This window comes from Streptomyces sp. NPDC003635, from assembly GCF_053587635.1.
Genome location: NZ_JBSFOK010000006.1, coordinates 88,657 through 144,390, shown reverse-complemented (window position 1 = coordinate 144,390; position 55,734 = coordinate 88,657). Strand labels below are relative to the sequence as shown.

The 55,734-nt window shown below is 71.2% G+C and carries 52 protein-coding genes and 3 tRNA genes (1 of these 55 only partly in view); 40 read left to right on the top strand and 15 right to left on the bottom strand.

Annotation, left to right across the window (positions count from 1 at the left end):
* The 9 genes from ACWDRW_RS08410 to ACWDRW_RS08370 all read left to right on the top strand — a co-directional run.
* Positions 1-1,218, top strand: partial view of an acetyl/propionyl/methylcrotonyl-CoA carboxylase subunit alpha gene (locus ACWDRW_RS08410; RefSeq protein WP_451721512.1) — the 3' portion only. It extends 777 nt beyond the left edge of the window; only the last 1,218 of its 1,995 coding nucleotides appear in the window; its start codon lies beyond the left edge, outside the window; its stop codon occupies positions 1,216-1,218.
* Entirely contained in the window at positions 1,215-2,144 is a 930-nt protein-coding gene (locus ACWDRW_RS08405) for a hydroxymethylglutaryl-CoA lyase (RefSeq protein WP_451721511.1), read from the top strand. The genes ACWDRW_RS08410 and ACWDRW_RS08405 overlap by 4 nt, the downstream gene beginning before the upstream one ends.
* Positions 2,145-2,149: 5 nt before the next feature.
* Complete coding sequence (locus ACWDRW_RS08400) at positions 2,150-3,319, top strand: acyl-CoA dehydrogenase family protein (RefSeq protein ID WP_451721510.1); 1,170 nt, start codon at positions 2,150-2,152, stop codon at positions 3,317-3,319.
* Between the two features lie 199 nt (positions 3,320-3,518).
* Positions 3,519-4,565, top strand: a complete 1,047-nt coding sequence (locus tag ACWDRW_RS08395) for an ABC transporter substrate-binding protein (RefSeq protein ID WP_451721509.1) — start codon at positions 3,519-3,521, stop codon at positions 4,563-4,565.
* A gap of 44 nt (positions 4,566-4,609) precedes the next feature.
* Positions 4,610-5,446 (top strand): siderophore-interacting protein, encoded by an 837-nt coding sequence (locus ACWDRW_RS08390; protein WP_451721508.1) that lies wholly within the window; start codon positions 4,610-4,612, stop codon positions 5,444-5,446.
* A 174-nt stretch (positions 5,447-5,620) separates the two neighbouring features.
* Entirely contained in the window at positions 5,621-7,063 is a 1,443-nt protein-coding gene (desA, locus tag ACWDRW_RS08385; protein ID WP_451721507.1) for a lysine decarboxylase DesA, read from the top strand.
* Complete coding sequence (locus ACWDRW_RS08380; RefSeq protein ID WP_451721506.1) at positions 7,047-8,330, top strand: lysine N(6)-hydroxylase/L-ornithine N(5)-oxygenase family protein; 1,284 nt, start codon at positions 7,047-7,049, stop codon at positions 8,328-8,330. Before desA ends, ACWDRW_RS08380 begins: the two co-directional genes overlap by 17 nt.
* Positions 8,327-8,869 carry a GNAT family N-acetyltransferase gene (locus ACWDRW_RS08375; protein ID WP_451721505.1) on the top strand — a complete coding sequence of 181 codons (543 nt, stop codon included), beginning with the start codon at positions 8,327-8,329 and terminating at the stop codon, positions 8,867-8,869. Before ACWDRW_RS08380 ends, ACWDRW_RS08375 begins: the two co-directional genes overlap by 4 nt.
* The gene (locus ACWDRW_RS08370) at positions 8,866-10,638 is read left to right on the top strand and encodes an IucA/IucC family protein (RefSeq protein WP_451721504.1); all 1,773 of its coding nucleotides are present in this window, start codon (positions 8,866-8,868) and stop codon (positions 10,636-10,638) included. Before ACWDRW_RS08375 ends, ACWDRW_RS08370 begins: the two co-directional genes overlap by 4 nt.
* An 82-nt stretch (positions 10,639-10,720) precedes the next feature.
* Here the strand turns inward: ACWDRW_RS08370 and ACWDRW_RS08365 are convergent, their stop codons facing one another.
* Positions 10,721-12,304: a beta-N-acetylhexosaminidase gene (locus ACWDRW_RS08365; RefSeq protein ID WP_451721503.1), complete on the bottom strand. Its 1,584-nt coding sequence runs from the start codon at positions 12,302-12,304 to the stop codon at positions 10,721-10,723.
* A gap of 96 nt (positions 12,305-12,400) precedes the next feature.
* Between ACWDRW_RS08365 and ACWDRW_RS08360 the strand changes: the two genes are divergently transcribed.
* From ACWDRW_RS08360 to glmS, 3 genes are all read left to right on the top strand, one after another.
* On the top strand, positions 12,401-13,288 hold the full coding sequence (locus ACWDRW_RS08360; protein WP_451721502.1) for a DUF4429 domain-containing protein: 888 nt from the start codon (positions 12,401-12,403) through the stop codon (positions 13,286-13,288).
* Between the two features lie 89 nt (positions 13,289-13,377).
* Positions 13,378-13,635, top strand: coding sequence for a hypothetical protein (locus ACWDRW_RS08355; protein WP_451721501.1), 258 nt, complete (start codon positions 13,378-13,380; stop codon positions 13,633-13,635).
* Positions 13,636-13,649: 14 nt separating this feature from the next.
* Positions 13,650-15,467 (top strand): glutamine--fructose-6-phosphate transaminase (isomerizing), encoded by a 1,818-nt coding sequence (gene glmS / locus ACWDRW_RS08350; protein ID WP_451721500.1) that lies wholly within the window; start codon positions 13,650-13,652, stop codon positions 15,465-15,467.
* Between the two features lie 150 nt (positions 15,468-15,617).
* On the opposite strand, the gene ACWDRW_RS08345 is transcribed toward glmS, so the two are convergent.
* Together ACWDRW_RS08345 and ACWDRW_RS08340 are read right to left on the bottom strand one after the other, a co-directional pair.
* Positions 15,618-16,184: a GPR1/FUN34/YaaH family transporter gene (locus ACWDRW_RS08345; RefSeq protein ID WP_451721499.1), complete on the bottom strand. Its 567-nt coding sequence runs from the start codon at positions 16,182-16,184 to the stop codon at positions 15,618-15,620.
* Between the two features lie 150 nt (positions 16,185-16,334).
* Positions 16,335-16,862: a universal stress protein gene (locus ACWDRW_RS08340; protein ID WP_451721498.1), complete on the bottom strand. Its 528-nt coding sequence runs from the start codon at positions 16,860-16,862 to the stop codon at positions 16,335-16,337.
* Positions 16,863-17,180: 318 nt separating this feature from the next.
* Between ACWDRW_RS08340 and ACWDRW_RS08335 the strand changes: the two genes are divergently transcribed.
* The 6 genes from ACWDRW_RS08335 (at position 17,181) to ACWDRW_RS08310 (ending at position 20,903) form a co-directional block, all read left to right on the top strand.
* Entirely contained in the window at positions 17,181-17,495 is a 315-nt protein-coding gene (locus ACWDRW_RS08335; protein WP_451721497.1) for a hypothetical protein, read from the top strand.
* Between the two features lie 377 nt (positions 17,496-17,872).
* Positions 17,873-19,096: a helix-turn-helix domain-containing protein gene (locus ACWDRW_RS08330; protein WP_451721496.1), complete on the top strand. Its 1,224-nt coding sequence runs from the start codon at positions 17,873-17,875 to the stop codon at positions 19,094-19,096.
* A 115-nt stretch (positions 19,097-19,211) separates the two neighbouring features.
* Positions 19,212-19,814: an oligoribonuclease gene (gene orn, locus ACWDRW_RS08325; protein WP_451721495.1), complete on the top strand. Its 603-nt coding sequence runs from the start codon at positions 19,212-19,214 to the stop codon at positions 19,812-19,814.
* 115 nt (positions 19,815-19,929) lie between these two features.
* Positions 19,930-20,002, top strand: a tRNA-His gene (locus tag ACWDRW_RS08320).
* 76 nt (positions 20,003-20,078) lie between these two features.
* Entirely contained in the window at positions 20,079-20,558 is a 480-nt protein-coding gene (locus ACWDRW_RS08315; RefSeq protein WP_451721494.1) for a GNAT family N-acetyltransferase, read from the top strand.
* Positions 20,559-20,615: 57 nt separating this feature from the next.
* A complete protein-coding gene (locus ACWDRW_RS08310) occupies positions 20,616-20,903 on the top strand; it encodes a hypothetical protein (protein ID WP_451721493.1) in 288 nt (95 codons plus the stop codon).
* Positions 20,904-20,922: 19 nt separating this feature from the next.
* On the opposite strand, the gene ACWDRW_RS08305 is transcribed toward ACWDRW_RS08310, so the two are convergent.
* Positions 20,923-21,978: a LacI family DNA-binding transcriptional regulator gene (locus ACWDRW_RS08305; RefSeq protein WP_451721492.1), complete on the bottom strand. Its 1,056-nt coding sequence runs from the start codon at positions 21,976-21,978 to the stop codon at positions 20,923-20,925.
* Positions 21,979-22,342: 364 nt separating this feature from the next.
* Between ACWDRW_RS08305 and ACWDRW_RS08300 the strand changes: the two genes are divergently transcribed.
* From ACWDRW_RS08300 to ACWDRW_RS08285, 4 genes are all read left to right on the top strand, one after another.
* On the top strand, positions 22,343-23,662 hold the full coding sequence (locus ACWDRW_RS08300; protein ID WP_451721491.1) for an ABC transporter substrate-binding protein: 1,320 nt from the start codon (positions 22,343-22,345) through the stop codon (positions 23,660-23,662).
* Positions 23,663-23,667: 5 nt separating this feature from the next.
* Complete coding sequence (locus ACWDRW_RS08295; RefSeq protein WP_451721490.1) at positions 23,668-24,687, top strand: carbohydrate ABC transporter permease; 1,020 nt, start codon at positions 23,668-23,670, stop codon at positions 24,685-24,687.
* 10 nt (positions 24,688-24,697) lie between these two features.
* Positions 24,698-25,591, top strand: a complete 894-nt coding sequence (locus ACWDRW_RS08290; RefSeq protein WP_451721489.1) for a carbohydrate ABC transporter permease — start codon at positions 24,698-24,700, stop codon at positions 25,589-25,591.
* A gap of 109 nt (positions 25,592-25,700) precedes the next feature.
* On the top strand, positions 25,701-27,137 hold the full coding sequence (locus tag ACWDRW_RS08285) for a GH1 family beta-glucosidase (protein ID WP_451721488.1): 1,437 nt from the start codon (positions 25,701-25,703) through the stop codon (positions 27,135-27,137).
* Positions 27,138-27,272: 135 nt separating this feature from the next.
* Here ACWDRW_RS08285 and ACWDRW_RS08280 read toward each other — a convergent pair whose 3' ends face one another.
* The 3 genes from ACWDRW_RS08280 to ACWDRW_RS08270 all read right to left on the bottom strand — a co-directional run bounded on the left by ACWDRW_RS08280 (position 27,273) and on the right by ACWDRW_RS08270 (position 30,945).
* The gene (locus ACWDRW_RS08280; protein WP_451721487.1) at positions 27,273-28,733 is read right to left on the bottom strand and encodes a glycoside hydrolase family 18 protein; all 1,461 of its coding nucleotides are present in this window, start codon (positions 28,731-28,733) and stop codon (positions 27,273-27,275) included.
* 110 nt (positions 28,734-28,843) lie between these two features.
* On the bottom strand, positions 28,844-30,241 hold the full coding sequence (locus ACWDRW_RS08275) for a sensor histidine kinase (RefSeq protein ID WP_451721486.1): 1,398 nt from the start codon (positions 30,239-30,241) through the stop codon (positions 28,844-28,846).
* Positions 30,238-30,945, bottom strand: a complete 708-nt coding sequence (locus tag ACWDRW_RS08270; protein WP_451721485.1) for a response regulator transcription factor — start codon at positions 30,943-30,945, stop codon at positions 30,238-30,240. The genes ACWDRW_RS08275 and ACWDRW_RS08270 overlap by 4 nt, the downstream gene beginning before the upstream one ends.
* Before the next feature lie 110 nt (positions 30,946-31,055).
* Here ACWDRW_RS08270 and ACWDRW_RS08265 point away from each other — a divergent pair, with 110 nt between their 5' ends.
* Entirely contained in the window at positions 31,056-31,577 is a 522-nt protein-coding gene (locus ACWDRW_RS08265) for a hypothetical protein (protein WP_451721484.1), read from the top strand.
* A 13-nt stretch (positions 31,578-31,590) separates the two neighbouring features.
* Here ACWDRW_RS08265 and ACWDRW_RS08260 read toward each other — a convergent pair whose 3' ends face one another.
* Positions 31,591-32,460 carry a spermidine synthase gene (locus tag ACWDRW_RS08260; RefSeq protein WP_451721483.1) on the bottom strand — a complete coding sequence of 290 codons (870 nt, stop codon included), beginning with the start codon at positions 32,458-32,460 and terminating at the stop codon, positions 31,591-31,593.
* 100 nt (positions 32,461-32,560) lie between these two features.
* A complete protein-coding gene (locus tag ACWDRW_RS08255; RefSeq protein WP_451721608.1) occupies positions 32,561-32,917 on the bottom strand; it encodes a hypothetical protein in 357 nt (118 codons plus the stop codon).
* Positions 32,918-33,213: 296 nt separating this feature from the next.
* On the opposite strand from ACWDRW_RS08255, the gene ACWDRW_RS08250 reads away from it, so the two are divergent.
* Entirely contained in the window at positions 33,214-34,671 is a 1,458-nt protein-coding gene (locus tag ACWDRW_RS08250) for a hypothetical protein (protein ID WP_451721482.1), read from the top strand.
* Positions 34,672-34,696: 25 nt separating this feature from the next.
* On the opposite strand, the gene ACWDRW_RS08245 is transcribed toward ACWDRW_RS08250, so the two are convergent.
* Positions 34,697-35,293 (bottom strand): histidine phosphatase family protein, encoded by a 597-nt coding sequence (locus ACWDRW_RS08245; RefSeq protein WP_451721481.1) that lies wholly within the window; start codon positions 35,291-35,293, stop codon positions 34,697-34,699.
* 190 nt (positions 35,294-35,483) lie between these two features.
* On the opposite strand from ACWDRW_RS08245, the gene ACWDRW_RS08240 reads away from it, so the two are divergent.
* The 7 genes from ACWDRW_RS08240 to ACWDRW_RS08210 all read left to right on the top strand — a co-directional run bounded on the left by ACWDRW_RS08240 (position 35,484) and on the right by ACWDRW_RS08210 (position 41,847).
* Positions 35,484-36,524, top strand: coding sequence for a phosphatase PAP2 family protein (locus ACWDRW_RS08240; protein ID WP_451721480.1), 1,041 nt, complete (start codon positions 35,484-35,486; stop codon positions 36,522-36,524).
* Positions 36,475-37,686: a hypothetical protein gene (locus tag ACWDRW_RS08235; RefSeq protein WP_451721479.1), complete on the top strand. Its 1,212-nt coding sequence runs from the start codon at positions 36,475-36,477 to the stop codon at positions 37,684-37,686. The genes ACWDRW_RS08240 and ACWDRW_RS08235 overlap by 50 nt, the downstream gene beginning before the upstream one ends.
* A complete protein-coding gene (locus tag ACWDRW_RS08230; protein ID WP_451721478.1) occupies positions 37,677-39,263 on the top strand; it encodes a hypothetical protein in 1,587 nt (528 codons plus the stop codon). Before ACWDRW_RS08235 ends, ACWDRW_RS08230 begins: the two co-directional genes overlap by 10 nt.
* On the top strand, positions 39,260-40,597 hold the full coding sequence (locus ACWDRW_RS08225; protein WP_451721477.1) for an AAA domain-containing protein: 1,338 nt from the start codon (positions 39,260-39,262) through the stop codon (positions 40,595-40,597). Before ACWDRW_RS08230 ends, ACWDRW_RS08225 begins: the two co-directional genes overlap by 4 nt.
* A 122-nt stretch (positions 40,598-40,719) precedes the next feature.
* Positions 40,720-41,088: a hypothetical protein gene (locus tag ACWDRW_RS08220; protein ID WP_451721476.1), complete on the top strand. Its 369-nt coding sequence runs from the start codon at positions 40,720-40,722 to the stop codon at positions 41,086-41,088.
* A gap of 125 nt (positions 41,089-41,213) precedes the next feature.
* Entirely contained in the window at positions 41,214-41,783 is a 570-nt protein-coding gene (locus ACWDRW_RS08215; RefSeq protein ID WP_451721475.1) for a bifunctional DNA primase/polymerase, read from the top strand.
* Positions 41,774-41,847, top strand: a tRNA-Lys gene (locus ACWDRW_RS08210). The genes ACWDRW_RS08215 and ACWDRW_RS08210 overlap by 10 nt, the downstream gene beginning before the upstream one ends.
* Before the next feature lie 232 nt (positions 41,848-42,079).
* On the opposite strand, the gene ACWDRW_RS08205 is transcribed toward ACWDRW_RS08210, so the two are convergent.
* Positions 42,080-43,426 carry a M6 family metalloprotease domain-containing protein gene (locus ACWDRW_RS08205; protein ID WP_451721474.1) on the bottom strand — a complete coding sequence of 449 codons (1,347 nt, stop codon included), beginning with the start codon at positions 43,424-43,426 and terminating at the stop codon, positions 42,080-42,082.
* Positions 43,427-43,781: 355 nt separating this feature from the next.
* Between ACWDRW_RS08205 and ACWDRW_RS08200 the strand changes: the two genes are divergently transcribed.
* Entirely contained in the window at positions 43,782-45,620 is a 1,839-nt protein-coding gene (locus ACWDRW_RS08200; RefSeq protein ID WP_451721473.1) for a putative bifunctional diguanylate cyclase/phosphodiesterase, read from the top strand.
* On the opposite strand, the gene ACWDRW_RS08195 is transcribed toward ACWDRW_RS08200, so the two are convergent.
* From ACWDRW_RS08195 to ACWDRW_RS08185, 3 genes are all read right to left on the bottom strand, one after another.
* Positions 45,596-46,687, bottom strand: coding sequence for an LLM class flavin-dependent oxidoreductase (locus tag ACWDRW_RS08195; protein ID WP_451721472.1), 1,092 nt, complete (start codon positions 46,685-46,687; stop codon positions 45,596-45,598). The genes ACWDRW_RS08200 and ACWDRW_RS08195 overlap by 25 nt on opposite strands.
* A gap of 85 nt (positions 46,688-46,772) precedes the next feature.
* On the bottom strand, positions 46,773-47,504 hold the full coding sequence (locus ACWDRW_RS08190) for a maleate cis-trans isomerase family protein (RefSeq protein ID WP_451721471.1): 732 nt from the start codon (positions 47,502-47,504) through the stop codon (positions 46,773-46,775).
* Entirely contained in the window at positions 47,501-48,298 is a 798-nt protein-coding gene (locus ACWDRW_RS08185) for a maleate cis-trans isomerase family protein (RefSeq protein WP_451721470.1), read from the bottom strand. The genes ACWDRW_RS08190 and ACWDRW_RS08185 overlap by 4 nt, the downstream gene beginning before the upstream one ends.
* A gap of 140 nt (positions 48,299-48,438) precedes the next feature.
* Between ACWDRW_RS08185 and ACWDRW_RS08180 the strand changes: the two genes are divergently transcribed.
* Together ACWDRW_RS08180 and ACWDRW_RS08175 are read left to right on the top strand one after the other, a co-directional pair.
* Entirely contained in the window at positions 48,439-49,386 is a 948-nt protein-coding gene (locus ACWDRW_RS08180) for a D-2-hydroxyacid dehydrogenase (RefSeq protein ID WP_451721469.1), read from the top strand.
* A 22-nt stretch (positions 49,387-49,408) separates the two neighbouring features.
* Complete coding sequence (locus ACWDRW_RS08175; protein ID WP_451721468.1) at positions 49,409-50,791, top strand: amidase; 1,383 nt, start codon at positions 49,409-49,411, stop codon at positions 50,789-50,791.
* On the opposite strand, the gene ACWDRW_RS08170 is transcribed toward ACWDRW_RS08175, so the two are convergent.
* Positions 50,772-51,266, bottom strand: coding sequence for a DUF3830 family protein (locus ACWDRW_RS08170; RefSeq protein WP_451721467.1), 495 nt, complete (start codon positions 51,264-51,266; stop codon positions 50,772-50,774). The genes ACWDRW_RS08175 and ACWDRW_RS08170 overlap by 20 nt on opposite strands.
* Before the next feature lie 75 nt (positions 51,267-51,341).
* Between ACWDRW_RS08170 and ehuB the strand changes: the two genes are divergently transcribed.
* The 6 genes from ehuB (at position 51,342) to ACWDRW_RS08140 (ending at position 55,543) form a co-directional block, all read left to right on the top strand.
* Positions 51,342-52,247: an ectoine/hydroxyectoine ABC transporter substrate-binding protein EhuB gene (gene ehuB / locus ACWDRW_RS08165; protein WP_451721607.1), complete on the top strand. Its 906-nt coding sequence runs from the start codon at positions 51,342-51,344 to the stop codon at positions 52,245-52,247.
* Positions 52,244-52,954 carry an ectoine/hydroxyectoine ABC transporter permease subunit EhuC gene (gene ehuC, locus ACWDRW_RS08160; protein ID WP_451721466.1) on the top strand — a complete coding sequence of 237 codons (711 nt, stop codon included), beginning with the start codon at positions 52,244-52,246 and terminating at the stop codon, positions 52,952-52,954. Before ehuB ends, ehuC begins: the two co-directional genes overlap by 4 nt.
* Complete coding sequence (ehuD, locus tag ACWDRW_RS08155; protein WP_451721465.1) at positions 52,951-53,601, top strand: ectoine/hydroxyectoine ABC transporter permease subunit EhuD; 651 nt, start codon at positions 52,951-52,953, stop codon at positions 53,599-53,601. The genes ehuC and ehuD overlap by 4 nt, the downstream gene beginning before the upstream one ends.
* 19 nt (positions 53,602-53,620) lie before the next feature.
* Positions 53,621-54,382 (top strand): ectoine/hydroxyectoine ABC transporter ATP-binding protein EhuA, encoded by a 762-nt coding sequence (ehuA, locus tag ACWDRW_RS08150; protein ID WP_451721606.1) that lies wholly within the window; start codon positions 53,621-53,623, stop codon positions 54,380-54,382.
* A 165-nt stretch (positions 54,383-54,547) separates the two neighbouring features.
* Complete coding sequence (locus ACWDRW_RS08145; RefSeq protein ID WP_451721464.1) at positions 54,548-55,306, top strand: IclR family transcriptional regulator; 759 nt, start codon at positions 54,548-54,550, stop codon at positions 55,304-55,306.
* 163 nt (positions 55,307-55,469) lie between these two features.
* Positions 55,470-55,543, top strand: a tRNA-Lys gene (locus tag ACWDRW_RS08140).
* Positions 55,544-55,734: the final 191 nt, after the last annotated feature.

Genomic DNA, 55,734 nt, shown 5'->3' with positions numbered 1-55,734 from the left:
ACGTGCGGGTACGTCGGCGCGGGCACGGTGGAGTTCATCGTCCCGGGCGGCGACCCCTCCGCGTACTACTTCATGGAGATGAACACCCGCCTCCAGGTGGAACACCCGGTCACCGAGCTGGTCACCGGCCTGGACCTGGTGGAGTGGCAGCTGCGGGTGGCGGCCGGGGAGAAGCTCGCGTTCGGCCAGGACGAGATCCGGCTGACCGGGCACGCGATAGAGGCCCGTATCTGCGCCGAGGACCCCGCTCGCGGCTTCCTCCCCTCCGGCGGCACGGTCCTGCGCCTGCGTGAGCCCTCCGGGGACGGCGTGCGCACGGACTCCGGGCTCACCGAGGGCACGGAGGTCGGCAGCCTGTACGACCCGATGCTCTCCAAGGTCATCGCCTACGGCCCCGACCGCCCGACGGCCCTGCGCAAACTCCGCGCGGCCCTCGCGGATACGGTCACGCTCGGCGTCCAGACCAACGCGGGCTTCCTGCGCCGCCTGCTGGCCCATCCCGCGGTGGTGGCCGGTGAACTGGACACCGGGCTCGTGGAGCGGGAGGTCGACGGGCTGGTGGCGGCCCAGGTGCCGACGGAGGTGTACGCGGCCGCGGCCCTGCTGCGCCGGGCGGCACTCACGCCGGCCCCCGGGGACGGCTGGGCCGACCCGTTCGCGGCGGCCGACGGCTGGCGCCTGGGCGGCGAGCCGGCCTGGACTCCGACCCCGCTGCACGTGCCGGGCCACGACCCGGTGACCGTGCGCCTGCGCCGCACGCGCGACGGGCGGACCGAGTTGCTGCTGCCCGGCCGTGAGGCGCCTCTTCGCTGCTCCGGAGGCGTGTGGGAGGCGCAGCGGTTCACCTTCGCCCTCGACGGCCTCACCCACACCTTCGCCACCTCGCCGGACGGCGCCTGGCTGGGCCGGGACGGCGACGCCTGGCACGTGCGCGACCACGACCCGGTGGCCGCGTCGCTGAGTCGGGCCGCGCACTCCGGGGCCGACTCGCTCACCGCCCCGATGCCCGGGACCGTGACCGTCGTCAAGGTCGCCGTGGGGGACGAGGTGAGCGCCGGTCAGAGCCTGCTGGTGGTGGAGGCGATGAAGATGGAGCACGTCATCTCCGCCCCGCACGCCGGCACGGTCGCCGAACTGGACGTCACCCCGGGCACCACGGTCGCCATGGACCAGGTGCTCGCCGTCATCACCCCTGCCGACGCGGAGGAGGACCGGTGACGCTCCCCATGACCGTCCCGGAGAGCGGCCTGCCGGCCCGCGTCCGGATCCACGAGGTCGGCGCCCGCGACGGCCTGCAGAACGAGAAGTCGACCGTGCCGACGCCGGTGAAGGCGGAGTTCGTCCGCCGTCTCGCCGACGCGGGCCTGACGACGATCGAGGCCACCAGCTTCGTCCACCCGAGGTGGGTGCCCCAACTCGCCGACGCGGAGGAGCTGTTCCCCCAGGTCAGCGACCTCCCGGTGGACCTGCCGGTGCTGGTTCCGAACGAACGCGGTCTGGAGCGCGCCCTCGCGCTGAACGCCACCCGTGTCGCCGTCTTCGCCAGCGCCACCGAGTCCTTCGCCAAGGCCAACCTCAACCGCACGGTCGACGAGGCGCTGGCCATGTTCGAGCCGGTCGTCGCCCGCGCGAAGGCCGAGGGCGTGCATGTGCGCGGCTATCTCTCCATGTGCTTCGGCGACCCCTGGGAGGGCGCGGTCCCCGTGCCGCAGGTCGTCGGGGTCTGCCGCGCCCTGCTCGACATGGGCTGCGACGAACTGAGCCTCGGCGACACGATCGGCGTCGCCACCCCGGGCCACGTCCGCGCGCTGCTGACCGAACTCACCGGCGGGGGCACGCCCGTGGCAAAGCTCGGCGTGCACTTCCACGACACCTACGGCCAGGCCCTCGCCAACACCTACGCGGCACTCCAGCACGGTGTCACCACCGTCGACGCCTCCGCGGGCGGCCTGGGCGGCTGCCCGTACGCGAAGTCCGCCACCGGCAACCTCGCCACCGAAGACCTCGTGTGGATGCTGCACGGACTCGGCATCGACACCGGCGTCGACCTCGGCCGTCTCGTCGCCACAAGCGAGTGGATGGCCGACCGACTGGGCCGCCCCAGCCCGTCCCGCACCGTACGAGCCCTCTCCCACAAGGAGTGACCCCCATGGACCACAAGCTCTCCCCCGAGCTCGAAGAACTGCGCCGTACGGTGGAGGAGTTCGCGCACGACGTCGTGGCGCCCAAGATCGGCGACCTCTACGAGCGCCACGAGTTCCCCTACGAGATCGTGCGCGAGATGGGCCGCATGGGTCTGTTCGGGCTGCCCTTCCCCGAGGAGTACGGCGGCATGGGCGGCGACTACCTCGCGCTCGGCATCGCCCTGGAGGAACTGGCCCGCGTCGACTCCTCGGTGGCCATCACCCTGGAGGCGGGCGTCTCGCTCGGCGCGATGCCGATCCATCTGTTCGGCACCGAGGAGCAGAAGCGTCAGTGGCTGCCCCGGCTCTGCTCGGGCGAGATGCTCGGCGCCTTCGGTCTGACCGAACCGGACGGCGGCTCCGACGCGGGCGCCACCCGGACGACGGCCCAGCTGGACCCGGAGACCGACGAGTGGGTGATCAACGGCACCAAGTGCTTCATCACCAACTCCGGTACGGACATCACAGGGTTGGTCACGGTCACGGCGGTCACCGACCGCGGACCCACGGACGGCGCCCCCCTGATCTCCTCGATCATCGTCCCGGCGGGGACCCCGGGCTTCACGGTGGCGCCGCCGTACTCGAAGGTCGGCTGGAACGCCTCCGACACCCGTGAGCTGTCCTTCGTCGACGTCCGGGTCCCCCGGGCCAACCTCCTCGGCACCCTGGGCCGCGGCTACGCCCAGTTCCTGCGCATCCTCGACGAGGGCCGGATCGCGATCGCGGCGCTGGCGACGGGACTTGCGCAGGGCTGTGTGGACGAGTCGGTGCGCTACGCCAAGGAGCGGCACGCCTTCGGCCGGCCGATCGGCGCCAACCAGGCGATCCAGTTCAAGCTCGCCGACATGGAGATGCGGGCCCACACCGCCCGGGTCACCTGGCGCGACGCGGCGAGCCGGCTGGTGGCGGGCGAGCCCTTCAAGCGGGAGGCGGCCCTGGCCAAGCTGTACTCCTCCACGATCGCGGTGGACAACGCCCGTGACGCCACCCAGATCCACGGCGGCTACGGCTTCATGAACGAGTTCCCGGTGGCGCGGATGTGGCGGGACTCCAAGATCCTGGAGATCGGCGAGGGAACCAGCGAGGTCCAGCGGATGCTGATCGCCCGGGAACTGGGGCTGCCGCAGCGTTCGTGAGCCGGCGGCGGACCCGCTGATCCGGACCGGCCCAACTCCCTTGCGCGCAGGGGAGTTGGGCCTCGCTGCGCACCGATGTGGGCCTCATGCCAGGCGTACGGGCGGCATCGGAGAGGGACCCACCCCTGGACAAACGGTGAGGTTAGGCTAACCTACCTTCGAATTGTCCCGCGCAAGATCGTTCGAAAGCAGCGTACCCATGTCCAACGCCAGAGCCACCCACCTCACCCGCCGTGGCATCCTCGCCGCGGGCGGCGCCCTCGGTCTCGGTGCCGTGCTCGCAGCCTGCGGCGACGACGACGCGAAAAGCGAGGGCTCTGACAAGGAGACGGCTGCCGCGAAGTCCGGCCCCTGGACGTTCAAGGACGACCGCGGCACGACCGTGAAGCTCGACAAGGTGCCGACGAACATCGTCGCGTTCACCGGTGTCGCCGCCGCGCTCTTCGACTACGGCATCGAGGTCAAGGGCGTCTTCGGCCCGACCACGACCGCGGACGGAAAGCCCGACGTGCAGGCCGGCGACCTCGACGTCAGCAAGGTCACCGTGCTCGGCAACGAGTGGGGCAAGCTGAACATCGAGAAGTACGCGGCCCTCGCCCCCGAGGTTCTCATCACCACGACCTTCGACGACGCCGGCACCCTGTGGTCCGTGCCCGTCGAGTCGGCCCCCAAGATCGCCAAGCTCGCCCCGGACGTCGCGATCTCCGTCTACGACCGCCAGATGACCGAGCCGCTCCAGCGCATGTGGGAGCTGGCCGAGTCGCTCGGCGCGGACATGAAGTCGGCCAAGATCGCCGAGTCCAAGAAGAAGTTCGAGGCCGCCGCGGCCCGACTGCGCGCCGCCGCCAAGGCGAAGCCGGAGATCAAGGTGCTCGCCGGTTCCGCCGCGGAGACGATCTTCTACGTCTCCGGCACCAACTTCTCCATCGACCTCGAGTACTTCAAGGCCCTCGGTGTGAACTTCATCGAGCCCTCGGAGAAGGCGAAGGCCGAGAGCGGCGGCTGGTTCGAGGCGCTCAGCTGGGAGAACGTCGACAAGTACGACGCCGACATCATCGTGATGGACGACCGGTCCTCCACGATCCAGCCGGCCGACATCACCGAGGCCACGTGGAAGAAGCTGCCCGCCGTGAAGGCGGGTCAGGTCATCGCGCGTTCGCCCGAGCCGATCCTGTCGTACGACAAGTGCACCCCGCTTCTCGACAACCTCGCCGAGGCCATCGAGAACGCCAAGAAGGTCGCCTGACAGTCAGGTAGGTTCCCCCACTCCCTCCCCAGGAGCGACCCGTCATGACCACGGCCGTAGCCGTCCAGTTCCGTTTCTTCTCTCTTCAGGTCGTGCGGACTCGACGGCTCGGTCCGTCCTTGGTTCGGGTGACGTTCGGCGGGCAGGAGCTGCGCGACTTCCACTCCGACGGACAGGACCAGTCGCTGTCGCTCTTCCTGCCCCATCCCGGGCAGGACGCGCCCGCCGTCCCCGTCGAGCTCGGTGAGGGCTGGTGGCAGGGGTGGCGGGAACTGCCGGACGACGTACGGGCCGTGATGCGGTCGTACACCCTGCGCGCGCTGCGGCGGGACCCCGACGAGATCGACATCGACTTCGTGCTGCACGAGCCCGCCGGGCCCGCCTCCCGGTGGGCCGCCACGGCCGACGCCGGGGACCGGGTCGTACTGATCGGGCCCGCCGTCGCCGACAACCGGGCCATCCGGTTCCGGCCGCCCGCGGACACCGATCTCGTGGTGATCTGGGGCGACGACACCGCCGTACCGGCCGTCTGCGCCATCGTCGAGTCACTGCCGGCCGGCCCCCGGGCCCGGGTCTGGCTGGAGGTCCACGACGCCGGTGACATCCAGGACCTGACCACCGCGGCGGACGCCGAGATCAACTGGCTGGTCCAGGAGGACCGGGGCGGCGAGGGGTCCCCCATGGCCCTCGACGCCCTGCGCGACGCCCAACTCCCCGCCGCCGAGCACCCGTACGTCTGGATCGCGGGCGAGTCGGGGTGCGTGAAGGCGCTGCGCCGGCACTTCGTGGGCGAGCGCGGGATCGACCGGCGCCGGGTCACCTTCGTCGGCTACTGGCGGCGCGGGATGACCGAGGAGCAGCTGCGCGAGGCCGGCGAGTGACGCGACGGAAGTGACCACCGTCACGGGCGGGGTGGGATCACGCTCGCGCCCTGGACGATAAAGTTAGGTTAGGCTTACCTAAGTTGATCGATCGTTTTCCTCGATCGATCGCGCCCCGCTCCCCACTCCGCATCGCCTTCGTCCCGCACGGACTTCCCCTCGGAGGACTCCCCCATGCGCTCGCACCTGCTCAATGACACGACCGCGGAGCAGTACCGCCGCTCCGTGACCGAAGGTATCGAGCGGGTGGCCGCCAAACTCGCCACCACCGACCGGCCGTTCACCGGCGTCACCGTCGACTCCCTCGCCCCCGTCATCGACGCGATCGACCTCGACAAGCCGCTCCACGACACCGCCGCCGTACTCGACGAGCTGGAGGACGTCTACCTCCGGGACGCGATCTACTTCCACCACCCCCGCTACCTCGCCCACCTCAACTGCCCGGTCGTCATCCCGGCGGTGCTCGGCGAGGCGGTGCTCTCCGCCGTCAACTCCTCCCTGGACACCTGGGACCAGTCGGCCGGCGGCACCCTCATCGAGCGCAAGCTCATCGACTGGACGACCGCCCGCATCGGCCTCGGCCCCGCCGCCGACGGCGTGTTCACCTCCGGCGGCACCCAGTCCAACCTCCAGGCGCTGCTGCTGGCCCGCGAGGAGGCCAAGGCCGACGACTTCGGCGCACTGCGGATCTTCGCCTCCGAGGTCAGCCACTTCAGCGTCAAGAAGTCCGCCAAACTCCTCGGCTTGAGCGGCGACGCGGTCGTCTCCATCCCCGTCGACCACGACAAGCGCATGCAGACCGTCGCCCTCGCCCGCGAGCTGGAGCGGTGCCGCGCCGACGGTCTCGTCCCCATGGCGGTCGTCGCCACCGCCGGCACCACCGACTTCGGCTCCATCGACCCGCTGCCCGAGATCGCCGAGCTGTGCGAGCAGTACGGCACCTGGATGCACGTGGACGCCGCCTACGGCTGCGGTCTGCTCGCCTCGGTGAAGTACCGGGACCGGATCGACGGCATCGAGCGCGCCGACTCGGTCACCGTCGACTATCACAAGTCCTTCTTCCAGCCGGTGAGTTCCTCCGCCGTGCTGGTCCGCGACGTGGCCACGCTGCGCCACGCCACCTACCACGCCGAGTACCTCAACCCGCGTCGGATGGTGCAGGAACGTATCCCCAACCAGGTCGACAAGTCCCTCCAGACCACCCGCCGCTTCGACGCGCTGAAGCTGTGGATGACCTTGCGCGTCATGGGCGCCGACGGCATCGGACAGCTCTTCGACGAGGTCGTCGAGCTGGCCGCCGAGGGCTGGCAGCTGCTCGCCGCCGACCCGCGCTTCGACGTCGTGGTCGAGCCGAGCCTGTCCACCCTCGTCTTCCGCTACATCCCGGCCGCGGTGACCGACCCGGCCGAGATCGACCGCGCCAACCTCTACGCCCGCAAGGCCCTGTTCGCCTCCGGTGACGCCGTCGTCGCGGGCACCAAGGTCGGCGGCCGCCACTACCTGAAGTTCACCCTGCTCAACCCCGAGACCACGACGGCCGACATCGCCGCCGTCCTCGACCTGATCGCCGGCCACGCCGAGCAGTACCTGGGAGAGTCCCTTGACCGCGCTTCCTGAGACCACGAACAAGACCTACGACTTCGTGGGCATCGGGCTCGGCCCCTTCAACCTCGGCCTGGCCTGTCTGACCGAGCCCATCGACGAACTCGACGGTGTCTTCCTGGAGTCGAAGCCCGACTTCGAGTGGCACGCGGGCATGTTCCTGGACGGCGCCCACCTCCAGACCCCGTTCATGTCGGACCTGGTCACCCTCGCCGACCCGACCTCGCCGTACTCCTTCCTCAACTACTTGAAGGAGAAGGGCCGGCTGTACTCGTTCTACATCCGCGAGAACTTCTACCCGCTGCGGGTCGAGTACGACGACTACTGCCGCTGGGCCGCGAACAAGCTGAGCTGCGTCCGCTTCGGTACGACCGTCACCGAGGTGACCTTCGACGAGGCCGCCGGGCTGTACGGGGTGCGCACCGAGAGCGGCGAGGTCTTCCGCGCCCGGCACCTCGTCCTCGGCACCGGCACCTCGCCGCACTACCCGACGGCCGTCGAGGGCCTGGGCGGCGACTTCTTCCACAACTCCCGCTACCTGCAGAACAAGGCTGAGCTGCAGAAGAAGGAATCGATCACGATCATCGGCTCGGGCCAGTCCGCCGCCGAGATCTACTACGACCTCCTCGCCGAGATCGACGTCCACGGCTACCGGCTGAACTGGGTCACCCGCTCGCCGCGCTTCTTCCCGCTGGAGTACACCAAGCTCACGCTGGAGATGACGAGCCCGGAGTACATCGACTACTACCGCGCGCTGCCGGAGGCGACCCGCTACCGGCTCGTCGCCCAGCAGAAGGGCCTGTTCAAGGGCATCGACGGCGATCTCGTCAACGAGATCTTCGATCTGCTCTACCAGAAGAACCTCGGCGGGCCGGTCCCCACCCGGCTGCTCACCAACTCCTCGCTGAACAGCGCCCGGTACGAGAACGGGACGTACACGCTCTCCTTCCGCCAGGAGGAGCAGGAGAAGGACTTCGAGCTCGAGACGCAGGGCCTGGTCCTCGCGACCGGGTACGCCTACGCCGAGCCGGAGTTCCTGAAGCCCGTCGCCGACCGGCTCGTCCGCGACTCGCGGGGCAACTTCGACGTCGCCCGCAACTACGCCATCGACGTGACCGGCCGGGGTGTGTTCCTCCAGAACGCCGGCGTGCACACCCACAGCATCACCAGCCCGGACCTCGGCATGGGCCCCTACCGCAACAGCTGCATCATCCGTGAGCTGCTCGGCAGCGAGTACTACCCGGTCGAGAAGACCATCGCGTTCCAGGAGTTCGCCGTATGACCCCCCACACCTTCGCCTTCCGCCCGCTCGACCCCCTGAAGGACGCCGTGCTGCTGCACAGCTGGGTGACCCACCCCAAGGCGGCCTTCTGGATGATGCAGGACGCCAGACTGGAGGACGTCGAGCGCGCCTACATGGAGATCGCGGCCGACGAGCACCACCACGCCCTGCTGGGCCTGGACGAGCGCGGCGCGCCCGCCTTCCTCATGGAGCACTACGACCCCGCTCACCGCGAACTGGTCGGTCTCTACCAGCCCGAGCCCGGCGACATCGGCATGCACTTCCTGACCCCGCCCACCGACCGGCCCGTCCACGGCTTCACCCGGGCCGTCATCACCGCCGTGGTGGCGCACCTCTTCGAGGACCCGGCGGTCCGCCGGGTCGTCGTCGAGCCGGACGTCTCCAACACGGCCGTGCACGCCCTGAACGAAGCCGTCGGGTTCGTGCCCGAGCGGGAGATCCAGAAGCCGGAGAAGAAGGCGCTGCTGAGTTTCTGCACGCGCGAGCAGTTCCTCGCGGCGACGGGGGTGGCCGCGTGACCCTCGCCGACAGCGTGGCCCACCTCTCCCCCGAGCGCTGGGAGAAGGCCAACCGCCAGCTCGTCCGCAAGGCGCTCGCCGAGTTCGCGCACGAGCGGCTGATCACGCCCGAGGCCACCGCCGACGGCGGCTTCGAGGTGCGCAGCGACGACGGTCTGACCCGGTACCGGTTCACCGCCGTCCGCCGCGCCCTCGACCACTGGCAGGTCGACGCCGACTCGATCTCCCGTCGTCGCGACGGCGTCGACCTCCCCCTCGCCGCGCTGGACTTCTTCATCGAGCTGAAGGACTCCCTCGGTCTGAGCGACGCGATCCTGCCGGTCTACCTGGAGGAGGTCTCCTCCACCCTCTCCGGCACCTGCTTCAAGCTCACCAAGCCCCAGATCCCGGTCGCCGAGCTCACCAGGAGCGGCTTCCAGGAGATCGAGACGGGGATGACCGAGGGCCACCCCTGCTTCGTCGCCAACAACGGCCGGCTGGGCTTCGGGATCCATGAGTACCTGTCGTACGCCCCCGAGGCCGCGAACCCGGTCCGGCTGGTCTGGCTGGCGGCGCACCGCTCGCGGGCCGCGTTCACGGCGGGTGTGGGCCTGGAGTACGAGTCCTTCGTCCGGGACGAACTGGGCGAGGACACCGTCGAGCGCTTCCACCGGCAGCTCGTCGAGCAGGGTCACGACCCCGCCGAGTACTTCCTCATCCCGGTCCACCCCTGGCAGTGGTGGAACAAGCTGACGGTCACCTTCGCCGCCGAGGTCGCCCGGGGGCACCTGGTGTGCCTGGGCGAGGGGGACGACGAGTACCTGGCCCAGCAGTCCATCCGGACCTTCTTCAACACCTCGAACCCCGAGAAGCACTACGTGAAGACGGCCCTGTCCGTCCTCAACATGGGCTTCATGCGCGGCCTGTCGGCCGCGTACATGGAGGCGACCCCGGCCATCAACGACTGGCTCGCCCAGCTCATCGAGAACGACCCCGTGCTCAAGGAGACGGGCCTGTCGATCATCCGCGAGCGCGCGGCGGTCGGTTACCGGCACCTGGAGTACGAGGCGGCGACGGACCGCTACTCGCCGTACCGCAAGATGCTGGCCGCGCTGTGGCGGGAGAGCCCGGTGGCCTCCCTCCGGGAGGGCGAGCAGCTCGCCACGATGGCCTCCCTCGTCCACGTCGACCACGAGGGCGCGTCCTTCGCGGGCGCGCTCGTCGAACAGTCCGGGCTGGAGCCGGCGGAGTGGCTGCGGCGGTACCTGACGGCGTACTTCACGCCGCTGCTGCACTGCTTCTACGCCTACGACCTGGTCTTCATGCCGCACGGCGAGAACGTGATCCTGGTCCTGAAGGACGGTGTCGTCCAGCGCGCGGTCTACAAGGACATCGCCGAGGAGATCGCGGTCATGGACCCGGACGCGGTGCTGCCGCCGACGGTGGAGCGGCTGCGCGTGGACGTCCCCGAGGACACGAAGCTGCTGTCCATCTTCACGGACGTCTTCGACTGCTTCTTCCGCTTCCTCGCGGCGAACCTCGCCACGGAGGGCGTCCTCAGCGAGGACGACTTCTGGCGGACGGTCGCCGAGGTGACGCGCGCGTACCAGGAGAAGGTGCCGGAACTGGCGGACAAGTTCCAGCAGTACGACATGTTCGCCCCGGAGTTCGCCCTGTCCTGCCTCAACCGCCTCCAGCTGCGCAACAACCAGCAGATGGTGGACCTGGCCGACCCGGCGGGCGCGCTGCAGCTGATCGGCACGCTGAAGAACCCGATCGCGGGGCTGTAGGACCCACACGGACGGACGGGCACCCAGGAGTACGGTCCTCCCGGGTGCCCGTCCTTTCGCCGTCTCTGCCTTTTCGCCGTCTCTACTCAGCGGGCCAAGGCACCTGCGGAGCCCGGTGGTAGCCGACCCCCATGGCCTCCCAGCGCGGCCCCTGGGCCGCCAGCCGTACCTTGTACCCCTCCCAGTCGTGCGTCGAGGCCGGCGACCACCCCAGCTCGGCCACCCCCGCGGCCCTCGGGAACGCCATGTACTCGATGTGCTCGGAGGTCTCCAGGGTCTCGCTCCACAGCGGCGCCTCGACACCCCGCACCGCCGAAGCGGGCGCCCCGGGGAGGTAGCTCCCGGGATCCCAGTCGTAGGACCGCTTCACATCGACGTACCCCGCCCAGGACAGCCCCAGCGGCGTCTTCTCGTCGTACTTCATATCGAGGTAGACCCGGTCCGCAGGCGACAGCACCAGCCCGGTGCCGTTGCGCGCCGCCTCGGCGACCCGCGCCTTCTCCGCCGCGCTCGTACCGTCGAGCCCCCAGTACTGCGCGACGGCCCCCGGCGCGGGATGCGCCCCGGTCAGCTGGTGCCAGCCGACCACGGTCTTGCCGTACTTCGCCACGATCGGCTGCACCCGGTCCATGAACTTCACGTAGTCCTCGTGGCTGGTGGAGTGCGCCTCGTCGCCGCCGATGTGCAGATACCGGCCCGGCGTGAGCGCGGCCAGTTCCCGGATCACGTCGTCCACGAAGTCGTACGTGATGTCCTTCGGCACGCACAGCGAGCTGAAGCCGACCTCCGTGCCGGTGTAGAGCGGCGGGGCCACTCCGTCGCAGTTCAGCTCGGCGTACGAGGCCAGCGCCGCGTTGGTGTGGCCCGGCAGGTCGATCTCGGGGACGACCTCCAGGTGGCGGGAGGCCGCGTAGCGGACGATCTCCCGGTAGTCGTCCTTGGTGTAGTAGCCGCCGGGGCCGCCGCCGACCTGGGTCGAGCCGCCGTAGGTGGCGAGGCGCGGCCAGGAGTCGATGGCGATGCGCCAGCCCTGGTCGTCGCTGAGGTGCAGATGCAGCTTGTTGAACTTGTACAGCGCCAACTGGTCGATGTACCGCTTGACCTGGTCGACGCCGAAGAAGTGCCGGGAGACGTCGAGCATCGCGCCGCGCCAGCCGTAGCGCGGGCTGTCCTTGATCGTGCCGCCCGCGACCAGCCAGGGCCCGGGCTGCACGGAGTCCTTCTCCACGGCGGCGGGCAGCAGCTGCCGCAGTGTCTGGACGCCGTGGAAGAGCCCGGCGGGCCCCGCGGCCGTGATGGTGACGCCCTTGCGGCCGCTGTCGAGTCGGTAGCCCTCGGCGCCGAACGGGCCCTTGGCCAGGCGCAGTCGGATGCCGGAACCGTGGGTGGCGACCGGCAGCCGGTAGCCGGTCGCGGGGCGGAGAAGGTCCGCGAGGTACTGGCCGACGCGCCGGACCTCGCCGTTCGCGTCGACGCGGATGCGCGTGTCGCGGGTGATCCGGTAGGGGGATCCGCCCGGGTCGACCGAGGCGGGCGCGGGGACGACCCGGTCGAGCGGGGTGGGCGTCTCCGCCCGGGCGGGGGCGGCCCCCGTGACGGAGGAGGCGGCCATCGCGACCAGCAGCAGGGAACCGAGCAGGCGGAGCGTTCCGCGGTGCTGTCTCACACGGCTGTGTCTCACAAGCGTGTCCCTTCCATGAGCCATGGAGCCCCAAAAAGGTCTGGACCACTCTCTCGTGAGTGAGGTGGAACAATCCACCCCATGGCGGAAATCATCCAGAAGGACGGCACGTGGGTCTTCGACGGCGACGCACTGCGACTGACTCCCGGACGGGACAAGAACGTCAGCCTGTTCCGCAAGACGCTGGGTGAACTGGTCGTTCCGCTGGGCGCGTTGGCGGGGATCTCCTTCGAGCAGGGCAAGAAGACCGGGCGGCTGCGGCTGCGGATGCGCGACGGCGCCGACCCGCTGCTGCACGCCACCGGCGGCCGGCTCACCGAGCCCCACGACCCCTACCAGCTGATCGTCGAACCCGGCCGTTACGGCGTCGCCGAGTACTTCACCGACGAGGTCCGCAACGCCCTCCTGCTGGACGAGGTCCCGGCCGACCCCGTCTTCGAGTACCTCGTGCCGGGCCCGGCCGTGCCGCTGTCGGTCTCCGCCGGGGACGGCACCGCGAGCTTCGACGGGGAGCGGATCCGGCTGGAGTGGAACTGGAAGACGGAGGACGCCAAGGCCGCCGCCGGGGCCCGCTCGCTGGCCCTCACGGACATCACCGGCGTCGAGTGGCATCCGGCCGCGGGCCTGGAGAACGGCCACCTCCGCTTCACCGTCCGCAACGCCCCGACCAAGGCCCCGCCCAAGTACGACCCCAACGCCGTGGAGCTGTGGGGCTTCAAGAAGGACCCGCTGATGGCCCTGGTCGCGGCGGCCGTCCAGGCCCGGCTCCCGCACCCGGCGGCCGCCGCCGACGACGTACGACAGCCGGAGCCGGACGAACCCCGGCAGCTCGCCGCCGCCTCCGCCGCCGAGGACGACCACGACGCGCTGCTGCGCCGGCTGCGGGAGCTGGGCGAGCTGCACCGCACGGGCGTCCTGACGGAGGAGGAGTTCACCCTCGCCAAACAGGCGATCCTGAAGCGGATGTGAGCGGGCGGCTCACAGGCTTTTGACACGCCCTTGCCCGAAATCGGGCAGGATTCTTGCGAAAGAGTCTTCGGTACCCCAGGATCTACCGGGTGCACGACGAACTTGTAGATCACCTGACGCGGTCCACGCCCCTCAGCCGGGGCGAGGCACTGCGCGTGATCCAGGACGTGCTCGCCTACTTCGACGAGACGACCGAGGAGTTCGTCCGTCGCCGCCACCGCGAGCTCCAGGCCCAGGGCCTGGTGAACACGGCGATCTTCGATCGGATCGAGGCGGACCTGCAATACCGGGCGGTGGCCCCGCCGGAGCTCTCGCTCCGGCAGCTGCGCCGGATCGTCTACGGCTAGGGATATCTGTATACATGTGCGGAATCGTCGGATACATCGGCAAGCGTGACGTGGCGCCCCTGCTGCTGGAGGGCCTCCAGCGGCTGGAGTACCGCGGCTACGACTCGGCCGGTGTGGTCGTCTCCTCCCCCAAGGCGCCGGCCCTGAAGATGGTCAAGGCCAAGGGCCGGGTCCGTGACCTGGAGGCCAAGGTCCCGGCGCGCTTCAAGGGCACCACCGGCATCGCCCACACCCGCTGGGCCACCCACGGCGCTCCCTCCGACGTCAACGCCCACCCGCACCTGGACGCCGAGGGCAAGGTCGCCGTCGTCCACAACGGCATCATCGACAACGCCTCCGACCTGCGCCGCAAGCTGGAGGCGGACGGCGTCGAGTTCCTCTCCGAGACCGACACCGAGGTCCTCGTCCACCTCATCGCCCGGTCCCAGGCGGAGAAGCTGGAGGACAAGGTCCGCGAGACGCTGCGCGTCATCGAGGGCACGTACGGCATCGCCGTCCTGCACGCCGACTTCCCGGACCGCATCGTGGTCGCCCGCAACGGCTCCCCGGTCGTCCTCGGCATCGGTGAGAAGGAGATGTTCGTCGCCTCGGACATCGCCGCCCTGGTCGCCCACACGCGGCAGATAGTGACTCTCGACGACGGCGAGATGGCCACCCTCAAGGCCGACGACTTCCGCACCTACACGACGGAGGGCACCCGCACCACGTCGGAGCCCACCACCGTCGAGTGGGAGGCCGCCTCCTACGACATGGGCGGCCACGACACGTACATGCACAAGGAGATCCACGAGCAGGCCGAGGCCGTGGACCGCGTGCTGCGCGGCCGGATCGACGACCGCTTCTCCACCGTGCACCTCGGCGGCCTCAACCTGGACGCCCGCGAGGCACGCCGGATCCGCCGCGTGAAGATCCTCGGCTGCGGCACCTCGTACCACGCGGGCATGATCGGCGCCCAGATGATCGAGGAGCTGGCCCGCATTCCCGCGGACGCCGAGCCGGCCTCCGAGTTCCGCTACCGCAACGCGGTCGTGGACCCCGACACCCTGTACATCGCGGTCTCCCAGTCCGGTGAGACGTACGACGTCCTCGCGGCCGTCCAGGAGCTGAAGCGCAAGGGCGCGCGGGTCCTCGGCATCGTGAACGTGGTCGGCTCCGCGATCGCCCGCGAGGCGGACGGCGGCATCTACGTCCACGCGGGTCCGGAGGTCTGCGTCGTCTCGACGAAGTGCTTCACGAACACCACGGTCGCCTTCGCGCTGCTCGCCCTCCACCTCGGCCGCACCCGCGACCTCTCGGTCCGCGACGGCAAGCGGATCATCGAGGGCCTGCGCAAGCTCCCCGCCCAGATCGCCGAGATGCTGGAGCAGGAGGAGGAGATCAAGAAGCTGGCCCAGGAGTACGCCGAGGCCCGCTCGATGCTCTTCATCGGCCGCGTCCGGGGCTACCCGGTCGCCCGCGAGGCCTCCCTGAAGCTCAAGGAAGTCTCCTACATCCACGCGGAGGCCTACCCCGCCTCCGAGCTGAAGCACGGCCCCCTGGCCCTGATCGAGCCGGCCCTCCCCACCGTGGCGATCGTCCCCGACGACGACCTCCTGGAGAAGAACCGCGCCGCCATGGAGGAGATCAAGGCCCGCAGCGGCAAGATCCTCGCGGTGGCCCACCAGGACCAGGAGAAGGCCGACCAGACGATCGTCGTCCCGAAGAACGAGGACGAGCTGGACCCCATCCTGATGGGCATCCCGCTCCAACTCCTCGCCTATCACACGGCCCTGACCCTGGGCCGTGACATCGACAAGCCGCGGAACCTCGCGAAGTCGGTGACGGTGGAGTAGGAGCGCCCCGTCAGGGGCGCGGGGAACCGCGCGAGCAACCCCCACGACCCGCAGAGGCCACACAACAAGAAGGCCCCCCACGTGATGCCACCCTTCACGCGGGGGGCCTTCACCACACCGGGGACGCCCAACTCCCCGGCGCCTGCGCAGCTACCCGGTGGCCGTCACGCCCCTACCGGCAGTGCGCCGCGGAACCGAGGTCGGCCAGTGGGCCAGAGCCGCGGTGGCGGCATACCAGGCCACCGCCCCCGCGGCCACGGCGAACCACCCACCGACCTTCGCCGGCCCGTCGTTCTCGGCGAACATCGCGATGGACAGCAGAAGAAGAGCGACGAAGAACAACCCGTACGCGCCCTGCCCGAGTTGGTCCCCTCCGGCGAGCGTGAGCGACAGCGCCACCAGGGCGAAGAGCAGCAGGAACAGTCCGGCGGCGTTCGCGGAGACCTGCGCGTCCGCGGACACGGCCCACGTGAACCACAGCGCGCCGAGCGCCGCGAAGGCCGTACCGGAAGCGTTGTCGCGGTCCCTGAAGGCCATCAGACCGGCGACGAAGAGGGCAACTCCACCCACGTACTGGGCGATTGACACGGCGTCAGCGGCCGATACGCCGTCGATCACTTCGGTGTGCCCCAGCCCGAAGGCCAACAGGGTGACTCCCAGGGCGAGTCGGCCGACCACGGTAGTGATTCCGCTTCCCGCGGAGACGTCGTTGTCCACGGCGGGCTCCCTTCGTGCATGTGCAGTTGTGCGGTGAGCGATATATGCCCTTCACAAAGGCACAAACACCTCTACGCGTCGGTAGATTTATGCGGCGGAGAGAGCGGGGCGAGCACGCCGACGGCGCATCTCACCTGGGGCGAAGGCGAGTTACGGAATGACGACGACGGGCCGCTGCGCCCGCTTGGCGAGCCGCCCCGCGACGGAGCCGAAGATCCGGCCGACGATGCCGTGCGTGGAGCCCACCACGATCGCGTCCGCTTCGTACTCGCGGCCGACCTCCTCGAGCTCGTGGCAGATGTCACCGCCGCGCTCGACGAGGATCCACGGCACCTCGGCCAGATAGTCCGCGCAGGCGAGCTCCAGGCCCAGCACCTCGGTGCGGTGATCGGGAACGTCCACGAAGACCGGCGGCTCGCAGCCGGCCCAGACGGTGGTGGGCAGCCGGTTGGCGACATGCACGATGATCAGGCCGGACCCGGAACGGTGGGCCATGCCGATGGCGTAGGCGAGGGCGCGCTCACTGGAGGTGGAGCCGTCGAAGCCGACCACGACGCCGTGCTTGAAGGCGGGGTCGCAGGAATGACGTGGCTCTTCCGCCGCCAGGGGCTCGGCCGCCGCGGGGTCGGCGACGGGCCGCTTGCGGTCCGCGGGTTCGAAGAATTCGTGACCGGCCATGGCTGTCTCGGCGTTGTGATCCTTGTGTGGGTGGGACGACAGAGAGTGCGGTCGGAGCTGTGTCCGGGAATCATCTTCCCAACCCCATACCCCCAAGGGTACGGCGGCACGCCTCCTTAGCCCAGATCCCGCGATGTGCTCCGCGGGGGTTCCAGGGAGCATGCACGAGGGTGCGCCCGTAACGCAATGGTTGCTGCGCTGTACAGGCGGTTCGTACAGGATTCACATACGGCGGCCCGGCGGCCCTCGTACGGCCGCACAGTGACCGACCGCACGAAGACGCGTTGAACAGGTGAGCCACCGACACCGGGAGCACGCATGTCCGGACAGCACCCCCAGGAGACGGACACCACCACCGACGTGGTCCGCTGGGCGGCCTTCTGCTGCGTCCTCGTCCCCGTCGTTCTCCTCGGGTACGGCACCTCACTCGCCGGCGCCGCCGGCACCGCCCTGGGCCTCGCCGCCGTCACCGCGGTGTGCCGGGTCCTGCTGCGCCGGTCCGAGCGCGGCGCGGCCCGACTGCTCGCCGAGGAACCCGCCTCCCCCGCGCCCCCTCGCGGGCGCCGGCACCGCACCGGCACGGGCTCCCGACGAGGCGGACGTCACTCCGGGGGAAATACACCGGGCGGCTGACCGGTTTTCATGCCCTCAGACGCTTCTTTTCAGCCAACTTCTGGGAACCACGCATCTCTTGCCCGAACCACCCCCCAACCCCCGTTCGACCTGCACGAAAAGGGTCTCGGGGGTGTCGCGCACCCTACGCGGATTGGCCACTGCGACAAGGCGCACTTCCCTGCACCGCCCGGGAGTGCAACGCTTCGTGATCGAATGCTTCACGCCAAGTTGCCAAGTCGACAATGCGCCGAGTGGTGAACCGGCCACTGCGGCGCGACGCGACACAGTAGATTCGATCTTGACTGTCTACGGCGGGGGACTCGTGCAGGACCGAGGGGAAACGTGCAGGAGCGACACAACCGAGGAGCCGCGACCACCGAGGGGGGCTTAGCAGTATGAGCCACGACTCCACTGCCGCGCCGGAAACCGCGGCCCGGAAACTCTCCGGGCGACGCCGCAAGGAGATCGTCGCGGTGCTGCTGTTCAGCGGCGGCCCCATCTTCGAGAGTTCCATACCGCTGTCGGTGTTCGGAATCGACCGCCAGGACGCCGGCGTACCGCGCTACCGCCTGTTGGTGTGCGCGGGTGAGGAAGGCCCGCTGCGCACCACGGGCGGCCTGGAACTCAGCGCGCCACATGGCCTGGAGGCGATCTCACGCGCGGGGACGGTCGTCGTACCGGCCTGGCGCTCGATCACCTCACCACCGCCCGAGGAAGCGCTCGACGCGCTGCGCCGGGCACACGAGGAGGGCGCCCGCATCGTAGGACTGTGCACCGGCGCCTTCGTCCTCGCCGCGGCCGGCCTGCTGGACGGGCGCCCCGCGACGACCCACTGGATGTACGCGCCGACGCTGGCCAAGCGCTACCCGTCGGTGCACGTGGATCCACGAGAGCTGTTCGTGGACGACGGAGACGTCCTGACCTCGGCCGGTACGGCCGCGGGGATCGACCTCTGTCTCCACATCGTGCGGACGGACCACGGCAACGAGGCGGCCGGCGCGCTGGCCCGCCGACTGGTCGTCCCCCCGCGCCGGACGGGAGGCCAGGAGCGCTACCTGGACCGCTCTTTACCAGAGGAGATCGGCGCCGACCCGCTCGCCGAGGTCGTCGCCTGGGCGCTGGAGCACCTCCACGAACAGTTCGACGTGGAGACGCTGGCGGCACGGGCGTACATGTCGCGCCGCACCTTCGACCGCCGCTTCCGCTCGCTGACCGGTTCGGCCCCGCTGCAGTGGCTGATCACCCAGCGGGTCCTCCAGGCGCAGCGCCTGCTGGAGACGTCGGACTACTCGGTGGACGAGGTGGCGGGCCGCTGCGGCTTCCGCTCCCCCGTCGCGCTGCGCGGTCACTTCCGCCGCCAGCTCGGGTCGTCCCCGGCGGCGTACCGGGCCGCGTACCGGGCCCGCCGCCCCCAGGGCGAGCGGCCGCCGGTGGACGCCGACACCGCACCCGGCCCGGCGCCCACGCTCCACCCGGACCCCGGCCCGGTCCCGCTCCAGGCCCGCCGTACCCCGGCGACCAGCTCGGTGGGCCAGGCCCTGGCCGCGGCCGCGGCGGACAACGGCCGCGAGGCGTACATCGCGCGCGCCACCCTGCCGGGACAGCGCAGCGGGTCGTGAGCTGACGGACCTCGAGAACGCCGGACGGGCAGGACCAGCCCGTCCGGCGTTTCGCCGTGGGCCCCGAGCTGACACGGGGCGACACAAAAGTTCATGTCAGCTTTAGGGTGGTCGCATGAACGATCGCATGGTGTGGATCGACTGCGAGATGACCGGCCTCTCGCTGTCCGACGACGCGCTCATCGAGGTTGCCGCCCTCGTCACCGACTCCGAGCTGAACATCCTCGGCGACGGTGTGGACATCGTCATCCGGCCGCCGGACGCGGCCCTGGAGACGATGCCGGACGTGGTGCGTCAGATGCACACCGCGTCCGGTCTGCTCGACGAGCTCGCCGGCGGTACGACGCTGGCGGACGCCGAGGCCCAGGTCCTGGCGTACGTACGGGAACACGTGAAGGAACCCGGCAAGGCCCCGCTGTGCGGCAACTCCGTCGGCACCGACCGCGGCTTCCTGCTGCGGGACATGCCGACGCTGGAGGACTACCTCCACTACCGCATCGTCGACGTCTCCTCGATCAAGGAGCTGGCGCGCCGCTGGTACCCGCGGGCGTACTTCAACAGCCCCGAGAAGAACGGCAACCACCGCGCCCTCGCCGACATCCGCGAGTCCATCGCCGAACTGCGCTACTACCGCGAGGCCGTGTTCGTCCCCCAGCCGGGGCCGGACTCCGAGACCGCCAAGGCCATCGCCGCAAAGCACGTCCTGCCTGCTCAGTAGCGGTACGCGGGGCCCCGGGACAGGGCCCCGCGAAAGGCGGGCGCGAGCACCCCTTCGGACCCTGTACACTTTTTCTCGGCCGGTCGGTGAACCACCAGGGAAACCGCCGGTCATGGTGGGTGTAGCTCAGCTGGTAGAGCACCTGGTTGTGGTCCAGGATGCCGCGGGTTCGAGTCCCGTCACTCACCCTGAGTTCAGCCGGTGACCTTCTCACGAAGGTCACCGGCTGAATGCGTTTCCGGGACCCGCGCGTACGCTCCCGGAATGACCGAGCCACTGCGCACCGACCGCCTCGACCTGCTGCCGCTGCGCGTCGAGCACGCCGACGAGATGGCCGCCGTGCTGGGCGATGCGGCACTGCACGACTTCATCGGCGGCTTCCCCGAGACCCCTCCGGCGCTGCGCGCCCGCTACGAGCGGCTCGTCGCCGGTTCCCCGGACCCGGAGGTCACCTGGTGCAACTGGGTGCTGCGGCTGCGCGCCAAGGGGTGCCTGGTGGGCACCGTCCAGGCCACCGTCACCGCCGAGGCCGCCGAGGTCGCCTGGATCGTCGGCACCCGGTGGCAGGGCCGCGGCCTGGCCTCGGAGGCGGCACGCGCGCTGGTCGGACACCTCACCGTCCCCACGGTCGTCGCCCACGTCCACCCGGACCACGCGGCCTCCGCCGCCGTCGCGCGGGCCGCGGGACTCGCCCCGACCGAGGAGTGGCAGGACGGCGAGATCCGCTGGCGCCTCAGGCCGTAACCGCAGGTGGGGCGTATCGTCGGCTTATGAGCCGGTCATCGGACTGGGAGGCTCGCCATGGGGTCGCACGGTGTTCATCGATGGCGGCTGCTGACGTGGCTGATCCTGGCCTTCAACCTGGCCATGCTGCTGTGGCTGGTGGTCGCCCTGGACGCCGCCGAGGGGGACGACCCCACCTGCGTCGGCGAGGTCTGCCCGAACGCCGAGGAGGCCGGCAGCGCGATCGACACCTGGCTGGTGATCGTGGTCTGGCTGACGGGCCTGGTCCTGCTCGGCGCCGCCTGGCTGATCACCCACCACACGGAACGTCCCGCGCGGCGACCGCGCAGGGGCTGGCACCGCTGACCGCCCGGCCCCCGGGGCCTCAGGACGACGCCCGCTCCTCCAGTTCCGTGGCCAGCACCACCTGCCGGCGCTCCAGCCCCCGGGACACCGCCGGACGGCGGTCGGCGATCTCCTCCAGCAGGAGGTCGATCATCCGGCGGCCCATCTCCTCGATGGGCTGCCGCACGCTGGTCAGCGGCGGCTCCATGTGGCGGGCGATCGCTGAGTCGTCGTAGCCGACGAGCGCCACGTCCTCGGGGATACGGCGGCCCCGCTCGCGCAGCACCTGACGGGCGCCCGCCGCCATCACGTCCGAGCCCGCGAAGACAGCGTCCAGCCCGGGATGGCGCTCCAGCAGGGCCGTCATCGCTCGGCGGCCGCCCTCCTCGGTGAAGTCGCCCGGCTCGATCAGCCCCTCGTGCACCACGCGCCCCGCGTCCTTCAGGGCCTCGCGATAGCCGTCGACGCGGCGCTGGGCGCCGTACACGTCGAGGCGGCCGGTGATGTGGGCTATCTCGCGGCGGCCCCGGGACAGCAGGTGCTCCACGGCCTGGCGGGCACCGCCGTAGTTGTCGGAGTCCACCGAGGTGAGCGTCTCCGCGGCGGACCTCGGGCCGCTGATGACGGCCGGGATCTCCAGTTGGGCGAGGAGATCGGGCAGCGGGTCGTCGGCGTGCACCGAGACCAGCAGGACCCCGTCGACCCGGTGCGCGGCGAGGTACTGCGCGAGCCGGCGCCGCTCCCGGTCGCTGCCCGCGAAGATCAGCAGCAACTGCATCTCGGTGTCGGACAGTTCGGCGCCGACGCCCTTCAGCATGTCCGAGAAGTACGGCTCGGAGAAGAAACGGGTCTCCGGCTCGGGGACGACCAGGGCGATGGCGTCGGTGCGGTTGGCGGCGAGGGCGCGGGCGGCCGTGTTCGGGACGTAACCCAGCTCCGCGACGGCCGCCTCCACCGCCGCGCGGGTGGCGTCACTGACCCGGGGCGAGCCGTTGATCACCCGGGACACGGTGCCGCGGCCGACACCGGCACGAGCGGCGACCTCTTCGAGCGTGGGACGCCCGCCACTCCGCCCCCGCGCTCCGTGGCTTGCCATGGGCCCCGCCTTTCCCCGTGTCCTGTCTCTGGCCTGCCCCGTCGCCGGCCGGACTGTCACTGGCCTGGAATTTAACAGTCCCGTCCGACAAAGTGACCGTCCAGCGGTCGGCACCATGGGCGCCACCGGGCGCCGAAACCGATCCAGTTAACGTCCCGATAACTGAACGCATCTCTCCGCTCCCATGCCCTTGACACCCCCGCCCGGACCGACGACTCTTCAACACATCACTTGTGGGAGCGCTCCCACAGTACCTGACACATACACATCCCGCACGTTCCCCGCCCGAGCCGCAGCGAGAACTAACGGGCCCAACAGTGCAGTTGGCCGGGGGGTCGGCACGTCAGGGCAACAGGAGGACGCAATGCGAGCACGTACCCGAATCCGCCGTAAGGCGGTTGTCCTCGCGGCGGTGGCGTCGCTGGGCGCCGGGCTGCTGGCCGGCTGTGCCGACGACGGCGACGACGGCGACGACAGCTCGTCGTCGGACGGCGGTGGCGGCAAGATCAAGATCACCCTCGGGCTGTTCGGCACCGCCGGATTCGAGGAGTCCGGTCTGTACAAGGAGTACGAGAAGCTCCACCCGAACATCGACATCCAGCAGACGGTCGTCGAGCGCAACGAGAACTACTACCCCGCGCTCCTCAACCACCTCACCACCAACAGCGGCCTCCAGGACATCCAGATGGTCGAGGTCGGCAACATCGCCGAGATCGTCCAGACCCAGTCGGACAAGCTGCTCGACCTGTCGAAGTACGGCAAGAAGAGCGACTACCTGGAGTGGAAGTGGCAGCAGGCCACCACCGAGGGCGGTGAGACGATCGGTGTCGGCACCGACGTCGGCCCGATGGCCATCTGCTACCGCAAGGACCTCTTCGAGAAGGCCGGACTGCCCACCGACCGCGAGGAGGTCGGCCAGCTGTGGGCCGGTGACTGGAACAAGTTCGTCGAGGTCGGCAAGGACTACAAGGCCAAGGGCCCCAAGGGCACCACCTTCCTGGACTCCCCCGGCGGCATGCTCCAGGCGATCCTCAGCAGTGAGGAGGAGCGCTTCTACGACTCCTCCGGCGAGGTCATCTACAAGACCAACCCGGCCGTGAAGTCCGCCTTCGACCTCACCGCGGAGGCCGCCGAGGCCGGACTGATCGGCAACCAGACGCAGTTCCAGCCCGCCTGGGACACCACGATCGCCAACTCCAAGTTCGCCGCGATGTCCTGCCCGCCGTGGATGCTCGGCTACATCAAGGGCAAGTCCAAGCCCGACGCGGCCGGCAAGTGGGACATCGCCCAGGCGCCCAAGTCCGGCAACTGGGGCGGCTCGTTCCTGACCGTGCCCAAGTCCGGCAAGAACACGGAGGAGGCGGCGAAGCTGGCCGCCTGGCTGACCGCTCCGGAGCAGCAGGCCAAGCTCTTCGGCGTGCAGGGCAGCTTCCCGAGCACCCCGGCGGCGTACGAGTCGTCCGAGGTGACCGGCGCGAAGAACGACATGACCGGTGACGCGCCGATCGGCACGATCTTCGCCGAGGCCGCGGAGAACATCCCGGTCCAGACGATCGGCCCGAAGGACCAGATCATCCAGCAGGGTCTGACCGACAACGGCGTGGTCCTCGTGACCCAGGGCAAGTCGCCCAAGGAGGCATGGGACAACGCCGTCAAGACCATCGACAACGCCCTGGACCAGTGACCCGTATGACCACTGGGCACGACACCGCCGCCGCGTCCCCCTCCAAGGAGGGGGGCGCGGCCCCGGCCCGCCCGTCCGGCGGCGGTCCGGTCACCGAGCAGGAGCGGCGGCGCCGGTCCCGGCTGTCCCGCCGCTGGCAGCGGGACGTGCGCTGGAGTCCGTACGCCTTCGTCTCCCCGTTCTTCCTGCTGTTCCTGGCCTTCGGCCTGTTCCCGCTGATCTACACGGGCTGGGCCTCGCTGCACCAGGTGGAGCTGACCGCGCCGACCGACATGGAGTGGGTCGGCCTGCGCAACTACACCCGGATCTTCGACGACGACTTCTTCTGGAACGCGGCCGAGAACACGCTGACCATCGGCATCATCTCGACCGTTCCGCAGCTGCTGATGGCGATGGGCATCGCGCACATCCTCAACTACAAGCTGCGGGCGTCGACGTTCTACCGGGTCGCCATGCTCGCGCCGTACGCCACCTCGATCGCCGCCGCCTCGCTGGTCTTCGTGCTGCTCTTCGGCCGCGACTACGGCATGATCAACTGGGCGCTGGGCGCGGTCGGTGTCGACCACATCGACTGGCAGAACGACAAGTGGGCCTCCCAGGTCGCCGTCTCCACGATCGTGATCTGGCGCTGGACCGGGTACAACGCGCTGATCTACCTGGCCGCGATGCAGGCGATCCCGCAGGATCTGTACGAGTCGGCGGCGCTGGACGGGGCGAGCCGCTGGCAGCAGTTCTTCCATGTCACGCTGCCCTCGCTGCGCCCGACGATCCTGTTCACCGTCGTCGTGTCGACCATCGGCGCCTCCCAGCTGTTCGGCGAGCCGCTGCTGTTCGACGCGAACAAGGGTGCCTCGGGCGGATCCCAGCACCAGTTCCAGACGCTCGGCCTGTATCTGTACGAGCAGGGCTGGGTCAACCAGCATCTGGGCCGTGCCTCCGCCATCGCCTGGACGATGTTCCTGATCCTCATCGTGGTCGGGATCGTCAACTACGTCATCTCGCGCCGGCTGCGCGCCAGTAGTTAGGAGACCGGCCGTGACGACGACACTGACCCCGGCGCCGGAGAAGCCCAAGCGGGTACGGCGCCCCAAGTCGGCCCGGGCCGGCGGGCAGATGCACGCGGGACCGATCGCGTACGTCATTCTCGCGCTGTTCACGATCGGCTCGCTGTTCCCGCTGGTGTGGACGGCGATCGCCGCGTCCCGCGACAACCAGCGGCTGGCGGAGACGCCTCCGCCGTTCTGGTTCGGCTCGAACCTCTTCGACAACCTCGATCTCGCCTGGAACGACGCCAACCTGGGCGAGGCGTTCATCAACACCACGTTCGTGGCGGGGGTGTCGGCGGCGACGATCGTGTTCCTGTCGACGATCGCCGGGTTCGCCTTCGCCAAGCTGAAGTTCAAGGGCCGTAACGCGCTGATGCTGATCGTGATCGGCACGATGATGGTGCCGCCGCAGCTCAGTGTGATCCCGCTGTACATGATGGTCGCCGAGCTCGACTGGTCCGACCAGCTCCAGGCGGTGATCCTGCCGTCGCTGGTGAGCGCCTTCGGGGTGTTCTTCATGCGGCAGTACCTGCTCCAGGCGCTGCCGGACGAGATCATCGAGGCGGCCCGGGTGGACGGGGCGAGCAGTTGGCGTGTGGTGTGGCACGTGGTGTTCCCGGCGGCCCGGCCCGCGATGGCCGTGCTCGGGATGCTGATGTTCGTGCAGACCTGGAACGACTTCCTGTGGCCGTTCCTGGTGCTCACCCAGAACGGCAACCCGACCGTGCAGGTGGCGGTGGCGGGACTGGGCCGCGGCTATACCCCGGACCAGTCCCTGATCATGGCGGGCGCGCTGCTCGGCACCCTGCCGCTGCTGATCGTCTTCGCGATCTTCGGCAAGCAGATCGTGGGCGGCATCATGCAGGGCGCGGTCAAGGGCTGACGCCCGCACTCGTCTTCCAGGGGCCGGGTCATCGCCGCTCCGGCCCCTCCTCTCTCCTCCCTCCCCATCCCCCTACTCGGTCCTGACGACCTCCAATGGGAGCGCTTCCATGCCTGATTCCGCACAGCCGGGGACCCCGGTGACCTTTCCTCCCGCCTTCCTCTGGGGCGCCGCGACCTCCGCGTACCAGATCGAGGGGGCGGTGCGGGAGGACGGCCGCACCCCGTCGATCTGGGACACCTTCAGCCATACGCCGGGCAAGACCGCCGGTGGTGAGACCGGTGACATCGCTGTCGACCACTACCACCGCTTCCGCGAGGACGTGGCGCTCATGGCCGAGCTGGGCCTGACCGCGTACCGCTTCTCGGTCTCCTGGTCGCGGGTGCAGCCGACCGGCCGGGGTCCGGCGGTCCAGCGGGGCCTGGACTTCTACCGGAGTCTGGTGGACGAGCTGCTGGCGCACGGCATCAAGCCGGCGGTCACGCTCTACCACTGGGATCTGCCGCAGGAGCTGGAGGACGCGGGCGGCTGGCCCGAGCGGGACACGGCGTACCGGTTCGCCGAGTACGCGCAGATCGTCGGCGAGGCACTCGGCGACCGGGTGGAGCAGTGGATCACCCTCAACGAGCCGTGGTGCAGCGCCTTCCTGGGGTACGCCTCGGGGGTGCACGCGCCCGGCCGTACCGACCCGGCGGCCTCCCTGCGCGCCGCACACCACCTGAACCTCGCGCACGGTCTGGGGGCGACGGCCCTGCGCTCGGTGATGCCGGCCCGCAACTCCGTCGCGGTGAGCCTGAACTCCGCGGTGGTCCGGGCGTTCTCCGACGACCCGGAGGACCTGGCGGCCCGGCAGCGGATCGACGATCTGGCCAACGGCGTCTTCCACGGCCCGCTGCTGCACGGCGCCTACCCGCAGTCGCTGTTCACGGCGACGGAGTCGGTGACGGACTGGTCGTACGTCCAGGACGGTGATCTGGCCCTGATAAACCAGCCGTTGGACGCGCTGGGCCTCAACTACTACACCCCGACGCTGGTGTCGGCCGCCGCCGCGACGCCGACGGGCCCGCGCGCGGACGGCCACGGGGTCAGCGCGTACAGCCCGTGGCCGGGTTCGGAGGACGTGACCTTCCACCAGACCCCCGGCGACCGTACGGAGATGGGCTGGACGATCGACCCGACCGGCCTGCACGACCTGATCATGCGCTACGCCCAGGAGGCTCCGGGGCTGCCGCTGTACGTGACGGAGAACGGCGCCGCCTACGACGACAAGCCCGACCCGGACGGCCAGGTCCACGACCCCGAGCGGATCGCCTACCTGCACGGCCACCTCTCGGCGGTCCGCCGGGCCATCGAGGACGGCGCCGATGTGCGCGGCTACTACCTGTGGTCGCTGATGGACAACTTCGAGTGGTCCTACGGCTACGACAAGCGCTTCGGCGCGGTGTACGTCGACTACACGACCCTGCAGCGGACACCGAAGTCGAGTGCCCTCTGGTACGGGCAGGCGGCTCGGACGGGGGCGCTGCCGGGAGTGGAGTCGCTCTAGCGGGGGGCGGGGCGCGGCGCGTGGAGGGGACGTGCCGCGCCCCGGCCGGATGGGGGGAAGACCGGCCGGGGCGCGCCCCCGTGGGTCGCGTGGGTCAGCGGTGGGCTCCGGTCGGTGCCGGGCCCGTGACCCGGGTCAGTTGTAGGCCGCGAAGGCCTTGGCGAAGGCGTTCTTGTCCTGGTCCACGGAGCTGCACGTGGCGTCCGCCGCGGGCTTCGGGCCGCCGGGGCAGGCCTTGTCGCGGGTCGCGGACCACATGGACAGCCAGCCGATCCCCTTGGACTTGGCGAAGTTCACGAGCTGGGTGGCGTCCTCGACCTTGAAGATCTCCGTGACGACGTCGTTGACGCCGATCATCGGGGTGACCGCGACGGTCTTCCAGGCGGCGCTGTCGGACAGGCCGAGGACACCCTTGATCTGGGCCTGGGTGGCGGTGGCCGCCTGCTCGGCGTAGGTGCCCATGTCGCCGCTGTACGCCGGGCCGTAGTCCATCGCCATGATGTTGACGGCGTCGATCCTCACGCCGTTCTTCCTGGCGTCGGCCAACAGGTCCACGCCGGGCTGGGTGAGGCCCTCGGGCATCACCGGGAGGGTGAAGGAGACGTTCAGGCCGGGGTGCCGCTTCTGGAGCTCGGCGATGGCCTGGGCGCGGCGGGTGTTGGCCGCGGCGTCGGGCAGCGCGCCGCCCTCGACGTCGAAGTCGACCTTGGTGAGGTCGTAGGCCTTCACGACCTTGTCGTACGCCGTCACCAGCGCGTCCGCCGAGGAGCAGGTCGTGGCCAGCTCGTTGCCCGCCGCGCCGCCGAAGGAGACGCGGACGTCGCCGCCCTTGGCGCGCAGGGCGCCGATCTGCGCGGCCACCGCGTCGCTGGCCAGGTCGGACACCCCGCCCCACTTGGGGGTGCAGCCGCCGCCGTCGGTGACGAAGGCGAGGTTGTAGTCCTTCACGCCGGTGGCCTCGGCGGTGCCGACGAGGTCGAAGGCGGGGTAGAGGGAGGTGTCGACGTAGGGGGCGAAGCCGGCGTTCGTGGGGGTACCGGTGCCGGTGGACTCCGTGGGCCTGGGGGTGGCCGTGGCGGTCTCGGTGGCGGTGGTCGTGGGGGTGGGGGTCGGGCTCTGGGTCGGGGTGGCCGTCTGCGTCGGACGGCCGGTCGGCTCCGGGGTCGCGCCCTCGTCGGCCGAGCACTTGACGCCGTCGACGACACAGCCGGTCGGGTCGCCGGAGCCGTTGACGACGAAGCCGACGGTGACGGACTCGCCGGCCTTGAGGCCGTCCTTGTCCCAGGCCGCGGGCTTCACGGTGACGCGGGAGCCGCTGACGCTGGACTCGGCGTTCCACAGCGAGCTGAGCCTGGCGCCCGCGGGCAGGTCGAACCGGAGTGTCCAGTCCGTCTTCGCCGAGCCGCTGTCGTTGGTCACGACGTACTGCGCGGTGTAGCCGGTCGACCAGTCACTGGTCCTGGTGTACGCGGCGCCCACCCCGGCCGCCTGCGCGGTGCCGGTGAGGAAGACGGCGCCGCCACCGACCACGGCCGCGGCGACGACGCCGCCTATCGCCTTGTTCCTGCCGCTGACCTTGCGCCGGTGCGTGCTCATCGCCTGCCTGCTTTCGCTGCTCACGGGGGTGGGGGTGCGGCAGCACGCTAGCGAGGTCGAATCGGGCAAACAGCCTGTTCGGGACGGGGGTTGGGGATCTTAGGGTGCGCTTAAGGAAGGGATCGGGGCCGGTTAAAGGTCGAGACCAGTCGGCCGCTGCGGCGCCTGCGCACCCGGTGTCCCCGGCGCTCGGGCGCCCGTCCGTCCAGCTGGATCCAGATCCGCACCTCGGTCCCGCCGAGCACCGACGAGCCGATCCGCACATCGCCGCCCGTGGACTCCGCGAGCCGGCGCACGATGTCCAGCCCGAGCCCGGTCGACCCGGCGCTGCCCGAGCCCCGGCCGCGGGCCATGGCCGCCTCCGGGTCGGATATGCCGGGGCCGGCGTCGGAGACGAGCACGATCACGGCGTCCTCGCCGTTGTGCAGGTCGACCGCGAAGGCGGTGCCCTCGGCGGTGTGCCGGAAGACGTTGCCGAGCAGGGCGTCCAGGGCCGCGGCGAGATCGGGTCGGGCGACGGGTATGCGCACCGGCCGGTCGACTCCGGCCACCCGCACCTTGCGGCCCTCGTCCTCGGCCAGCGCCGACCAGAACGTCATCCGCTCGCGCACCACCTCGGCCGCGTCGCAGCCGGCGCCGGGACCGGCGGCCGCCGTCTGCGGCTTGGCCTCCCGCGCGGTCCGGATGATGGTGTCGACCTCGCGCTCCAGCTGGGCGACGGCGGCCCGGGTCTGCTCGGCGGCCGGACCGTCGCCGAGGGAGGCGGCGTTGAGGCGCAGCACGGTCAGCGGGGTGCGCAGCCGGTGCGACAGATCGGCCGCCAGCTCCCTTTCGTTGGCCAGCAGTTGGACGACCTGGTCGGCCATGGAGTTGAACGCGGCCGCGGCGAGCCGCAGTTCGTTCGGTCCCTCCTCCGGCACCCGGGCGCCGAGCTTGCCCTCCCCGAGTTCGTGGGCGCCCTCGACGAGCCGCTGGGCGGGCTGCACCATCCGGACGCCGAGCCGGTCGGCGACGGCGACCGAGCCGACGATCAGGGCGACACCGACGGCGGCCAGGACCGCCCAGGCCGTCGAGACGCCGTTGCTGACCTCGGCCTCGGGGACGTACACCTCCACCACGGCGATCTCACCGGAGCTGATGGCGACCGGCTGGAGCAGGGTGGAGCCGCCGGGCACCTCGGTGGTGGAGGCGCGGCCGAGCCGCCGTACGGTCGCGATGTCGTCGTCCGCGGCGCGCTGCCGGCCGATGTCGACGGCCTCGGCCCGGTCGGCCGCGGGGATGTGCACGGCCATCTCCGCCTCCGAGCCGGCCGAGGCCACGACCCGTTCGAGCTGGTCGCGGTCGGTGGTGATGGACAGGGCGGGGGCGACCGCGGCGGCCTCCCGCTCGGCGTTGGAGAAGGCGCGGTCGCGGGCCATCTCCTTGATGACGAGTCCGAGCGGCACCGCGAAGGCGAGCACGACCATGGTGGTGACCGCGAGCGAGACCTTGACCAGCGCCCATCTCATCGCGGCGGCCCCCCGTGCGCCGGTGGCTCCAGCTTCACGCCGACCCCCCGCAGGGTGTGCAGATAGCGCGGGCTCGCGGCGGTCTCGCCGAGCTTGCGCCGGAGCCAGGACAGGTGCACGTCGATGGTCTGGTCGTCGCCGTAGGACTGCTGCCACACCTCCGCGAGCAGTTCCTTGCGGGGGACGACGACACCGGGCCGTCCGGCCAGGAAGGCGAGCAGGTCGAACTCGCGGCGGGTGAGGTCGAGCCGCACGCCGTCCAGCTCGGCCTGGCGGCGCAAGGGGTCGACGGTGAGGCCGCCGACGCGGAGCACGGACTCCGGCTGCGCCTCCCCCGCGCCGGCCCGGGACCGGCGCAGTACGGCCGCCATCCGGGCGGAGAGGTGCTCCACGGAGAAGGGCTTGGTCAGGTAGTCGTCCGCGCCCGCGTTCAGCAGCCGGACGACCTCCGTCTCGTCGTCGCGGGCGGTGGCAATGATCACAGGGACGTCGGTGATCCCGCGCAGCATCTTCAGGGCCTCGGACCCGTCCAGATCGGGCAGTCCGAGGTCCAGGATGACCACGTCGAAACGGAAATGGGCGACCTCGCGCAGCGCCTCGAGGGCGGTGCCGACACTGCGCACGGTGTGCGCGGCGTCGGTCAGATGCCGGATGAGGGCGGAGCGCACGAACTGGTCGTCCTCGACCACGAGCACACTTGCCATGCGCCGCACCGTACGCCATGCGGCGGAGCCCGGTCCGGGCCTGTGGACAACTGTCCCGCTGTGGACAACGGGGCGACACCCGTGGGACGCGTGAGGCAGTATGGCCCGCGATGCGCAGAGGACTCGTACACGCACTGGCTTGGTCGCTCGCCACGGGCGCGGCGGTCACGCTGTCGTGGTGGGGCGTCCACACGGTCATGGCGGGCACGGCGTACGACCCCCCGCGGGCCCTGCCCATCGCCGCGGCGGACGCGACGACGCAGGAGTCGAAGCCGCTGGCGTCGTCGACCCGGCGGGGCACCCCGTCGGCCGGTCCCACGAAGAGCCCGTCGGCGAAGCCGTCCCCGACCGACACACCCGGCCCCACCGGCACGCCCTCGCGCGCCCCGGACCCCTCCCCCACCACCTCCGGGCAGGTCAAGAGCTACGACACCGACGGCGGCCGAGTGGTCTTCGACCTCGGTGAGACCTCCGCGACGCTCGTGTCGGCGACCCCGGGCACGGGGTGGTCGATGCAGGTGTGGAAGACGGAGTCGTGGATCCGGGTGGAGTTCGCGCGGGGCGCGGACCGGGTGTCGGTGTTCTGCACCTGGCACGACAGCGCGCCTCGGGTGGAGATCGGGAACTACTGACCCAGACCCGGGTCTAGCGGAACACCGAGGCCGGCGGCGCGGGGGAGGCGACCGCCGCCGCGTCCGTGACCGGGACCGCGCCGCCGGTGAAGTCGGTCAGCGCCCTGCCGTGCTCGACCCGCCCCGGGTGCGGGTCGGAGGCGGCCCGGCGGGTCAGTTCCGCGACGGGGAGGGGCTGGCCGGCGGCGACCAGGACGGCGTTCCCGAAGCGTTTGCCGCGCAGCACGGTCGGGTCGGCGACCAGGGCCAGTTCGGGGAAGCGGGCGGCGGCGGTGGCGATCTGGCCGCGCAGATGGGCCAGCGGCGGCCCGTCGGCGAGGTTGGCGGCGTACCAGCCGCCGGGGCGCAGGGCGCGGCGGACCTCGTCGAGGAACTCGGTCGAGGTCAGATGGGCCGGGGTGCGGGCGCCGCTGAACACGTCGGCGATGACGAGGTCGGCCCAGGCGTCGGGCACCTTGGCGAGCCCTTCGCGGGCGTCCGTGGAGCGGACCCGGATCCGGGCGTTGCGGTCCAACGGCAGTTCCCGGCGGACCAGTTGGACGAGGGTGGCGTCGCGCTCGACGACCTGCTGGGTGGAGCGGGGGCGGGTCGCGGCGACGTACCGGGCGAGCGTGAGGGCGCCGCCGCCGAGGTGCACGGCCTGGACGGGCCTGCCGGGCGGGGCGACGAGGTCGATGACGTGCCCGAGGCGTCGTTGGTACTCGAAGGAGAGGTAGCCCGGATCGTCCAGGTCGACGTGCGACTGCGGCGCGCCGTCGATGAGCAGCGTCCAGGCCCGGGTCCGGTCCCGGTCGGGTATCAGCTCGGCAAGCCCTCCGTCGACGGCCTCGACGACGGCAGCGGCGGCCGGGTCTTGGCGGCGGGGGTTTCTGGACTTGCCCATTGGCCCATTATGCGGAGCCTTGAGCGGTCATGCCGCCGGGGGCGCGTGGGGGCGGCCGGGCGGGGCGGCCGGGCGGGGCGCGGTCAGTCGCCGGGGGCGGTCACCGGCAGTTGTCCGCCGCCTCGATCAGCCGCGCCGCCTCCCCGAGCGCCGCCCGGAGCACCGCGGGATCCGTGGCGAGGTCGGCCTCCTCGGGCGGGAGCAGCCAGTCGGAGCCCTCCACCGGGGGCACGGGGTCCAGACGCAATCCGCGCCCGTTGGTCTCCGTACAGGTGCTGCCCGGCATGTCCCACGCCGCCGCGGTCCCGGCCGGTACCACGAAGCCGAGGGTGTCGCAGCCGTCGTCGCACAGTACGGGCCCGACCGCGTCCCCCACCCCCCGGCGCAGGATGTCGACCGCCTCGAGACCCTGCCGCGCGGGCACCGTCACCAGGTCGCACTCCTGATTGATCTCCATCCCGGCCTCCAGCACGGAACCCCTCCTCGAACGAGCGGGTCGGGAGGCGGGCGGCTCCCGGTCCACGTGGTTCAACGTGTCACCGTGTCAACGGCTACGGCACAAGTCCGCCGCAAAGGATGGCAGTTCATGGCAGATGTTGGATGAGATATCCGGTTTGTAGCCAAACACCGCATGGCGGGTCCGGCGCAGCAGGTACGTTCTTGCCCGCCGGATCACGGGGTACGAAGCGAACAATTCGTTCAACTCTCCCCTATTCCGGCATGGTTCGACGGTTCGCACGAGAGGACCCGGCCATGACGTCGTCAGAGCTGAACCCGTCAGATCTGAACTCGACCCAGCCCTCGAGACCACCCCGGCCGAACGTCGCGTTCCGGCAGTTGCGCGGCCGACGCTCGCCGGCCGAGTTCGCGGCGGCGGTCCGCAGGGCCGCGCGCGAGATCGGTGAGCGGGTCAGCTGTGACGCGCGCTACATCGGCCGGGTGGAAGCGGGCGAGATCCGCTGCCCCAACTACGCTTACGAACGGGTGTTCCTGCACATGTTCCCGGGACGATCACTCACCGACCTGGGCTTCGCGCCCCGCGCGTCGGTCCGTGGACGCCGGGCGCGCAGCACCGAGGATGCGCCCCCCTCGCACATCGTGAGCCCCGCGCACGCCGTAGGTGAGACGTGGGCGGCGTACGAGCCGTATGAAGCGCAAGACCCGTACGACACGCACGAGAAACCCGAGGAGAGCGACGTGCTGCGTCGCGCATTCATGACCGGCGGAGGCGCCACGGTGGCCGCCGCCTCGCTCAGCCCGTTCGGGCTCGCCCTCGACGCGACGGCCGCGGAACGCCCCGCGCGGCGCGTGGGGACCAGCGAGGCGGAGGCGCTGGAGGAAGCGGTCCGCAGGATCCGGCTGCTGGACGACCGGCACGGCGCGGACGGCCTGTACCAGCGCGCGGCGGCTCCGTTGCGCGCCGCCTACGCACTGCTGGACGCCGGTACCACCCGGCACGCCGCCGGGGAGCGGCTGCACTCGGGCGCCGGGGAGCTGGCCATCTCGGTCGGCTGGCTGGCGCACGACTCGGGCCGCTTCGACGACGCCCGCTCCCATTACGCGGAGGCACTGGCGACCGCCCGGATGGCCGGGGACCCCGCGCTGGAGGCGCACGCCTTCTGCAACACCTCGTTCCTCGCCCGGGACGCGGGCCGCCCGCGTGAGGCGGTGCGCGCGGCGCAGGCGGCACAACGCGCGGCCCGCCCCCTCGGCTCCCCCCGCCTGATGTCCCTGCTCGCGCTGCGCGAGGCGGGCGGCTGGGCGGGCCTCGCCGACCGCACCGGCTGCGCGCAGGCCCTCGCCCGCGCCCAGGCCCTCTACCAACGGGGCCCCTCGGACGCCGACCCCGAGTGGATGAGCTTCTACGGCGAGGCCGAGGTGGAGGCGCTGGAGGCGCAGTGCTGGTCGATGCTGGGCGACTGGCAGCGCGCGGCACGCCACGCGGGCCGGGCGGCGCACCTCCAGGACCCGCACTTCACCCGCAACATCGCCCTGTACACGGCTGAATTGGCGGACGACCTCGCGCGGGGCGGCCGGCCCGACGAGGCGGCGGTGGCCGCCCTCCGGGTGCTCGACCTGCTGAACGAGGTCCAGTCCTCCCGGATCCAGACGATGCTGGCGGGAACGGCCCGGGTCCTGCTCCCCCACCGAAGGGCGGCGGACGTGTCGACGTTCCTGGAGAAGCACGCGAGCCTGCCGCGGGCGGTGTGACGACGGCGCCCACCGCGCTCAAGGCTCAGCCCGCGAGGTGCCCCACGTCGTTCCAGCTCTCCAGCGCCGGCTCCCCGTACGCCCAGCCCAGGACGGACAGTGACGTCGGGTTGAGGCGTATCCGGGCGGCGAAGTCGAGCTCCAGGCCGAGCCAGCGCGCGGCTATGGAGCGCAGGATGTGCCCGTGGGCGAAGACCAGGACGTCACGGTCCGCCGAGCGGGCCCACGACACCACCTCGTCCGCCCGCGCGGTGACCTCCGCCAGGGTCTCCCCGGAGGGCACCCCGTCCCGCCAGATCAGCCAGCCGGGGCGCACGGCCTGGATCTGAGCCGGGGTCATGCCCTCGTAGGCGCCGTAGTCCCACTCCATCAGCGTGTCCCAGACGGTGGCCCGCTCCCCGAACCCGGCCAGCTCGCACGTCTCACGCGCGCGTGCCAGCGGGCTGGTCCGCACCTCCACGCCGGGCAGCCCGTCCAGCGGCGCCCGGTGCAGCCGTTCCCCGAGCAGCTTGGCGCCCCGCCGGCCCTCCTCCAGCAACGGCACATCGGTCCGGCCGGTGTGCTTGCCGGACAGCGACCACTCGGTCTGTCCGTGCCGGGCCAGCAGAATGCGCGGTGCCATGGGGTCTACGGCCTTTCCAGGAATATGCGAGGCGGAACCCGTCCATCATCCCCCACCCTGTGAAGGGGCAACCCGGCGGGCGATCTCTGCGTCTATCAGGGCCGGGGGCGCCTGACGGGGGCGTGCACAGAGAACGTAAAGTGTCGGGTCCGGGCAACCGGCGCCACGACGAGAAGGGGGAGGCGATCGGATGCCGCATGCCGAGACACCAGGCATGACGGCGGCACCACGACTCCGGCTTCGCTGGTGGACCGAGCTGCCGCTGATCCTTCTGGTCTACGCCTGCTACTCGGCCGGCCGGCTGCTGGCCCGCGGTGATGTCGCCTCCGCCGTCGACCACGGCCTGGCGATCCTGCGCATCGAGAAGCTGCTGTTCCTCAACGCAGAGCACCCGCTGAACCGTCTCTTCACGCGCGAACCCTGGCTGGGTGTCCCGGCCGACTTCTGGTACGCCTCGCTGCACTACCTGATCACCCCGGTGATCCTGGTCTGGATCTTCCGGTCCCGCGCCGTGCACTACCGCGTGGCGCGGACGTGGCTGATGACGTCCACCTTCATCGGCCTGATCGGCTTCACCCTGCTGCCGACCTGCCCGCCCCGGCTGCTGTCCCCGACGCACGGCTTCGTGGACACGATGGCGCAGTACAGCACCTACGGCTGGTGGGGCGGTGACGCCAGCGCCCCCAAGGGCCTCGGCGGTCTGACCAACCAGTACGCGGCGATGCCGAGCCTGCACTGCGGCTGGGCGCTGTGGTGCGGGGTCATGCTGTGGCGCTACGGCGGCAATCGCCTCACCAAGGTCGCCGGGGTCGTCTACCCGCTGGTGACCGTGATCGTGGTCATGGGCACCGCCAACCACTACTTCCTCGACGCGGTGGCGGGCGCCGCCGTGATGGTCGCGGGACTGCTGCTGACGCCGTACGTGCTGCGCACCGCCGACCGGGTCCGGGTCCGCTTCGAGGGCCGCGGCAGCCTCGTCGCGGCGCGCTCGGCGAAGGCCGCGGCCGACGCGGCGAAGGTCGCCGCCGTCTCGCCGAAGGCTTCCACGGGTTCGGGGGCGGTCGCCACCGAGGCCTCTCCCACCGCAGAGGCCTCGATTGTCAGTGGCGGATGCCAGACTTCCGCGGGTGAGCGATTTCCACGGCAGCGCGAGTCACGGTTCGAGCCCGGAGCCGAGCCGGGTGCCTCCTCCACGGACGCGGGGGACGGCGCTCCGGCAACGGCTCGCTGAGCTGCGCGGTCCCGAGGTCCCGGCCAAGGCGCTGGACGCGCGCGCCCTGGCCGCCCTCGCCGCCAACCCCGGGTGCAGACGGCGCGCGATCCTCGACGGCGCCGGGGTGAACAAGACGGCACTGGCGAGCGCGCTCGGCGCGCCCTCGGCCTTCGGGCAGTCACAGTTCGCCCTGACCCGGGGCAACGCCTTCGAGGCCAAGGTCAAGGCGGACGGCGGCGCCGAACTGCTGCGCCTGGTGCACGAGAAGCTGGACCGCTCCGCCGAACCGCCCACCCACGCGCGGGTGCCCGATCTCACCGCGACCGGCCCCGAGGGCCGCACGGCCCGTACGGCCCTGGCGCTGCGCGAGGCGGCCGAGGCGAAGGGCTCCTGGACGCTGCTGGACCACCCGATGCTGGCGCTCGACGTGGCGGGCTCACCCGCCTTCCTGGAGCCGGACGCGGTGGTGGTGCACCCCGACGGCAGCTGGACGGTCGTGGAGATCAAGTCCTTCCCGATGCTGGACGGCTCCGCGGACCCGTCGAAGGTGGGCGCGGCGGCCCGGCAGGCAGCGGTGTACGTACTGGCTCTGGAGCAGGTGGCCGCACGGCTGGCGACGGAACCGGAAGGCCCCGCGACGGCCGGGAAAGAGGAAGCGGGCGGGAAAGAGGAAGAGGAGCCGAACGGGCCCGCGTCCGCCCCGCGCGTGCGGCACCGGATCCTGCTCGTCTGCCCCAAGGACTTCTCCAACCTGCCCACCGCCTCCGCCGTGGACATCCGCAAGCAGCGTGCGGTGACCTCGCGTCAGCTGGCCCGGCTGACCCGGATCGAGGAGATCGCCGCCGCCCTCCCCGAGGGCACCTGCTTCGACCCCGAGCTGCCCGGCGACGAGCTGACGGCCGCCGTGGAATCGGTCCCGGCGACGTACGCGCCCGAGTGCCTGTCCGCCTGCGAACTGGCCTTCCACTGCCGCGACCGCTCCCGCGCGGCCGGCGCCGTCACCTCACTCGGCCGTTCCGTCCGCGCCGAACTGGGCGGTCTCACCACGGTCGAGGACGTCCTCGCGGCGGCCCGCGGCACGGCCGGCGACCCGGCCGACCCGGCGGTGGCGGCCCTGCGCAGAGCGGCGAGCCTGAGGGCCGAGGCCCTCGGCGCCCGGGAGGCGGTCCCGTGTCCCTGATCACCGCCCTCGCCCGCCTCGAGGCGGTCAGCACCGGCCGCGCCCAGCCCTCGGCCACCGTCCGCCACCGGCACCTGTCCGAGCGCCCCCTGGTCTTCGTCCCGCTCACCACCGCCGGTGAGGCGGGCGCCCCGCTCGGCGCCCTGATCGGCACGGACCGGGACGCGCCCCGGCTGCTCGTCGTACCGCAGCCGCGGGACCGCGATCTGAGGTTCGCGTTCCTGACGGACCTGGCCGATGTCGTCCTGCCGCACATCGAGACGTACACCGAGGCGGTCGAGGCCGCCGAGCGCACCGAGACCGACCCGGAGACCGGCAAGCGGGTCAAGGTCGAGGTCGACCTGTGCGCGGACGCGCCCCAACTCCTCGTCCCGAGCCGCGCGGGCCTGGACTTCGTCCGCCTCCTCGGCCGCTCCATGCGCTTCAGGCGTACGGCGGAGCAGGACCCGGAGACCCCCTATCCGGCGCCGCCCCGGGTGCCGTTGCTCGGCCGGTGGCTCACGCACTACGGCGAGCGGTCCCGGGTGCCGGGGTCCTCGCTGCTGCTGGCCATGACCGACGTCCTGGCCCGGCACTGGGCGACCGGACAGTCCACCCTGGAGGACCAGCACCTGGGTGCGCTGCTCTCCTGGATCGACCCCCCGCAGGACACGACCGGCTCCGAGGCCGCCCTGCGCGCGGAGCTGGCGCGCGACGAGCGCGGCCAGTTGCTGTGCCCGCCCGCCGGCCCCGCCACAGACCCGGCGTTCGACAACAAGCTGCTGGCCCCCGCCATCGAACGCTACGACCGGGCCCGTACCGCGCTGGCCGCCGCCGAGGACGGTCTGCAGGCCGACGCCCGGCTGGGCGCGCTGACCGCTGCCGAGCGGGAGATCCGCGCGCTGGTGGAGAGCCAGGTCCGGCCCACCTGGGACGCGGTCTGGCAGGGCCTCGACCGGTTGCGGGAACTGCCCCCGGGCGCGCATGTCGAGGAGCGGTGGACGCGTGACCGCTGGTCGTTCACCGCCCACCGCGACCGGATCACGGCGGGCGAACCCCCGCAGCCGCGCCGCGACGACGCGGTGACGGCCGCGAACAAGCTCGCCTCGCGCGAGCGCGAACAGGCCCGTCTGGAGGCCCAGGAGGCGCTCGACGACCCGCTGGTGATGGCCGGGCGGCGGCTGGCCGGTGAGGCCTTCGTGGGTGAGGTCACCGATGTCCTCATGGCGTACAGCGAGGGCAAGCGGCCCAGCCCGCGCCCGCTGGTCACCGTGCGCACCGACGACCGGCCGCGGCTCGGCGAGCGGGTCAAGGTGTACCGCTCGCTGGGCGGGAAGCCGCAGTCGGCGGAGTTCGTGGAGGGCGACGGCGAGCTGCTGGTCCTGCGGGTGCTCGACAAGATGGGCCGGGGCAAGGAGCCCGAGGAGGGGTCCGTGCCGCAGAAGGGCGACCGGGTGTGCTTCACGCTGTTCGAACATGAGCAGCGGGGCGGGGCGAAGCTGCCGGACCCGGAGCAGACACCGTGGACGCACGGCGGGCCGCCCGGCGAGGCCGTGGCCGAGCCCGCCGACCGGCTCACCCAGGAGGACGTGCTGTGACCGCCGTGTTCGACCCGGGCCTGGCTGCCGCGCGGGCCACCGACGCGATCCTCGCGGACACCCTGCACGGCACGCACCGCGGGGTGGTCGTGGACTCCCCGCCGGGCGCCGGGAAGTCCACGCTGGTGGTGCGGGCGGCCCTGGAACTGGCCGAGGCGGGCCACCCGCTGATGGTGGTGGCGCAGACCAACGCCCAGGTCGACGACCTGGTACTGCGGCTCGCCGAGAAGAGCCCCGGGCTGCCGGTGGGCCGACTGCACAGCAGTGACGCCGATCCGTACGACAAGGCGCTGGACGACCTGCCGAACGTGCGCAAGTCCGCGAAGGCGGCGGAGCTGACCGGGCTGCCGGTCACGATCTCCACGGCCGCGAAGTGGGCGCATGTGAAGGTCGACGAGCCGTGGCGGCACGCGATCGTGGACGAGGCGTACCAGATGCGCTCGGACTCCCTGCTGGCCGTGGCCGGGCTGTTCGAACGGGCGCTGTTCGTGGGCGACCCGGGCCAGCTGGACCCGTTCTCGATCGTGGGCGGCGAACAGTGGGCGGGCCTGTCGTACGACCCCTCGTCCTCGGCCGTGACCACCTTGCTCGCGCACAATCCCGAGCTGCCCCAGCACCGGCTGCCGGTGTCCTGGCGGCTGCCCGCGTCCGCGGCGCAGCTGGTATCGGACGCCTTCTACCCGTACACGCCCTTCCGCAGCGGCACCGGCCACGACGACCGCCGCCTCGCCTTCGCGGTCCCCTCCGACGGCTCCGGGCCCGACAAGGTGATCGACGAGGCGGCCGCGTCCGGCTGGGGCCTGCTGGAGCTTCCCGCGCGGCACACCCCGCGCACGGACCCGGAGGCCGTCCGGGCGGTCGCGACGGTCGTACGCCGGCTGCTCGACCGGGGTGGCGCGGCCACGTCGGAGCGCTCGCCGGATCCGGCGCCGCTGACCGCCGACCGGATCGCCGTCGGCACCGCCCACCGTGACCAGGCGGCGGCGGTCCGTTCGGCCCTGGCGGAGCTGGGAGTGACCGAGGTCACCGTGGACACGGCGAACCGGCTCCAGGGCCGCGAGTACGACGTCACGGTGGTCCTCCACCCGCTCTCCGGCCGCCCCGACGCCACGGCCTTCCATCTGGAGACGGGCCGCCTGTGCGTCCTCGCCTCCCGCCACCGGCACGCCTGCATCGTGATCTGCCGCGCCGGAGTGACCGAGCTCCTGGACGACTATCCGTCGACGGAACCGGTCCAGCTGGGCACGGTGGTGAAGTTCCCGGACGGCTGGGAGGCCAACCACGCGGTGCTGGCACGGCTGGCGGAACACCGGGTGGTGTGGCGGCCCGCCTGAGAGCGCCCGTGTGAGCCACGGCCCATGTGACCTGGGGGTCGAGGCCCTCTTGCGCGGGCGCGGGACAATGGACGGTGGCCCGCTTCACGGGGGCCATCAGCGACGTACGAGGAGGAGAAGACATGGCGGAGCCCACGCCGCGTCGGAACGAACCGCGGCTACGCCCCGCGCCCCTGCTCTTCGAGCCCACGCAGGCGGCAGGCGACCCGGAGCACTTCTTCGACCTGGAGTCGATCGAGGACCCCCGGGCGCTGTTGACGCGGGCGACGGAGCTGACGCTCGCGTTCCGCGCGGCGGCCGACCGTGCCGTGGAGTTCCAGGCCATCGCGGCGGCCCAGCTGGCCGATCCGCGCCGCTTCGACCGGCTGACGCCCGCGGACATCGCCGAGCGCGCCGAGTGGACCGAGGACTACGCCAAGAAGATGGTCGAGTTCGGCAGAGACCTGATGCGGGGGGCGGTCGAGGGCCGGGAGCACGTCGACCCCGTGTAGTCCGGTTGGGCGGGCATATGCCAGACGGGCAAGATCCGGGCAAGATACTCCCTCCCGCACCCTCCTGTCCCGATTTCCGGCAACCCTCTGGAACGGAACGCTCACGCCGGGTAAGTCTGGATGCCATGAGCAGTTATCTCGATGTCTCCGGCGTCACCCCGGACGGAGCCGACTGGCTGGCCTCGGCAGGAACGTATCCGCGCACCCTCCAGGCCTTGTGGGAGGAGCGGCCCGACGCCCCCGTCGTACTGCCCTGCGGCTCGGTCTTCGACGTCGTCAGCACCCCCGCCGTGTTCGGGCGCCGGATGCTCGACCGGCTCTGGGACGACGGCCCGGGGTCGGGGCCGGTGGCGGTGTACCGAGGCCGGATGCTGCTGTTCGCCGCCCCGGGCACGGCCCAGCGCCTGCCCTCGCTGCTGGGGTGGGAGGAGTACGGTCGCACCGGGGACATCCCGCCCCTGCTGTGCCACGGCAACGGCGACGCGGTGACCGTCCCGGCCCCCGCCGGCACCCCCGCGCCCACCCCCTCCGGCTCCCGCTGGTTAGTGGCGCCGGACACCCGCCACCCCTGGCTGCCGGGCCCCGAGATCCTGCTCTGGGCGGCCGTACGGGCGGCCCGCGCGGCCGTGCGGATATCGATTTTTCCTCCCGCCGACCAGGATGCTAAGGTCTACGACGTCAGCAGGCGCCGCTAGCTCAGTTGGTTAGAGCAGCTGACTCTTAATCAGCGGGTCCGGGGTTCGAGTCCCTGGCGGCGCACCGACACGAAGGCCTCCCGCACACGCGGGAGGCCTTCGCTCTTGCGGCACGATTCCCGCGACCCGACAGACGCGGCTGGGGGCCTGGGGGTTACCCCCCAGAAGATGCAGCATCAGCGGGTCCGGGGTTCGAGTCCCTGGCGGCGCACCGACACGAAGGCCTCCCGCACACGCGGGGGCTCCGCGTACGCCCACGCCAGCCGCCCCGTCGCGAGCCGCGCCGCCCCCGCCGGCTACCGCGTAGCGATCCGTACCGTCCACGCTCCTGCCGGAGTCCTGCCCTCCACCTCCACCCGGACGTTTTCGCCCGGCACCGTGAAGCTCTCGCCGAGGGATACCGGGGCGTCCGCCAGGGGTGGGTAGACCGAGTCCTCCCAGCAGGCCTCGGTGTGGGGATGGGCGTCGATGACCTCGACCGGGCCCCGGCCGGACTCGGCGTCGCTGCTGACGCGGTAGACCAGGACCCCGTCCCGGCAGGCCGCCGAGTCGTTGCCGATACGGCCGCGCGCCTCGAAGGCGAGCGCGCTGCCGTGGCCGGTGCGCACCACCGCGAGCTTCGTGCCGCCGCCGAGCCCGAACGCGGGCGCCCCCGCCGCGCCGGTCGTCGCGACGCCGGGCCCCGCCCCGAGCGGCTCCAGGGTCAGCCGGGTGCCGCCCGGATCGCGGACGCAGGTCACCTGCCGGGGTTCCAGCCAGCCGAGCTTCCACTTGTGCCAGCCGAACAGGTCCGGCGCGAGACCGAACTGGCTGCCCATCAGGTCCCAGTCGCCGACGTAGGTGTCCCAGTCGCCCACGCCGTCCACCGGACGGTGGTAGAGGTCCGGCAGGTCGAAGACATGGCCCGTCTCATGGGCCAGCACGAGCCGGTCCGGCGGATGCTGTTCGAACACCGTCACGACCCGCCGGATCTCGGTGCCGTCGGCGCTCAGCGGGGTGTCCAGATTGACGACCTTGGTGGCGTCGGAGTCCACCCCAGGGGCGTCCGGATCGGCGACGAAGTACACGACGTCGTAGCGGGAGAAGTCCACCCGGCTGTCGGCGGCGGCGAGGGCGTCGCGCAGATAGGCGCCCCGGTAGGCCGGGTCCCAGTCGCGCTGTATGGCGTACGCAGTCGACGGCTGCGGCATCCGGATCCAGTCCCGCAGCGGATGCGGGCGCAGGGTGAACCTGCCGTAGGACGAACGCTCGAAGAAGCGGGTGGTGGCCGGGAAGTGGTCGGCCGTCAGCTCGGCGGGACTGGTCAGCGGGACCGAGTCGGGGAAGGACAGGAACACCATCACGGCGTCCAGCGAGCGGTCCGGGCGCGGATAGGCGGCGTTCCAGGTGTCCACGCCCTCCGAGTGGTGGGCGTCGGTGCGTCGCAGCGCGCACGGCTCGGACGAGAACGGCTCGGCGACCGAGGGCGCGGAGACCAGGGACGTCGCGGCGAGCGCGGACATCGTGGTGAAGAAGGCGGCGGTGGTGCGCAGTCGGGGCCAGGCGCGCAGCCGGTCCCCCAGTCCCCGGATCGTCGCACGGGTGAGTTCCCTGAGCGGGAGCTGACGCGGCACGTGGACCTCCGGGAGCGGTTCGCGGGACACCGCTCCCAGCCTGTGGGTGTTTGTCGTACTACGCCCTGTTTATCTGCACCGGACGAGTGAGGGGCGCACGATCCGACACCCCCGAACCGCTCACGGACCGTCACATGTGGTCGAAGGGCTGCTGAACCCGGCCAGCTGCGGGCAGAAACGAATTGTCAGATCTGCGGGCGACTCCGGGACACTGGACAGCGGCTGCACGGTCCCGGAAGCAGCCTCTATGATCGGCACACTTTCCTGACCCTTTCCTGTACTGTCCTGATCCCTTTCCTGCACGGACCCGGCCCGGCGGCCGCCAGGTCGGTCGGCCATTCCGACGAGACTTATCCGAAGATCGAGTGCACTGCGGGAGCGAGCGGTGAGCGGAACGTCCGAAGGGCCGGCGCCCGCGACAGATCTCATCGGGCCGGCTGTCACAGAGAGTAATGAAGGGTCGTCTCCTCGTACCGGGCCGTCCTGCGCACCCTTCCAGGGCGCGTTCGAAGCGGCCCCCCTGGCGATGGCCGTCGTCGACCGCGAGGGCTTGGTCACCGGCGCCAACCCGGCCCTCGGTGAACTGCTGGGCAGCAGCCCGCGGGCACTGGAAGGGGCGGTCGCCGCCGATCTGGTGGACCTGACCTCCGACGCCCGCACCTGGCACGCGTACCGCGAGGTGCTGCGCGGCCGGCAGGCCCGGCTGCGCTGCACCCGGCGGCTGAAGCACCCCGACGGGCACTGCCTGTGGGTGCAGGTCGCCATCGCGCCGCTGCCCGCCGAGGACCGCGGCGGAGTACTGCTGTCGGTCGCCGACATCAGCGCCCGCCGGGAACTCCAGGCCCAGCTGCGGCACTTGCAGAACCACGACCCGGTGACCCGGCTGCCCAACCGCACGCTGTTCTTCGAGCGGCTCTCGGCCGCGCTGGAGGCGGAGGCGTACGAGGAGGGCGGCACCGGCCGGATCGGGCTCTGCTACCTCGACCTCGACGGCTTCAAGGCGGTCAACGACACCCTCGGGCACCGAGTCGGCGACCGGCTGCTGGCGGCCGTGGCCGAACGGCTCACCCGGTGCGCGGACGAGGCGGGCTGCGCCCGGGCGAGCACCCCGCTGGTGGCGCGGCTCGGCGGGGACGAGTTCGCCCTGCTGGTGGAGGACTCGACGGGCACCGAGCAACTCGCCGATCTCGCCGAGTCGGTGCTCAAGGCGCTGCAGGCGCCCTTCGACATCTCGGGCCGGCGGCTGTCGGTGTCGGCGTCCATCGGGGTGGTGGAGCGGCACGCGGCCGGGACCAGTCCCACCGCGCTGATGCAGGCCGCCGACACGACCCTGTACTGGGCGAAGGCCGACGGCAAGGACCGCTGGACGCTGTTCGACCCCGAGCGCAACGCCCACCGCATGACCCGCCAGGCCCTCGCCTCCACGCTCCGCCCGGCCATCGAGCGCGGGGAGTTCGTGCTGGAGTACCAGCCGCTGGTGTGCATGGAGGACGGGCGGCTGCGCGGAGTGGAGGCGCTGGTGCGCTGGAACCATCCGCAGTTCGGCCTGCTGACGCCGAATCGGTTCATCGGACTGGCCGAGGAGGACGGCTCGATCGTGCCGCTCGGCCGCTGGGTGCTCGCCACGGCCTGTACTCAGGCCCGCCGCTGGCAGCTCGCCCATCCGGACGAGCCGCCGCTCTTCGTCAGCGTCAACGTGGCGGTCCGCCAGGTCTGGGACTCCGACCTGGTCGCGGACGTGGCACAGACCCTCGCGGAGACCGGACTGGCCCCGCACCTGCTCCAGTTGGAGCTGACCGAGTCGGCGGTGATGGGCTCCGGCGGGCGCCCGCAGCAGGCGCTTCAGGCGCTCAGCGACATGGGCGTACGGATCGCGATCGACGACTTCGGCACCGGCTACTCGAACCTGGCCTACCTGAGCCGGCTGCCGGTGTCGGTACTGAAACTGGACGGCTCCTTCGTGAAGGGCTTCCAGTACGACGGTGAGGGCATCGCTCCGAACCCGGCGGACGAGGTCGTCGTGGAGGCGATGATCCAGCTGGCGCACCGGCTCGGCCTGACGGTGACCGCGGAGTGCGTGGAGACCGCCGCGCAGGCGGCCCGGCTGCGCCGGATCGGCTGCGACACCGGCCAGGGGTGGCTGTACTCCCGGCCGGTGACGCCGGATCGTATCTCCGAGCTGATGCGCTCGCCGGGCGTTCAGGCGGCGGTCGGCAACCCGTAGGCGTCCGCGATGAGTTCGTAGGAGCGCAGCCGCAGTTCGCCGCGGTGGGCGTGGGAGGTGAGCATCAACTCGTCGGCGCCGGTTCGCTTGTGGAGGTCGTCGAGTCCCTGACGGACCTCGTCGACGGTGCCGTGCACGATGTTGGCGCCCCAGGAGGCGATGAACTCCTCCTCCATCGCGCTGAACCGGTGCGCCTCCACCTCCTCGGGGCTCGGGAAGAGCCCGGGCCGCCCGGTGCGCAGCCGCACCATGTTCAGACCGGTGGCGCGGACCTGCCGCCGGGCCTCGCGCTCGTCGTCCGTGGCGAGGGCGGAGACACCGATGAGGGCGTAGGGGGCGTCCAGGACCTCGGAGGGCCGGAAGGACTCCCGGTAGAGGTCGAGCGCCGGGATGGTGTTCTGCGCCGAGAAGTGGTGCGCGAAGGCGAAGGGCAGGCCGAGGACACCGGCGAGCCGGGCGCTGAAGCCGGAGGAGCCGAGCAGCCAGATCGGGGGACGGTGCGGGCTCTGGACGCCGCCCGGCGAGGTGGCCTGGATCGGCCCGGGGACGGCGTGGATCCGGCGGTAGGGGTGCCCGTCGGGGAAGTCGTCGTCGAGGAACCGGGTCAGCTCGGCGAGCTGCTCGGGGAAGTCGTCGGCACCCTCGTTCAGTCGTTCGGTGCGCCGCAGGGCGGCGGCCGTGGCGCCGTCGGTGCCCGGCGCCCGGCCGAGCCCGAGGTCGACGCGCCCCGGGGCGAGCGCCTCCAGCGTGCCGAACTGTTCCGCGATGACCAGCGGGGCGTGGTTGGGCAGCATGACGCCGCCCGAGCCGAGGCGGATCCGCTCGGTGTGGGCGGCGAGGTGGGCGAGGATCACGGCCGGGGAGGACGAGGCCACGCCGGGCATGGAGTGGTGCTCGGCGACCCAGTACCGATGGAACCCGCGGGACTCCGTGAGGCGGGCGAGCTCGACGCCGGTGCGCAGCGCGTCACCGGCGGTGCTGCCCGCTCCGACGGTGACCAGGTCGAGCACGGACAGGGGGACGGGTGCGCTGCCGTGCACAGCGCCCCGGATCTCGTCTGCCGCCATCGGTGGGTGCCTCCTGAAGTACGCCGGATGGTCCTGCGGGGCGTAACAGGAGGGAGTCTCCGCTTTATTCCCGAGGATCCTCGCGTCACACCTGGACGATCGGCTCCCGGGTGAACAGGGACCCCAGCTCAGGGGCGTTCACCCTGCGGTCGGTCAGGCGCAGGGCCTCCCAGACGGTCACCTGGTTCGCCGTGAGGACCGGCTTGCCCAGCTCCTTCTCCAGCGTCGGGATCAGGGCCGCCGTGTGCAGGGCGGTGTCGGGCAGGAGGACCGCCTCCGCCGACTCCCCGTCGGCCTGCCGCGCCAGCGCCAGCACCTGGTCCTCGGTCCAGTCCCCCACCTCCCCCGCGGTGACGATCCCCGACCCCCGCACGGCGACCACCTCGGCGCCGCCCGCCCGCAGGAACCCGGCGAACAGGTCCGCCACGTCGTCCGGGTAGGTCGCGCCGACCGCCAGGCGCCGCACCCCCAGCTCCGCCGCCGCGTGCACGAAGGCGAAGGACGTCGAGGAGGCCGGCATGCCCGCCACTCGGGCCAGGGTGCGGACCTGCTCGTGGGCGCCCTCCCAGCCGTACACGAAGCTGCCGCTCGTGCACGCCCAGACCACCGCCTCCGCGCCCGTCAGACGCAGTTGCTCCACGCCCGCCGCCAGGCGCTCGGGGGCGCCCATCTCCCGGAGCGCGTCGACCCGGTGCGCGTCCTCGCCGATGTCCGTGTGCACCAGGTCCACCCGGATGTCGCTGCCCAGGAGCTGCTCGATGCGTGGATAGTCGTCCTCGGCGGAGTGGCCCGGGTAGAGGAATCCGAGTGCCGTCATGTCGAACCTTCCTGCTGCTGTTCCACGTCCGGGGGGATCACCGGGCGGCCGGCGCGGGCCGCCGGATCGATCAGGGCCTGGTACGGCCCTACGGCCCGGGTACCCAGTCGGCGCAGCGCAGCCCACATCGTGACCTGGTTGGCCGAGATCACCGGCATCCGCAGTTCCGCCTCCAGTTGCGGGATCACGTCGTACGTCGGCAGGTTCGTGCAGCTGATGAACAGACAGTCCGGCTCCGCCGTCCGTACGGCCTTGCGCGCCATCCCCACCACATCGCTGTACGGCACCTTCCATATGTGCCGCGTCAGCCCCATGAACGCACATCCCGTCACCCTGACGCCCGCCTCGGCCACGTACTCCTGGAGCGACCGGGTCACGGACACCGTGTACGGCGTCACCAGCGCCACCCGGCGCGCGCCGAGGTCGGCCAACGCCTCCAGCAGCGCACCGGAGGTGGTCACCGAGGGCACCGCGCCCGCCCTCGTCATCGCCGCGCACATCGCCCGCTCGCCCGCGATCCCGCCGACGAAGCTGCCCGAGGTGCAGGCGTAGGCCACCACCTCGGGGGCGATGGCGATCAGCGTGCGGACGCCCTCCGACAGCGTCTCGTGCTCGCTCACCAGCCGGGCCAGGTCCAGGCTCACCTCCACCGGCACGTACGGCGTGCGGGTCAGATGCAGGGAGACCTCGTCCGGAACCCAGCGCCACAGCTCGCGGTCCAGCGCGAAGTCGAAGGGCGCGACCACACCGACACCGCGCTGCGGCCGAGGTCCGCCGAGAAAGGAGACGTCCATGGCAGGCACCCGCCTCACCGAGAGGAACAGGGGAGCAACGCACCGTACGCACCGCCCGTGTTGACGAAGGTAGGTTCGGGTGCGAGCGTGGTCAATCCGCGCATGTCAGACGCCCGGCCACCGCGAGGAAACGGCTGTCGATGAACACCCCCACGCTGCTCGTCCTGGACGCCGAGCCCCTCCCCCGGCTCGGCCGGCTCACCGGGCGGGCCCGGATCGAGCACACGGACGAGGCGGGGCTCGCGCGGAAGCTGCCGTCCGCCGACGTGCTGCTCGTGTGGGACTTCACCTCGCACGCGGTCCGCCGCGCCTGGCCCGGGGGCGGGCCGCGGCCGCGCTGGGTGCACACGGCGAGCGCCGGTGTCGATCACCTGATGTGTCCCGAACTCGCCGCCTCCGACACCGTGGTCACCAACGCACGCGGAATCTTCGACGAGCCCATCGCCGAGTACGTGGCCGGTCTCGTCCTCGCCATGGCCAAGGATCTGCCCCGGACCCTGGAACTCCAGGGGCAGCGGACCTGGCTGCACCGCGAGTCGCGGCGGCTGGGCGGCACCCGCGCCTGTGTCGTCGGCTCCGGGCCGATCGGGCGGGCGATCGTCGCCAAGCTCAAGGCCCTCGGCGTCACCTCGGCCCTCGTCGGCCGGACGCCCCGGACCGGGATCCACGGGCCCGAGGACCTGGACCGGCTGATCGCCCGCGCCGACTGGGTGATCGCCGCCGCACCGCTCACCGAGCGGACCTACGGCATGTTCGACGCCCGCCGGTTCGGGGTGATGCAGCCCTCCGCGCGGTTCATCAACGTCGGGCGCGGCCAGCTCGTCGTCGAGGAGGCGCTGGTCGAGGCGCTGTCCAAGCGGTGGATCGCGGGCGCCGCGCTCGACGTCTTCGAGCACGAACCCCTGGGTCCCGACAGCCCGTTGTGGGCGCTGCCCGGTCTGATCGTCTCCCCCCACATGAGCGGGGACACCGTCGGCTGGCGCGACGAGCTCGGCGCCCAGTTCGTGGACCTGTACGCCCGCTGGGAGGCGGGCCGGACGCTGCCGAACGTCGTCGACAAGCAACGCGGGTACGTGCCAGGACGCTGAACTTCCCACCGCTGGAGGGCGTATGACCGACCTGACCGGACTGACCGCCGTACAACTCCTCGACGGGTATCGCACGGGCGCGTTCAGCCCGGTGGACGCCACGCGTGCCGCGCTGGAGCGGGCCGAGCTGATCCAGCCGGAGGTGAACGCCTTCGTGCGGATCACCGCGGAACAGGCGCTGGAGCGGGCGCGGGAGTCGGCCGAGCGGTGGCGGCGCGGGGAGCCGGGCGGGCTGCTGGACGGGGTCCCGGTCACCGTGAAGGACATCCTGCTCACGCGGGGCGCGCCCACCCTCAAGGGTTCCAGGACCATTGCGGAGAGGGGGACTTGGGAGGAGGACGCGCCCTCCGTGGCGCGGCTGCGGGCGCACGGCGCCGTCTTCCTCGGCAAGACCACGACGCCGGAGTTCGGCTGGAAGGGCGTCACCGACTCGCCGCTGACCGGTGTCACCCGGCATCCGCTCGACCCGACGCGCACGGCAGGCGGTTCCAGCGGGGGCGCCGCCGCGGCCGTGGCCCTCGGCGCGGGCCCGCTCGCGCTCGGCACCGACGGGGGCGGCAGCGTCCGCATCCCGGCGTCCTTCTGCGGGATCTTCGCGATGAAGCCGACGTACGGCCGGGTGCCGCTGTATCCGGCGAGCGCGTTCGGGACGCTGGCGCACGTCGGTCCGATGACGCGGGACGCGGCCGACGCGGCGTTGATGCTGGACGTGATCGGCGTCCCCGACTCCCGGGACTGGTCGGCCCTCGGCCCGGCGGCCGGCTCCTTCGCCGGCGCCCTCGCCCGCGAGGGCGGGGTGCGCGGGCTGCGGGTGGCGTACTCGCCCTCGCTCGGCGGACAGGTGGCGGTGCGCCCGGCGGTCGCGTCCGCCGTGCGGCGGGCGGTGGAGCGGCTCGCCGCGCTCGGGGCGTACGTCGAGGAGACCGACCCCGACGTCACCGACCCGGTGGACGCCTTCCACACCCTGTGGTTCAGCGGCGCCGCCCGGGTGACCCAGCAGCTCGGGCCGCTCCAGCGGGAGTTGCTCGACCCCGGGCTGCGCGAGATCTGCGCCCTCGGCGCCCGGTACAGCGCCCTGGACTACCTGGCCGCGGTGGACGTCCGCATGGAACTCGGCCGCCGGATGGGCCGCTTCCACGACTCCTACGACCTCTTGGTCACCCCCACCCTGCCGATCACGGCGTTCGAGGCGGGCGCCGAAGTGCCCAAGGGCTCCGGGCACCGCCGCTGGACGGGGTGGACGCCCTTCACGTACCCCTTCAACATGACCCAGCAGCCCGCCGCCACCGTGCCCGTCGGCACGGACGGGGACGGGCTGCCGGTGGGCCTGCAGTTCGTGGCAGCCCGGCACCGGGACGACCTGGTGCTGCGGGCGGCGCACGCCCTCATGTCCGACGGAAGCTGAGCGTCTCCCCCGCCGCGCCCGAGCGCCAGAGGTCGTTGCAGGCGTCCGCCATCTCGGCAAGGCCCTCGACCACCTGGCCCCAGACGATGCCCGGCACCCAGCCGACATCGCCGTTGAGCAGCAGGTTGTTGCGCTCGTAGAACAGGGCCAGGTCGACGAGCGTGGTGCCGGGGCGGACCTCGCGGTCGTAGCCGTAGGCCTTGGTGCCCAGTTCGGCGCCCGCGAAGGCGAAATAGCACAGATCGCCGGGAATGGGGGTGACGGTCGGGTTCTCCAGCGGCGGCTCGGTCTCGGCGAAGGGCGGGAACAGGGCGTAGATCTCGTTGCGGGCGTACTTGGCGTGGTAGACGTCGCCGCTCAGGGGGAGGGCGTCCCAGACGGCCGCGCAGGTGATCGGTGCGCGGTCGTCCAGCAGTTTCGCCGTGCAGTGGATGTCCCGCTTCAGGAGCGAGACCTCGATGAACCGATCAGTCATGCCCTCCACGGTGCCCTCATCCCGCCTCGCGATCCAGGGGGCATACATCGCATGGACTCGGGTAGCCGCGCCGCCATGGCTCCACCACGGGAACATGACGAACACATATCCGGAACCACACGCCGATCGCTGCTCGCGGGGGTGGCGGCGCTCGGCGCGCTGGGCGCGGCCGGCTGCTCACGGGTGGCCACCGCCTCCACCGAGAACGGCGGGGAGCTGCTGGACCGGCTGCGGGCCGCGGGCGTCGTGCGGCTGGGCATCGCGGGTGAGATCCCGTTCGGCTACATCGACAAGGACGGCGAGCTGACCGGCGAGGCGCCCGAGTTGGCGCGAGTGATCTTCAAACGGCTGGGTGTGGACCGCGTACAGCCGGTGCCGACCGAGTTCGGCTCGCTGATCCCCGGGCTCAACTCGCAGCAGTTCGACGTCGTGGCGGCCGGGATGTACGTCAACCCCGAGCGCTGTGAGCAGGTCATCTTCGCCGATCCCGACTATCAGATGCTCGACTCCTTCATCGTCCGCAAGGGCAACCCGAAGGGGCTGAACAACTATCAGGACGTCGTGGAGAAGAAGGCGAGGTTCGCGACCGGCACCGGGTACGCGGAGATCCAGTACGCGGTCGAGGCCGGGTACAAGGAGAGCGACATCCTCATCGTCCCCGACCAGGTCGCGGGACTGAACGCCGTCGAGGCCGGCCGGGTCGACGTCTTCGCGGGGACGGCGCTGACCACCCGCGAGGTGGTGAAGAAGTCCGGCAAGGCCGAGGCGACCGAACCGTTCAAGCCGCTGGTCGGGGGCAAACCGCACGTCGACGGCGGCGCGTTCGCGTTCCGGCCCACCGAGACCAGGCTGCGGGACGCCTTCAACGTGGAGCTGCGCAAGCTGAAGAAGAGCGGCGAACTGCTGCGCATCCTCAAGCCGTTCGGCTTCACCGAGGCGGAGATGACGGATCTGACCGCGAAGGAGCTCTGCGGCGGATGACCTCAGGACTGTGGGAACTGGTGCTCAAGGGAGTCTGGGTCACCCTCCAGCTCCTCGTGCTCAGCGCGCTGCTCGCCACGGCCGTGGCGTTCGTGGCCGGTATCGCCCGCACCCACCGGCTGTGGATCGTCCGCTTCCTCGCGGGCTTCTACACCGAGGTGTTCCGCGGGACCTCGGCGCTGGTGATGATCTTCTGGGTGTTCTTCGTGCTGCCGCCGGCCTTCGGCTGGCAGCTGGTGCCCCTGTGGGCGGGCACGCTCGCCCTCGGGCTCACCTACGGCGCCTACGGCTCGGAGATCGTGCGCGGCGCGTTGAACGCGGTCGATCCGGCACAGAAGGAGGGCGGCATCGCGCTCAGCTTCACGCCCTGGCAGCGGATGAAGCTGATCCTGCTGCCGCAGGCGGTGCCGGAGATGATCCCGCCCTTCTCCAACCTGCTGATCGAGCTGCTCAAGGGCACCGCACTGGTGTCGGTCATGGGCATGGGCGACCTCGCCTTCAGCGGCAACCTGGTACGGCTCGCGCTCCAGGAGAGCGCGGAGATCTACACGTACATCCTGCTCATCTACTTCGTGATCGCCTTCCTGCTGACCCGGCTGATGCGCGGGCTGGAGAAGAAGCTGAAGGCCGGGGTCGGGAAGCGGCCGGAGAAGAAAATCGTCGCGCCTGAGCCGGTGGGCACCGGCGTCGGAGGTGGTCTCGGATGACGTGGGACTGGGGAGCGGTCGCCGACTTCATGCCGCAGTTCTGGGACGGCCTGCTGGTCACCCTCCAGGCGCTGGCGCTCGGCTCGGTCATCGCCTTCGTACTGGGCCTGGTGTGGGCGCTGCTGATGCGGGTGCCCACCCGCTGGGTGACCTGGCCGGTCGGCGCGGTCACCGAGTTCGTGCGCAACACCCCGCTGCTGGTGCAGCTGTTCTTCCTCTTCTACGTGCTGCCCGAGTGGGGCGTCACCGCCTCCGCGCTGACCACCGGTGTCTTCGCCATCGGGCTGCACTACTCGACGTACACGATGCAGGTCTACCGGGCCGGCATCGAGGCGGTGCCGGTCGGCCAGTGGGAGGCCGCGACGGCGCTGAACCTGCCGCTCACCCGGACGTGGACGGCGGTGATCCTCCCGCAGGCCATCCGGCGGGTCGTGCCGGCGCTCGGCAACTACGTGATCGCGATGCTCAAGGACACGCCGATGCTGATGGCGATCACCGTGCTCGACATGCTCGGCGAGGCCCGGCTGTTCGCCCAGGAGCAGTTCCAGTTCACCGAGCCGCTGACGGTGATCGGCGTGGCCTTCATCGTCATTTCCTATCTGGCCTCCCTTCTTCTGCGAGCCCTGGAGCGACGCCTTGTCCACTGACATCCAGCACAGTCCCGACATGAACCCCGCCGACAAGCGGTCGAACGGCGAGCTCATCCGGCTCGAACAGGTCACCAAGCGGTTCGGCGACAACACCGTCCTCGACCACCTCGACTTCTCGGTCCAGGCCGGCAAGCACGTCACGCTGATCGGTCCGTCCGGCTCGGGCAAGACGACGATCCTGCGCCTGCTGATGACGCTGACCAAGCCCGACGAGGGCACGATCACCGTGGACGGGGAGCGGCTGTTCCCGGCACCGGAGAAGCAGGTCCGCGAGGTCCGCAAGAAGATCGGGATGGTGTTCCAGCAGTTCAACCTGTTCCCGAACATGACGGTCCTGCGGAACATCACCGAGGCCCCGGTCACGGTGCTCGGCATGTCCAAGGACGCGGCCGAGGAGCGGGCGCGGGAACTGCTGGAGCTGGTCGGGCTCACCGAGCACCTCGACAAGCACCCCGGCCAGCTCTCCGGCGGCCAGCAGCAGCGGGTGGCGATCGCGCGGGCGCTCGCGATGCGGCCGCAGGTGCTGCTGCTGGACGAGGTGACCTCGGCGCTGGACCCGGAGCTGGTCGCGGGAGTCCTCGATGTCCTCAGGGACATCGCGCGCTCCACCGACATCACGATGCTCTGTGTGACCCACGAGATGAATTTCGCCCGGGACATATCCGACCAAGTACTGATGTTCGACTCGGGCCGGGTCATCGAGGCGGGAGCCCCGGAGAAGATCTTCAGCGAGCCCGAACACGACCGGACCCGGGAGTTTCTCAGCGCGGTGCTGTGATCCCGACTCCCGAGGCATGGCCCTGTCATATGCCAGAGGGTTATCACCGCAGCTGAGGGCGTCGGAATCTTGTGAACAACCGCTCACTCCAGGCCTCTTGGCGGCTATCGTGGAGTCGATTGGCTGACTGGAATCCGGCCCCACAAGCTAGCGCAGGGGGACACCGTGGCGCTGAAGCACGAGCCGACCGCGCCGTACCACTCGGCCCAGGACGCCTTGCGCGTCCTGGAGACGGTGGCACGGCACACCACCGGAATCACCGACGCCGAACTCGCCCGGCACACCACCCTCAACCCGGAGCGCCTGACCAGCCTCCTGAGGATGCTGCGCCGTGAGGGTTACGTCGAGCAGGTCGCCGACGGCGCGTACGTCACCGGGAAGGCGCTGGCCCGGCTGGGCTCGGCGCACGACCGGGAGGCCGCGCTGCGCGAGAAACTCCAGCAGACCCTGGACCGGCTGCGCGACTCGGTCGGCGCGGCGGTGTACATCAGCCGGTACGTCGACGGTGAGGTGAAGGTCACACAGTACGCGGCCGGACCAAAGACTCCGGCGGTGAACGAGTGGGTGGACTTCCGGGTCTCCGCGCACGCCACGGCGGTCGGCAAGAGCCTGCTGACGCAGCTGGACCACAACGGCAGGCGGGACCACCTCTCCCGGCACAAGATGGCCCGCCTCACCTCGCGCACGATCACCAGCGACAAGCTGCTGCTCTCCCGTCTGGAGTCCCAGCCGCCGACGGTGCCCGTCCTGGACCTCCAGGAGTACGCCATCGGCACGGTGTGCGCGGCGGTGCCGATCACCGCGGGCTCTTCAGTGGGGTGCCTGGCCCTGTCCCTGCCGGTGGAACACGCCCACCGCCTCCGCCAGGCGGCGGACGCACTCAACCGGAATGCGGCGCCTGTTCTTCTGTCGCTGGCGATCTAGGTACGTCGCGTGTCGACCGCGGGCCGGCGGGGGCTGCTCGCGCAGTTCCCCGCGCCCCTGAGTCGGCACACCTGATCTTGGTCAAGAGCACCCCCCGGGACCAGGTAGTATTTTCTTTGTCGTCAGCCGCGAGACACCAAGTCAAGCAGCTGACGTGAGTCATGCGCCGCTAGCTCAGTTGGTTAGAGCAGCTGACTCTTAATCAGCGGGTCCGGGGTTCGAGTCCCTGGCGGCGCACAGCAAGTGAAGGCCCTTCGCAGCAGCGGGGGGCCTTTGCTCATGGGCGGGGCAACTCACGCCACGGCTGGGGGTCTGGGGGTCGGCCCCCAGAGGATGCAGCATCAGCGGGTCCGGGGTTCGAGTCCCTGGCGGCGCACAGCAAGTGAAGGCCCTTCGCAGCAGCGGGGGGCCTTTGCTCATGGGCGGGG

What these genes read in the sequence shown, in the direction of transcription:
- ACWDRW_RS08400 (WP_451721510.1), top strand. Translation starts at nt 2,150, where the DNA reads ATGGACCACAAGCTCTCCCCCGAGCTCGAAGAACTGCGCCGTACGGTG.
- ACWDRW_RS08395 (WP_451721509.1), top strand. Translation starts at nt 3,519, where the DNA reads ATGTCCAACGCCAGAGCCACCCACCTCACCCGCCGTGGCATCCTCGCC.
- ACWDRW_RS08390 (WP_451721508.1), top strand. Translation starts at nt 4,610, where the DNA reads ATGACCACGGCCGTAGCCGTCCAGTTCCGTTTCTTCTCTCTTCAGGTC.
- desA (WP_451721507.1), top strand. Translation starts at nt 5,621, where the DNA reads ATGCGCTCGCACCTGCTCAATGACACGACCGCGGAGCAGTACCGCCGC.
- ACWDRW_RS08375 (WP_451721505.1), top strand. Translation starts at nt 8,327, where the DNA reads ATGACCCCCCACACCTTCGCCTTCCGCCCGCTCGACCCCCTGAAGGAC.
- ACWDRW_RS08360 (WP_451721502.1), top strand. Translation starts at nt 12,401, where the DNA reads ATGGCGGAAATCATCCAGAAGGACGGCACGTGGGTCTTCGACGGCGAC.
- glmS (WP_451721500.1), top strand. Translation starts at nt 13,650, where the DNA reads ATGTGCGGAATCGTCGGATACATCGGCAAGCGTGACGTGGCGCCCCTG.
- ACWDRW_RS08340 (WP_451721498.1), bottom strand. Translation starts at nt 16,862, where the DNA reads ATGGCCGGTCACGAATTCTTCGAACCCGCGGACCGCAAGCGGCCCGTC.
- ACWDRW_RS08335 (WP_451721497.1), top strand. Translation starts at nt 17,181, where the DNA reads ATGTCCGGACAGCACCCCCAGGAGACGGACACCACCACCGACGTGGTC.
- ACWDRW_RS08330 (WP_451721496.1), top strand. Translation starts at nt 17,873, where the DNA reads ATGAGCCACGACTCCACTGCCGCGCCGGAAACCGCGGCCCGGAAACTC.
- orn (WP_451721495.1), top strand. Translation starts at nt 19,212, where the DNA reads ATGAACGATCGCATGGTGTGGATCGACTGCGAGATGACCGGCCTCTCG.
- ACWDRW_RS08315 (WP_451721494.1), top strand. Translation starts at nt 20,079, where the DNA reads ATGACCGAGCCACTGCGCACCGACCGCCTCGACCTGCTGCCGCTGCGC.
- ACWDRW_RS08310 (WP_451721493.1), top strand. Translation starts at nt 20,616, where the DNA reads ATGGGGTCGCACGGTGTTCATCGATGGCGGCTGCTGACGTGGCTGATC.
- ACWDRW_RS08305 (WP_451721492.1), bottom strand. Translation starts at nt 21,978, where the DNA reads ATGGCAAGCCACGGAGCGCGGGGGCGGAGTGGCGGGCGTCCCACGCTC.
- ACWDRW_RS08300 (WP_451721491.1), top strand. Translation starts at nt 22,343, where the DNA reads ATGCGAGCACGTACCCGAATCCGCCGTAAGGCGGTTGTCCTCGCGGCG.
- ACWDRW_RS08295 (WP_451721490.1), top strand. Translation starts at nt 23,668, where the DNA reads ATGACCACTGGGCACGACACCGCCGCCGCGTCCCCCTCCAAGGAGGGG.
- ACWDRW_RS08285 (WP_451721488.1), top strand. Translation starts at nt 25,701, where the DNA reads ATGCCTGATTCCGCACAGCCGGGGACCCCGGTGACCTTTCCTCCCGCC.
- ACWDRW_RS08280 (WP_451721487.1), bottom strand. Translation starts at nt 28,733, where the DNA reads ATGAGCACGCACCGGCGCAAGGTCAGCGGCAGGAACAAGGCGATAGGC.
- ACWDRW_RS08275 (WP_451721486.1), bottom strand. Translation starts at nt 30,241, where the DNA reads ATGAGATGGGCGCTGGTCAAGGTCTCGCTCGCGGTCACCACCATGGTC.
- ACWDRW_RS08270 (WP_451721485.1), bottom strand. Translation starts at nt 30,945, where the DNA reads ATGGCAAGTGTGCTCGTGGTCGAGGACGACCAGTTCGTGCGCTCCGCC.
- ACWDRW_RS08265 (WP_451721484.1), top strand. Translation starts at nt 31,056, where the DNA reads ATGCGCAGAGGACTCGTACACGCACTGGCTTGGTCGCTCGCCACGGGC.
- ACWDRW_RS08260 (WP_451721483.1), bottom strand. Translation starts at nt 32,460, where the DNA reads ATGGGCAAGTCCAGAAACCCCCGCCGCCAAGACCCGGCCGCCGCTGCC.
- ACWDRW_RS08255 (WP_451721608.1), bottom strand. Translation starts at nt 32,917, where the DNA reads ATGGAGATCAATCAGGAGTGCGACCTGGTGACGGTGCCCGCGCGGCAG.
- ACWDRW_RS08250 (WP_451721482.1), top strand. Translation starts at nt 33,214, where the DNA reads ATGACGTCGTCAGAGCTGAACCCGTCAGATCTGAACTCGACCCAGCCC.
- ACWDRW_RS08245 (WP_451721481.1), bottom strand. Translation starts at nt 35,293, where the DNA reads ATGGCACCGCGCATTCTGCTGGCCCGGCACGGACAGACCGAGTGGTCG.
- ACWDRW_RS08240 (WP_451721480.1), top strand. Translation starts at nt 35,484, where the DNA reads ATGCCGCATGCCGAGACACCAGGCATGACGGCGGCACCACGACTCCGG.
- ACWDRW_RS08220 (WP_451721476.1), top strand. Translation starts at nt 40,720, where the DNA reads ATGGCGGAGCCCACGCCGCGTCGGAACGAACCGCGGCTACGCCCCGCG.
- ACWDRW_RS08215 (WP_451721475.1), top strand. Translation starts at nt 41,214, where the DNA reads ATGAGCAGTTATCTCGATGTCTCCGGCGTCACCCCGGACGGAGCCGAC.
- ACWDRW_RS08195 (WP_451721472.1), bottom strand. Translation starts at nt 46,687, where the DNA reads ATGGCGGCAGACGAGATCCGGGGCGCTGTGCACGGCAGCGCACCCGTC.
- ACWDRW_RS08190 (WP_451721471.1), bottom strand. Translation starts at nt 47,504, where the DNA reads ATGACGGCACTCGGATTCCTCTACCCGGGCCACTCCGCCGAGGACGAC.
- ACWDRW_RS08185 (WP_451721470.1), bottom strand. Translation starts at nt 48,298, where the DNA reads ATGGACGTCTCCTTTCTCGGCGGACCTCGGCCGCAGCGCGGTGTCGGT.
- ACWDRW_RS08180 (WP_451721469.1), top strand. Translation starts at nt 48,439, where the DNA reads ATGAACACCCCCACGCTGCTCGTCCTGGACGCCGAGCCCCTCCCCCGG.
- ACWDRW_RS08175 (WP_451721468.1), top strand. Translation starts at nt 49,409, where the DNA reads ATGACCGACCTGACCGGACTGACCGCCGTACAACTCCTCGACGGGTAT.
- ACWDRW_RS08170 (WP_451721467.1), bottom strand. Translation starts at nt 51,266, where the DNA reads ATGACTGATCGGTTCATCGAGGTCTCGCTCCTGAAGCGGGACATCCAC.
- ehuB (WP_451721607.1), top strand. Translation starts at nt 51,342, where the DNA reads ATGGCTCCACCACGGGAACATGACGAACACATATCCGGAACCACACGC.
- ehuC (WP_451721466.1), top strand. Translation starts at nt 52,244, where the DNA reads ATGACCTCAGGACTGTGGGAACTGGTGCTCAAGGGAGTCTGGGTCACC.
- ehuD (WP_451721465.1), top strand. Translation starts at nt 52,951, where the DNA reads ATGACGTGGGACTGGGGAGCGGTCGCCGACTTCATGCCGCAGTTCTGG.
- ehuA (WP_451721606.1), top strand. Translation starts at nt 53,621, where the DNA reads ATGAACCCCGCCGACAAGCGGTCGAACGGCGAGCTCATCCGGCTCGAA.